Annotated in this window: 38 protein-coding genes and 1 riboswitch (1 of these 39 cut by a window edge); of the genes, 25 read left to right on the forward strand and 13 right to left on the reverse strand. The window is 42.4% G+C overall.

Features of this window, described 5'->3' with window-relative positions; translation table 11 throughout:
* Window positions 1-1,256 carry the 3' portion of an oxygen-independent coproporphyrinogen III oxidase gene (hemN, locus tag C9J48_RS22920; protein WP_006233487.1) on the forward strand. 118 nt of this gene lie to the left of the window's left edge, so 1,256 of the gene's 1,374 nt are visible here — the last part of the coding sequence; its start codon lies beyond the left edge, outside the window; the stop codon is at window positions 1,254-1,256.
* Between the two features lie 110 nt (window positions 1,257-1,366).
* Here hemN and add read toward each other — a convergent pair whose 3' ends face one another.
* From add to glnA, 5 genes are all read right to left on the reverse strand, one after another.
* The gene (gene add, locus C9J48_RS22925) at window positions 1,367-2,368 is read right to left on the reverse strand and encodes an adenosine deaminase (RefSeq protein WP_006233486.1); all 1,002 of its coding nucleotides are present in this window, start codon (window positions 2,366-2,368) and stop codon (window positions 1,367-1,369) included.
* Window positions 2,369-2,628: 260 nt separating this feature from the next.
* Complete coding sequence (gene glnG / locus C9J48_RS22930; RefSeq protein WP_006233485.1) at window positions 2,629-4,044, reverse strand: nitrogen regulation protein NR(I); 1,416 nt, start codon at window positions 4,042-4,044, stop codon at window positions 2,629-2,631.
* A 74-nt stretch (window positions 4,045-4,118) separates the two neighbouring features.
* On the reverse strand, window positions 4,119-5,168 hold the full coding sequence (gene glnL / locus C9J48_RS22935; protein WP_006233484.1) for a nitrogen regulation protein NR(II): 1,050 nt from the start codon (window positions 5,166-5,168) through the stop codon (window positions 4,119-4,121).
* Window positions 5,169-5,341: 173 nt separating this feature from the next.
* Complete coding sequence (locus C9J48_RS22940; RefSeq protein ID WP_006233483.1) at window positions 5,342-5,902, reverse strand: DUF4124 domain-containing protein; 561 nt, start codon at window positions 5,900-5,902, stop codon at window positions 5,342-5,344.
* Between the two features lie 115 nt (window positions 5,903-6,017).
* Window positions 6,018-7,427, reverse strand: a complete 1,410-nt coding sequence (glnA, locus tag C9J48_RS22945; protein WP_006233482.1) for a glutamate--ammonia ligase — start codon at window positions 7,425-7,427, stop codon at window positions 6,018-6,020.
* Between the two features lie 574 nt (window positions 7,428-8,001).
* Here glnA and typA point away from each other — a divergent pair.
* Together typA and C9J48_RS22960 are read left to right on the forward strand one after the other, a co-directional pair.
* A complete protein-coding gene (gene typA, locus C9J48_RS22955; RefSeq protein ID WP_006233480.1) occupies window positions 8,002-9,831 on the forward strand; it encodes a translational GTPase TypA in 1,830 nt (609 codons plus the stop codon).
* A 175-nt stretch (window positions 9,832-10,006) separates the two neighbouring features.
* The gene (locus tag C9J48_RS22960) at window positions 10,007-10,528 is read left to right on the forward strand and encodes an AAA family ATPase (RefSeq protein WP_006233479.1); all 522 of its coding nucleotides are present in this window, start codon (window positions 10,007-10,009) and stop codon (window positions 10,526-10,528) included.
* 20 nt (window positions 10,529-10,548) lie between these two features.
* On the opposite strand, the gene C9J48_RS22965 is transcribed toward C9J48_RS22960, so the two are convergent.
* Window positions 10,549-11,190 carry a DUF2959 domain-containing protein gene (locus C9J48_RS22965; RefSeq protein WP_006233478.1) on the reverse strand — a complete coding sequence of 214 codons (642 nt, stop codon included), beginning with the start codon at window positions 11,188-11,190 and terminating at the stop codon, window positions 10,549-10,551.
* A 103-nt stretch (window positions 11,191-11,293) separates the two neighbouring features.
* Between C9J48_RS22965 and C9J48_RS22970 the strand changes: the two genes are divergently transcribed.
* From C9J48_RS22970 to C9J48_RS22980, 3 genes are all read left to right on the forward strand, one after another.
* Window positions 11,294-12,253, forward strand: coding sequence for a virulence factor BrkB family protein (locus C9J48_RS22970; protein ID WP_036804297.1), 960 nt, complete (start codon window positions 11,294-11,296; stop codon window positions 12,251-12,253).
* On the forward strand, window positions 12,254-12,691 hold the full coding sequence (gene dtd / locus C9J48_RS22975; RefSeq protein ID WP_006233476.1) for a D-aminoacyl-tRNA deacylase: 438 nt from the start codon (window positions 12,254-12,256) through the stop codon (window positions 12,689-12,691).
* 80 nt (window positions 12,692-12,771) lie between these two features.
* Window positions 12,772-13,692, forward strand: coding sequence for a bifunctional GNAT family N-acetyltransferase/hotdog fold thioesterase (locus C9J48_RS22980; RefSeq protein ID WP_006233475.1), 921 nt, complete (start codon window positions 12,772-12,774; stop codon window positions 13,690-13,692).
* On the opposite strand, the gene C9J48_RS22985 is transcribed toward C9J48_RS22980, so the two are convergent.
* From C9J48_RS22985 to hslR, 4 genes are all read right to left on the reverse strand, one after another.
* A complete protein-coding gene (locus tag C9J48_RS22985) occupies window positions 13,647-15,626 on the reverse strand; it encodes an AsmA family protein (protein ID WP_006233474.1) in 1,980 nt (659 codons plus the stop codon). The two genes, C9J48_RS22980 and C9J48_RS22985, sit on opposite strands and share 46 nt — an antisense overlap.
* A 197-nt stretch (window positions 15,627-15,823) precedes the next feature.
* Window positions 15,824-17,455 carry a phosphoenolpyruvate carboxykinase (ATP) gene (gene pckA, locus C9J48_RS22990; protein WP_006233473.1) on the reverse strand — a complete coding sequence of 544 codons (1,632 nt, stop codon included), beginning with the start codon at window positions 17,453-17,455 and terminating at the stop codon, window positions 15,824-15,826.
* Between the two features lie 320 nt (window positions 17,456-17,775).
* Window positions 17,776-18,654 carry an Hsp33 family molecular chaperone HslO gene (hslO, locus tag C9J48_RS22995; protein ID WP_006233472.1) on the reverse strand — a complete coding sequence of 293 codons (879 nt, stop codon included), beginning with the start codon at window positions 18,652-18,654 and terminating at the stop codon, window positions 17,776-17,778.
* 109 nt (window positions 18,655-18,763) lie between these two features.
* Window positions 18,764-19,174: a ribosome-associated heat shock protein Hsp15 gene (hslR, locus tag C9J48_RS23000; protein ID WP_006233471.1), complete on the reverse strand. Its 411-nt coding sequence runs from the start codon at window positions 19,172-19,174 to the stop codon at window positions 18,764-18,766.
* Window positions 19,175-19,433: 259 nt separating this feature from the next.
* Here hslR and gspC point away from each other — a divergent pair, with 259 nt between their 5' ends.
* The 14 genes from gspC (at window position 19,434) to cysQ (ending at window position 32,227) form a co-directional block, all read left to right on the forward strand.
* On the forward strand, window positions 19,434-20,330 hold the full coding sequence (gene gspC / locus C9J48_RS23005) for a type II secretion system protein GspC (protein WP_006233470.1): 897 nt from the start codon (window positions 19,434-19,436) through the stop codon (window positions 20,328-20,330).
* Between the two features lie 42 nt (window positions 20,331-20,372).
* The gene (gene gspD, locus C9J48_RS23010) at window positions 20,373-22,385 is read left to right on the forward strand and encodes a type II secretion system secretin GspD (protein ID WP_006233469.1); all 2,013 of its coding nucleotides are present in this window, start codon (window positions 20,373-20,375) and stop codon (window positions 22,383-22,385) included.
* A 14-nt stretch (window positions 22,386-22,399) separates the two neighbouring features.
* The gene (gene gspE / locus C9J48_RS23015) at window positions 22,400-23,884 is read left to right on the forward strand and encodes a type II secretion system ATPase GspE (protein WP_086004196.1); all 1,485 of its coding nucleotides are present in this window, start codon (window positions 22,400-22,402) and stop codon (window positions 23,882-23,884) included.
* Window positions 23,884-25,116 carry a type II secretion system inner membrane protein GspF gene (gene gspF, locus C9J48_RS23020; RefSeq protein WP_006233467.1) on the forward strand — a complete coding sequence of 411 codons (1,233 nt, stop codon included), beginning with the start codon at window positions 23,884-23,886 and terminating at the stop codon, window positions 25,114-25,116. Before gspE ends, gspF begins: the two co-directional genes overlap by 1 nt.
* A 22-nt stretch (window positions 25,117-25,138) precedes the next feature.
* Complete coding sequence (gspG, locus tag C9J48_RS23025; protein ID WP_006233466.1) at window positions 25,139-25,573, forward strand: type II secretion system major pseudopilin GspG; 435 nt, start codon at window positions 25,139-25,141, stop codon at window positions 25,571-25,573.
* 17 nt (window positions 25,574-25,590) lie between these two features.
* On the forward strand, window positions 25,591-26,172 hold the full coding sequence (gene gspH, locus C9J48_RS23030) for a type II secretion system minor pseudopilin GspH (protein WP_006233465.1): 582 nt from the start codon (window positions 25,591-25,593) through the stop codon (window positions 26,170-26,172).
* The gene (gene gspI, locus C9J48_RS23035; RefSeq protein WP_006233464.1) at window positions 26,169-26,528 is read left to right on the forward strand and encodes a type II secretion system minor pseudopilin GspI; all 360 of its coding nucleotides are present in this window, start codon (window positions 26,169-26,171) and stop codon (window positions 26,526-26,528) included. The genes gspH and gspI overlap by 4 nt, the downstream gene beginning before the upstream one ends.
* The gene (gspJ, locus tag C9J48_RS23040) at window positions 26,515-27,186 is read left to right on the forward strand and encodes a type II secretion system minor pseudopilin GspJ (RefSeq protein ID WP_006233463.1); all 672 of its coding nucleotides are present in this window, start codon (window positions 26,515-26,517) and stop codon (window positions 27,184-27,186) included. Before gspI ends, gspJ begins: the two co-directional genes overlap by 14 nt.
* Window positions 27,187-27,218: 32 nt before the next feature.
* On the forward strand, window positions 27,219-28,226 hold the full coding sequence (gene gspK, locus C9J48_RS23045) for a type II secretion system minor pseudopilin GspK (RefSeq protein WP_036804342.1): 1,008 nt from the start codon (window positions 27,219-27,221) through the stop codon (window positions 28,224-28,226).
* A complete protein-coding gene (gene gspL, locus C9J48_RS23050) occupies window positions 28,195-29,508 on the forward strand; it encodes a type II secretion system protein GspL (RefSeq protein ID WP_006233461.1) in 1,314 nt (437 codons plus the stop codon). Before gspK ends, gspL begins: the two co-directional genes overlap by 32 nt.
* Window positions 29,505-29,981, forward strand: a complete 477-nt coding sequence (locus C9J48_RS23055; protein WP_006233460.1) for a type II secretion system protein M — start codon at window positions 29,505-29,507, stop codon at window positions 29,979-29,981. The genes gspL and C9J48_RS23055 overlap by 4 nt, the downstream gene beginning before the upstream one ends.
* A gap of 2 nt (window positions 29,982-29,983) precedes the next feature.
* On the forward strand, window positions 29,984-30,742 hold the full coding sequence (locus tag C9J48_RS23060) for a type II secretion system protein N (RefSeq protein WP_006233459.1): 759 nt from the start codon (window positions 29,984-29,986) through the stop codon (window positions 30,740-30,742).
* A gap of 93 nt (window positions 30,743-30,835) precedes the next feature.
* The gene (gene nudE / locus C9J48_RS23065) at window positions 30,836-31,387 is read left to right on the forward strand and encodes an ADP compounds hydrolase NudE (protein ID WP_006233458.1); all 552 of its coding nucleotides are present in this window, start codon (window positions 30,836-30,838) and stop codon (window positions 31,385-31,387) included.
* Window positions 31,388-31,396: 9 nt separating this feature from the next.
* Complete coding sequence (gene cysQ, locus C9J48_RS23070; protein ID WP_006233457.1) at window positions 31,397-32,227, forward strand: 3'(2'),5'-bisphosphate nucleotidase CysQ; 831 nt, start codon at window positions 31,397-31,399, stop codon at window positions 32,225-32,227.
* An 83-nt stretch (window positions 32,228-32,310) separates the two neighbouring features.
* Here the strand turns inward: cysQ and sthA are convergent, their stop codons facing one another.
* Window positions 32,311-33,720 carry a Si-specific NAD(P)(+) transhydrogenase gene (sthA, locus tag C9J48_RS23075; protein ID WP_006233456.1) on the reverse strand — a complete coding sequence of 470 codons (1,410 nt, stop codon included), beginning with the start codon at window positions 33,718-33,720 and terminating at the stop codon, window positions 32,311-32,313.
* Between the two features lie 339 nt (window positions 33,721-34,059).
* Here sthA and fabR point away from each other — a divergent pair, with 339 nt between their 5' ends.
* Window positions 34,060-34,692, forward strand: a complete 633-nt coding sequence (fabR, locus tag C9J48_RS23080; RefSeq protein ID WP_006233454.1) for an HTH-type transcriptional repressor FabR — start codon at window positions 34,060-34,062, stop codon at window positions 34,690-34,692.
* 23 nt (window positions 34,693-34,715) lie between these two features.
* On the forward strand, window positions 34,716-35,090 hold the full coding sequence (locus C9J48_RS23085) for a YijD family membrane protein (RefSeq protein WP_006233453.1): 375 nt from the start codon (window positions 34,716-34,718) through the stop codon (window positions 35,088-35,090).
* An 85-nt stretch (window positions 35,091-35,175) separates the two neighbouring features.
* Here the strand turns inward: C9J48_RS23085 and trmA are convergent, their stop codons facing one another.
* The gene (trmA, locus tag C9J48_RS23090) at window positions 35,176-36,282 is read right to left on the reverse strand and encodes a tRNA (uridine(54)-C5)-methyltransferase TrmA (RefSeq protein WP_006233452.1); all 1,107 of its coding nucleotides are present in this window, start codon (window positions 36,280-36,282) and stop codon (window positions 35,176-35,178) included.
* 146 nt (window positions 36,283-36,428) lie between these two features.
* A riboswitch (cobalamin riboswitch) is annotated at window positions 36,429-36,652 on the forward strand.
* 38 nt (window positions 36,653-36,690) lie between these two features.
* On the opposite strand from trmA, the gene C9J48_RS23095 reads away from it, so the two are divergent.
* From C9J48_RS23095 to murI, 3 genes are all read left to right on the forward strand, one after another.
* Window positions 36,691-38,511, forward strand: coding sequence for a TonB-dependent receptor domain-containing protein (locus C9J48_RS23095; RefSeq protein ID WP_006233451.1), 1,821 nt, complete (start codon window positions 36,691-36,693; stop codon window positions 38,509-38,511).
* Between the two features lie 46 nt (window positions 38,512-38,557).
* Window positions 38,558-39,226, forward strand: a complete 669-nt coding sequence (locus tag C9J48_RS23100) for a Dph6-related ATP pyrophosphatase (protein WP_006233450.1) — start codon at window positions 38,558-38,560, stop codon at window positions 39,224-39,226.
* Between the two features lie 82 nt (window positions 39,227-39,308).
* Window positions 39,309-40,100, forward strand: coding sequence for a glutamate racemase (murI, locus tag C9J48_RS23105; RefSeq protein WP_006233449.1), 792 nt, complete (start codon window positions 39,309-39,311; stop codon window positions 40,098-40,100).
* Here the strand turns inward: murI and C9J48_RS23110 are convergent.
* Window positions 40,069-40,527: an RNA recognition motif domain-containing protein gene (locus tag C9J48_RS23110; RefSeq protein ID WP_006233448.1), complete on the reverse strand. Its 459-nt coding sequence runs from the start codon at window positions 40,525-40,527 to the stop codon at window positions 40,069-40,071. The two genes, murI and C9J48_RS23110, sit on opposite strands and share 32 nt — an antisense overlap.
* Between the last annotated feature and the right edge of the window lie 579 nt (window positions 40,528-41,106).

Consider the following 41,106-nt stretch of genomic DNA (forward strand, 5'->3'; position numbering starts at 1 on the left):
AATTTGATATGGCTTGTGCGCAGTATCCAGACCGCAAGCTTTCGCTGTATATTCATATCCCGTTCTGTCATAAGCTTTGTTATTACTGTGGTTGTAATAAGATCATTACCCGTCACCAGCACAAAGCCGATCAATATCTTGATGCCTTAGAGCAAGAGATTCGTCAACGCGCCTCTCTGTTAGGTGATCGCCAAGTTAGCCAATTACATTGGGGCGGCGGAACACCAACATTCTTAACTAAGAAGCAAGCTAGCCGTTTGATGGCACTATTACGCGACCAGTTTTCATTTGATGCTGATGCTGAAATTAGTATTGAAGTAGACCCGCGTGAAATTGAATTGGATATACTTGATCACTTGCGTGGCGAAGGTTTCAACCGTTTAAGCATTGGCGTTCAAGATTTTAATAAAGAAGTGCAAAAGCTGGTTAACCGCGAGCAAGATGAAGAGTTCATTGTTGCTATGGTACAGCGCGCTAAAGATTTAGGCTTCCGTTCGACAAATCTTGATTTGATTTATGGTTTGCCAAAACAGAACCGTGAACTATTTGCCGAGACATTACAGCAAGTACTAAAGATGAAACCTGGGCGTTTATCGGTGTTTAATTACGCGCACATGCCAAGTTTATTTGCTGCTCAACGTAAAATTAAAGATGACCAGCTGCCATCAGCGAATGAGAAGTTAGGTATTCTACAAGATACCATTGCCACGTTAACCGGTGCTGGTTATCAGTTTATTGGTATGGATCACTTTGCTTTACCTGATGATGAGTTAGCTGTTGCTCAGCGAAATGGTGTTCTACACCGTAATTTCCAAGGTTACGCGACACAAGGCGATTGTGATTTATTAGGTATGGGTGTTTCAGCAATCTCAATGATTGGTGACTGTTACGCGCAAAACCAGAAAGAGCTGAAAACCTACTACTCGGATGTACAAGAAAAGCGCCAAGCATTGTGGAAAGGGGTATCTCTTGATGCCGATGACTTGCTGCGCCGTGAAGTGATTAAAGCGTTAATTTGTAACTTCCAGCTTGATATGAAAGATATTGAGCAGCGATTCAATTTAACCTTTAATGAATACTTTGCTGAAGATCTTGGTTTGCTTAAAACCTTTATCAATGATGAATTGGTTACCATTGATGGCCAATTTATTCATGTTGAGCTTAAAGGTCGTTTACTGATCCGTAATATCTGTATGTGTTTTGATAAGTACTTGCGTGACCGAGCACGCCAGCAGCAATTCTCTCGCGTTATCTAGTATAGCTTAACGCTAAAAAAAGCCCTCATACTCAAAGTTAATGATCAGCATTAATTTTGAGTATGAGGGCTTTTTTAATGGTGAAGTTTATCTTCACCATTAATGAATGATTAACGCTGTGCTGCTTTATCTTTTAGCTGTTGTTTTTCAGCATCAGATAAGAAAGCCAGTTCTAGGCCGTTAATCTGCGCCTGACGAATTTGCTCTTGAGTCAGCCCTACTTTCGGTGCTGCTACTTCATATTCGTGAGGAAGCTCGATACCTTCGACCGCAGGATCATCGGTATTTAGACATGCCAAAATACCATGTTCTAAAAACTGCTTTACAGGGTGAGAGGCAAATGATTCAACAGTACTCGTTTGAATGTTTGATGTTAGGCAAGATTCAATACCAATCTTGTTCGCTGCTAGATAATCCATCAGTTTTGGATCATGGACCGCTTTAACCCCGTGACCGATACGCACTGCACCAAGTTCTTGAATAGCTTGCCACATACTTTCTGGGCCTGCTGCTTCACCTGCATGAACCGTAACACGTAGACCTGCATCACGTACTTGAGTGAAATGTTTGATAAAGCGATCGCCAGGTTGACCTAATTCATCACCAGCCAAATCAATTGCGACTAGCTTATCTTTTTGCGTAAGCAACCCATCAAGCTCTTGCTGACAAGCCTCTTGACCAAAAGTACGGCTAAGAATACCAATTAAGTTAGCTTGAATACCGAAATCTCGACAGCCTGCCGCTACACCATCAACGACAGCTTCCACGACGCCAGCGATCGGTAGGTTATGTTTCATTGCCATGTAATACGGCGAAAAACGTAGCTCGGCATAATCAATCTGTGCATTCAGCGCATCTTCAACGTTTTCGTAGGCAACACGTCGACATGCTTCAAGGTCACCAAGAACAGCTACACCCCAATCGAGCTTAGAGAGGAAAGCCACTAAGCTTGGCTCTGCTTCAACGATCTGCACATGAGGGCGTAACCCTTCTAGATCCGTTGCAGGCAAGGCCATTCCAAATTTCTGACCTAAGTCTAAAATCGTTTGAATGCGGATATTACCGTCTAAATGGCGGTGAAGGTCGGTAAGGGGAAGCTGCTTCGTAATCATAATTATTGGTGTCCCGATCAAAACTGGTGTGTAAGTATACGCAAAGAACAAATGACTATCATTATAGTCTGAGTGAATATTCGTTGATGTGGGTAGAAACTGTATTGATGTTTACTGTATCTGTTGATTCATGATTATTTTATCAATGATTGCAGGTCATCGATAAATGCTAATAAAAAACCTATCTGATTGTTCAAATAGGCCTTTAAACTGAAATGCAGAATGAAGCTAAGCGTGATGGTGTAGATTACGACCGGTAATTAATCTGATGATATATTTAGCTCTTTGAGTTTACGGGTTAAGGTGTTTCTGCCCCAGCCAAGTAGCTTAGCGGCTTCTTGTTTATGGCCATGGGTGTGTTCTAGTGCCGTTTCGAGCAAGATTTTTTCAAATTCTGGTAACGCTTCGCCAAGTAAATTGTCGTTTCCTTGTTGAAGTGCTGTTCTTGCCCAGCATTGTAAAGAGTGATGCCAGTGTGAATCAGTTGGTTCACCATTGATGAGCGTAGGGGCTTCTAGTAGCTCGGGGGGGAGATCGGAAGGCAGAATTTCATTACCACTTGCCATCACGGTTAACCAGCGACAGGTATTTTCTAATTGCCTAACATTACCCGGCCAATTGAGATTCGTGATCACATCAACAGTATCTGGATGCAATGTTTTTACTTCAACGGCGAGTTCATCTGATGCCCGTTGTAAAAAGTGTCGTGTCAGTTGTGGTATGTCTTGGCGGCGATCTTTTAATGAAGGAATATGCACCCGAATAACATTTAAACGGTGGAATAAATCTTCTCGGAATCCACCATCGGCAACCAGTTGTTCAAGGTTTTGGTGCGTTGCCGCGATAATGCGAACATCGACATTAACCGCAGAGTGTCCGCCAACACGATAAAATTGCCCGTCAGCCAATACTCGTAATAATCGGGTTTGAATGTCTAATGGCATATCACCGATTTCATCAAGAAATAGTGTGCCGCCATTTGCTTGTTCAAATCGTCCTTGTCGTACGCTATTCGCGCCAGTAAATGCCCCTTTTTCATGACCAAACAATTCTGATTCAATTAGATCTTTAGGTATTGCGGCCATATTTAAAGCAATAAAAGCTTGGTTGCTGCGTGGGCTATGACGGTGCAGAGCATGGGCAACCAATTCTTTACCTGTACCAGATTCACCATTAATTAATACCGAAATCGATGAGCGAGATAAACGACCGATTGCTCGGAAAACTTCTTGCATCGCTGGGGCTTCACCGATAATTTCAGGGACTGCTTTTGTGTCACTTTCTGGCTGTTGTTGGCGTTTTTGCTCTTGGCTATGGTTTACCGCTCGCTCAACAAGGTTGACGGCTTCATCAATATCAAAAGGTTTCGGCAGATATTCGAATGCTCCTTCTTGATAGGCGTTGACTGCGGCATCAAGGTCAGAGTGTGCCGTCATAATGATAACGGGCAATGCTGGGAAATCTTTTTGCAATGAACGAAGCAGTGTTAATCCATCAGTGCCAGGCATCCGGAGATCTGAAACCAATACATCTGGAACATTACGCTCTAATGCTTCAATGACATTATCGGCACTGGCAAAGGTTTCGCATTGTAATCCGGCTGCATTAAGTGTGCGTTCTAATACCCAACGAATTGAGCTGTCATCATCAACAACCCATATCAATCCTTTGCTCATACTGACGTCCTCTATTATTGTTATTTTCCCTGCCTTCATGACGAGGAATATTGTGTATAAATATCGTCTTTACGTTACTTTATGGGTAAATAAATCGTGAATTTTGTATGCCCAGGCCAACTCACCACTTCTATTTTACCGTGGTGCTGATCGACTAAATTACGCGCAATGGATAATCCTAATCCTGTGCCGCCTTCTCGGGCCGTTACCATTGGATAAAATAGGGTGTCTTGAATCTCACTAGGAATCCCTGGGCCGTCATCAATAATGTCTATTTTTGCTGCTATTCGATATCTTTTACCTTGAATCAACGCTTGGTGTGCCGTGCGTGTTTTTAAGGTGATATTGCCCCCGCTCACTTGCTGTAATTCAAGAGCGGCATTACTCACAATATTTAAGATAGCTTGTTCTAGTTGTTCGGAATCCATCGTGAAGTCGGGCAAACTCGGATCGTAATCTCGATGCAGCTGAATGTTTTCACCGCAGTCGAGGTTGACGAGCTGACGCACTTTTTCAAGGACGATATGAATATTATCGATTTTTTGTAAACCGGGTCGTTGCGGGCCCAAAAGTCGGTCGACCAGATTTCGTAGGCGATCGGCTTGTTCGATGATCATCTGGGTATATTCAGTGTAACAAGGGTCTGGAAGGGTTTTTTCGAGTAATTGAGCCGCACCGCGTAATCCACCCAGCGGATTTTTAATCTCGTGTGCTAAGCCGCGCACTAATTCTTTGGCGGCTTGCTGCTGAGCATGTTGGCTCAGCTCTTGACTGATACGACGTTGCTGATCGATAGGTTTGAGTTCGAGCAGAATTAATAACTCTTTCTGCCAAGAGATAGGGCTGGCATTTAACTCTAAGGTATAACGTTTACCATCGATAACAAAGGTGACATCACTGTCTGCTAAGCCTTGACCGCTTTGCAAGGTTGCTTGGATTAAACCAATATCAAGTGAAGAATGTTGCAATAAATTAGGAAGACGGACTCCCAGTAAGCGACGTTTACTGTATGACAGTAATTGCTCTGCTGCTGGATTGACATAGCGCATGGTGAGTTGCTCATCAAGCAATATCACTGCGGTGACTAAATTATTGAGAATTATAGGGGTGAAGGCAGTCGTCACGATTATCATCCTTGTTAATATCAACCGACATGCACAGTCTGTATAAAACAGTATAGTGAAGAGATTGATATGACGCACCATATTGGTGCATTCAAGTGTAACCTGCCTGTCTACAATAGTGCATTAAAAAATCATGCATCAATCTCCATTTCAGAATGAAACCATAGAAACCGTTATAACTTAGGGCTCGCAGCCGGTGGTCTGATTCGGGTCGTCGATGCGCGATGTAGATAGACGGTAATACTGTTAGATAATGCAATTACCTTGCCGTCTTTTAATAGCTGGAGCTGTAATTGATGGCTGCCACGATCAATATCGAACAAGCTGAATGTTAAGCTGTTTTGTGGTGCAAGGTGACGGTTCCCATCCAGTACGACTTGTACCTTATAGCCTTTGGTTATTTCACGATTACTACTTGCCGTAATATCGATATGTCCTGCATTACTGCGCAGTGTTTGTTCATGAGAAGGGGTGATAAAGCGGATTGTGGCGGGAGGAAGGGCTTCAAGTGTGGATGACTTTTCCTTGGTAACCTCTATCTCATCAACTGTGGTGCTCAACGGTGCGCTGGGTGGGGTATCTAATTCATACACTTTCGTATGAGCGGCATTCGGCTGATCAGTAAAGTGGACGACACCATTTTTATCGACCCAAGAGTAAATTGTTGTTGCTTGTAAAGTGAGAGTTAAGAACAAAAGGCTAACGCCGATCGGTATAAAAAGAGGTATGTGCATGAGTATTCTCCCTAGCTGATTCATTATTTTTTCAGCTTTGAAGAAGGCAACAAGATCAAAAAGGCCTACTTGTGAAGTAGGCCTAAATCTTATTCTTTAGCAATTAATCAATTGCTTATACAGAGTAGTAAAGTTCAAACTCAAGTGGGTGAGTTGTCATATTTACTTTCTCTACATCTTCAGACTTCAGCTTGATGTAAGAATCAATAAAGTCATCAGAGAATACACCGCCAGTTGTTAGGAACTCACGATCTTCATCTAGGTTCTGTAGGGCGATTTGTAGTGACTCTGCTACCTGTGGAATTTCAGCAGCTTCTTCAGCAGGAAGATCATACAGATCTTTATCCATTGCTTCGCCTGGGTGAATCTTGTTCTGAATACCGTCAAGACCAGCCATTAGCATTGCTGCAAACGCGAGGTATGGGTTAGCCGCTGGATCGCCGAAGCGTACTTCGATACGACGTGCTTTCGGGCTTGGTACAACAGGGATACGGATGGAAGCAGAACGGTTACGTGCAGAGTATGCAAGCATTACTGGAGCTTCGTAACCCGGAACAAGGCGCTTGTACGAGTTAGTTGCTGGGTTAGCAAAAGCATTGATTGCACGTGCGTGCTTAATGATACCGCCGATGTAGTAGATAGCCATTTCAGAAAGGCCTCCATACTTATCACCTGCAAATAAGTTCTGTCCGTCTTTATTTAAAGACATATGAACGTGCATACCTGAACCGTTATCACCTACAAGAGGCTTCGGCATGAAGGTTGCGGTTTTACCAAATGCATGTGCAACGTTGTGTACAACGTACTTATAGATTTGGATTTCATCGGCTTTCGTTGTTAGCGTGTTGAAGCGAGTTGCGATTTCATTTTGACCCGCTGTCGCTACTTCGTGGTGGTGTGCTTCAACAACAAGCCCCATTTCTTCCATGATTAGACACATAGCAGAACGGATATCTTGAGATGAATCAACAGGTGCTACTGGGAAGTAACCGCCTTTAACGCCAGGACGGTGCCCTTTGTTACCGCCTTCGAAATCAGAGCCTGTGTTCCAAGCTGCTTCTACATCATCAATTTTGAAAAAAGAGCCTGACATGTCAGTGTTGAACTTAACATCGTCAAATAGGAAGAATTCAGGTTCTGGGCCAACAAGTACTGTGTCTGCTAGACCAGTCGAACGCATAAATTCTTCAGCGCGTTTTGCGATTGAACGTGGGTCGCGATCGTAGCCTTGCATAGTTGCAGGCTCAAGAATGTCACAACGAATATTAAGTGTTGAGTCTTCCGTGAATGGGTCAAGTACTGCGCTTGAAGCGTCAGGCATCATCACCATGTCTGATTCATTGATACCTTTCCAACCAGCGACGGATGAACCGTCAAACATTTTGCCATCTTCAAAAAAATCGCTATCGATTTGATGAGAAGGAATAGTGATGTGCTGCTCTTTACCTTTGGTATCGGTAAAACGTAGGTCAATAAACTTAACTTCATTTTCCTGGATCAGCGCTAGTACATTTTCTACTGACATCTTGAGTAACCTCCGGTGTTAAGATTGGGCAACTGGCCGCAAAAACTTATCAATGCTCGTTGTTGAGCTATCTAAAATAAGTAAAGCGAAAACCATGCCAACTTTTAAAAGCCCTAAAGTCGCACTGTTATGGCGTTTTGGGTGCTATGGGAATCCTTTTCTGCACCATAATGGTGATGTTACGCCCTATTATGGTGCGTTCGTGTTGGGTGATAACCACGATATGACAACTACTATTAGCTTATGCGTTTATATTGTCAATCTCACTATTGCATAATTACGCCTTTTTTTGTTTTTGATTCTTTGAGCGAATAATGGACGACAATTGCGCTAAATACGGATGAAAAACTGAAGAATTATTAAAAAATAGATGCCTTTTTCTCACTTTTTATACGAAAAAAATGCATTAAAAGTGAGGTTTAATAAGGCTTCACAAACTATTTTTAAAAAACCGGTGATATAAATCACATATTACGTGGGTTTTAGCGTAAAATCTGTTAGATTATGAGCCGTTTTTTTAACCAAGTAGCTACCCACCGTTGGTCGCTGCATGTTCTGAGTGAATGTGAAATCCATGTCTAATCAACTGATCGATAAATTAAGAAATATCGCAATTATTGCTCACGTTGACCACGGTAAAACTACCCTGGTTGATAAACTACTACAGCAATCTGGCACGTTAGAGAGTCGCGGCGAAGCCGAAGAACGTGTTATGGATTCTAACGATATCGAGAAAGAGCGTGGCATTACCATTCTTGCTAAGAACACAGCAATTAACTGGAATGACTACCGCATTAATATCGTAGATACTCCTGGACACGCCGATTTCGGTGGTGAAGTTGAGCGTATCATGTCGATGGTTGACTCAGTATTGCTTATCGTTGATGCAGTTGATGGTCCTATGCCACAAACGCGTTTTGTAACGCAAAAAGCATTCGCATATGGCCTTAAGCCAATCGTTGTAATCAACAAGATTGACCGTCCTGGCGCTCGTCCTGAGTGGGTTATGGATCAAATCTTTGATCTGTTTGATAACCTAGGTGCGACTGATGAGCAACTAGATTTCACAACTGTTTATGCTTCTGCACTAAATGGTTGGGCAACAATGGAAGAAGGTGTTGTTGGCGAAGATATGGAACCATTGTTCCAAGCGGTTGTTGATAACGTTGCAGCACCATGTGTTGACGTTGATGGCCCACTTCAGATGCAAGTATCTCAACTTGATTACAGCTCTTACGTAGGTGTTATCGGTGTTGCTCGTATCGCTCGTGGTTCTGTTAAACCAAACCAGCAAGTGACTATCATCAATGCTGAAGGCAAGAAGCGTAACGGTAAAGTCGGTACAGTTCTTGGCTACCTAGGTCTTGAGCGCCACGAAGTTGAAGAAGCTAAAGCGGGCGATATCATCGCTATCACAGGTCTTGGTGAACTGAAAATTTCAGACACTATCTGTGACGTGAATACAGTTGAAGCTCTTCCTGCACTTTCTGTTGATGAACCAACAGTAACCATGACTTTCCAGGTGAACACATCTCCGTTCGCTGGTAAAGAAGGTAAGTTCGTTACTTCACGTAACATTCTTGAGCGTCTGCAGAAAGAACTTGTTCATAACGTAGCATTACGTGTTGAAGAAACTGACAGCCCAGATCGTTTCCGTGTTTCAGGTCGTGGTGAACTTCACCTATCTATCCTGATCGAAAACATGCGTCGTGAAGGTTTTGAGCTAGCAGTATCTCGTCCAGAAGTAATCATCAAAACTATTGATGGTGAGCTAATGGAACCGTTTGAAATGGTAACTATCGATGTGGTTGAAGAGCATCAAGGTAGTGTTATGGAAAACATCGGCATCCGTAAAGGTGAGCTGAAAGATATGGCACCAGATGGTAAGGGCCGTGTTCGCATGGACTTTATGATGCCTTCTCGTGGTCTTATCGGTTTCCAAACTGAGTTCTTAACAATGACCTCTGGTTCTGGCCTTATCTACCACTCTTACGATCACTACGGTCCACACAAAGGTGGCGTTATCGGTCAACGTTCAAACGGCGTATTGATCTCTAACGGTACAGGTAAAGCAGTAACATACTCACTGTTTAACCTTCAAGAACGTGGTCGCCTGTTCTCTGAGCACGGTGATGAAGTTTATGAAGGTCAGATTATCGGTATTCACAACCGTGCTAACGATCTGACTATCAACTGTCTTCGTGGTAAGCAGCTTACTAACGTTCGTGCATCTGGTACTGATGAAGCACAAACGCTTTCTCCTGCTATTAAGCATACGCTTGAGCAAGCACTAGAATTCATTGATGATGATGAACTAGTAGAAGTTACACCAGTAAGCGTTCGTATCCGTAAGAAACTTCTTACTGAAAACGATCGTAAGCGTGCAGGCCGTGCACCGAAGTAATTCGGTTGTAATAGCTAGCTAAAAAAATCCCGTCATTGGTTATGCCATGGCGGGATTTTTGTATCTGAAAAAGAAAAAATTTTCGGTAGTGTTATGTAAAAATTCACCGCTGATTTCCCTATGCCAACCTCCTTTCCAGTATACTGCCTACCTCATCGATTCAGAGTACGACAACATGCAGCCAATCATTATTACTGGTGGACCAGGTGCCGGTAAAACGACGTTACTGAAGGCATTAAGCTGTAAAGGGTATTTAACGTTTCCTGAAGTGTCTCGTACCTTAATTCAACAACAAGCAAATTTAGAGGACGGTGTATTACCGTGGACCAATCTTCCCGCTTTTGCTGAGCTTTGTTTAGGGATGATGAATGAGCAGCGTCGATTAGCTCAGAAAGGGACAATGCCAGCGTTTGTTGATCGTGCGATTCCTGATATTTGTGCTTATCTAACGGTGGGCGGAGAAACGGTAAGCCAGCATTACCTTGATGCTGCTGCTGGTTATGCTTCTCGGGTGTTTTTTTGTGCGCCTCATGAAGCGATCTATCAAGAAGATGATGAGCGCCCTCATAGTTTTATTGAAGCTCAAGCGATTCATGATCAACTGGTAATGACGTATGAGGCGCTTAACTATGAGGTGATGCAAGTGCCATGGGGAAATATAGAAGAGCGAGCCTGTTGGATTTTGGCTCGCTTATAATGGTAGGCTGAGCTAAAGCATTACGCTTTTTTCAGATGAGAGATAAAGCGTTCAGACTCATCAATAGCGATTTGCATATCATTGATAGCACGTTGTATGTCTTTTTGTAGGGAGGTAAATTCACCCTGCAGCGAACCGATGGCTGCCGCATTCAAATTGTGCTTTAAGTACAGCGTATTATCTCGCAATGTATTGAGCACTGGCGTCATTTTGCTTTCAGCTTTGTGCATGGCGGTTAACATCTTTTTGTAGGATGTTTGGGTGGCACGTAGCTTTTTTTCACTATCGCGCTTCAATGTTGTGCTGGTATAAAGTGAAAGCTCGTTTTCCCACTCATCAAATAATGCATCGGCAACGTCTTCGATAGCAGCAATGCGTTCACTGACTTTGTCGGCCGCATCAGAACTGGCTTCATATTGATCGTTAATGTCGTTATAGGCTGTTTCTAAATCACCGCCATCGAATTGGTTTAAAGCTTTTAGTGCATCTAGTGCGCTGGTGAATTGCTCTTGAGCATCTTGTTGTGCTTTATTTGTATCTTCGACTCGGTCGACCATAATATCGCGTTTATGTACGCCGACTTTTTCCATCGCTGAATAATAAGCGCTTTGACACCCTGATAGTAGCGTGATACTTAGCAGAATGGTGAGTAAATAGGGCATCGTAAATTCCTTATTGATGTATGGTATCTGAATCGTACGCTTTCCTTTCGTAGCGATAAATTCGTATTAGAATTAAAATAGTATAAAAATTAATTAGATGAATATGGCTGAGAATAAGATAACTGGCAAGGTACATTTTCTCCAATGTCTAAAACAGACTTTTGCATATTTAACCTACCTTAATCGGCGAGTTAAACATGATCGTTTAACTATTGCAGCTGGTTCGATGGCGTATGTGACGTTACTGTCATTAGTTCCCATGATTACTGTTGTTCTTTCTGCGTTGTCTGCTTTTCCTGTGTTCGCGGGGTTGGGGGAGTTACTGCAAAATTTTGTGATTGAAAATTTTGTACCAGCCGCTGGTGAAGTCGTAAAAACGTATTTGAATGAGTTTGTCGCGAATGCCGGAAAGATGACTGCAGTTGGGGTTGGAGCATTATTTGTGGTGGCGATGATGTTAATGTCTTCCATCGATCAGGCATTAAATTACATTTGGCGAGTGCATGAAAAGCGTCGACCTGTGATTTCATTTTCTATTTATTGGATGGTGCTGACGTTAGGCCCTATCCTTGTGGGTTCAAGTATTGCGGTGAGCTCTTATTTAGGTTCATTAAATTTGCTTAATAGCGAAGCAGTGAATGGTCTTTTTCAACAAACATTACGCGCTTTACCTGTCATTATGTCGAGCTGTGCTTTCTTAGGCTTATATCTGCTGGTACCCAACTTAAAGGTGAAGTTCAGCCATGCATTATTCGGGGCATTGGTTGCGAGTATATTATTTGAGTTGAGTAAAAAAGGGTTTGCACTTTATATTTCAAATTTCCCGTCTTATCAGGTGATATACGGCGCATTGGCTGTGATCCCTATTTTATTTGTTTGGGTCTATTTGTGCTGGTGTATTGTGTTACTTGGTGCAGAAATCACAGCAAGTCTTGGTGAGCGAAAGCAGTGGCAACTGTCTTCTTGTGAGCCAATTATATCTAAAGACCGCGATGTAAAAGTTATGGTAAAAAATGAGCAAGAAAAAAGCTCAGAAGCTAAAAATAATGAAGGAATAAAGTGAATGATTGCGTTAATTCAACGAGTAAGTGAAGCCAGTGTAACGGTTGATGGCCAAGTGACTGGAACGATTGGTAAAGGCTTGCTGGTTCTGCTTGGGGTCGAAAAAGAAGATGATGAATCAAAAACGAAACGTCTGCGTGATAAAGTTTTAGGCTATCGTGTATTTGAAGACGATGCGGGAAAAATGAATTTAAATGTTCAGCAAGCGGGTGGCAGTGTCCTGGTTGTTTCACAGTTTACGTTAGCGGCAGACACGAAAAGTGGTATGCGGCCAAGTTTTTCTGTTGGGGCTGCACCTGCTGATGCGGAACGCTTGTATGATTATTTTGTCGAATGTTGTAAGGATAAAGATATCCAGACTGAAACGGGTGTTTTTGCAGCCGATATGAAAGTGGCTTTATTAAACGATGGACCTGTGACGTTTTGGCTGCAGGTGTAGTGTAAGCCACTGGTTATATAGATAACTAGAATCGCAATGGATAGACGATTAATTAGCGGAAACGCCAGAGAGAGGGATGCATGTTTCGACTGATCACACCAAAAACGGCCGACGAATTAGCACGTTATTATGATTTTCGCTGGCGAATGTTGCGTGAAGCATGGCGTATGCCAGTGGGATCTGAGCGGGATGCCTACGATGAACTAAGTGCGCACCGTATGATCGTGACAGATAACGGCGAAACCATTGCCATTGGTCGGCTGTATATGACACCAGACAATGATGGTCAGGTTCGTTTTATGGCTGTACACCCTAATTATCGTCACAAAGGAATGGGAGCCATCGTGCTTATGGCGCTGGAATCGCTGGCGCGCCAAGATGGTGCAAAACGGTTAGTGTGTAATGCCCGAGAAGATGCGATTCCTTTTTATCTGAAAAATGCTTTTACTAGCCAAGGCGAGTTGAGTGATGAGCGTGGTCCGGTACGTCACCAGCAAATGCTAAAACACCTCGACCCATTAACCGATGTTGTCCGTCATCCTGAATGGTGTCAAGAACTGCAAGAATTATGGCAATACCAGATTCCAATCAGTGACAAGATGGGGGTCAAGATAAGTCAATACACGGGGTATCGTTTTGAAGTAAGCGCATTAATTAATGCGAATCTGAATCCGAGTGAGTTTATGTTTGCAGGTAGTATTTTTACTATGGCAACGTTAGCGGGCTGGGGATTTATTTGGATGCTGATAAAAGAACGTAAGCTAGAAGCTGATATTGTATTGGTTGATAGTCATATTCGTTACGTGTCTCCGGTGAAAGAGCGGCCACGTGCCGTTGTGTCAATCGAAACCCTCAGTGGTGACTTTGATCGCCTTGCCAAAGGGCGTAAGGGGCGAGTGATTGTTGAAGTGAATGTTTACAGTGGCGAGACGTTAGCTTCTACGTTTACTGGCACTTATATGTTATTTCCTTTACAAGCTGATGCTGATAGCAGCTGCTGATCAGTACCCCAAACTCGTGTGAGCTGCTGGCAACCTTGTTTTGCTTTCAGCTCTATTGTTTGTTTAGTTGTATCTGCTAAATCCCATCTCCCTTTTAAATTGGCTTCTAGCCCTTTGCTTCTTAACTCTATTTTGTTGATTGCCATACGTCCTCTATCTGCAGAAATAGATAACGGTGATAAAGACAGTGAAAGCGAATCAACGTTTTGGCTCTGATTGCTCGTCGGTTGAGGCTGTTGTGAAGTACCCCAGTATTGAAGCAATTGTTGCGGGGTTAGTTTACTGAGCTGTAGCTGCCTAAAGGTCGCGCTTAAATCACCTGTAAAGCTATAAGCAAGGCTTGTTTGGTGCTGGGCTAAGCCTGTTCCATTAAAGGTGATATCCATAGCACCAGTAACGGGAAAAGGTATCGCTAACCATTGGGATAGAGTTGTCGCTGGTATGTTGTCACCTTGTAGTGATAGCTTCCAAGGTTGACCTGAACGATTTAAATCTACATTACCAGACGTTTCTAGTAATCCATCTTTAAAAGGCAGGATTAACTGCTTTAATTGCCAATTACCGGCCTGACTATTCATTGTGATATACGGCCCTATCATACTGATTTTATTGACGCTTGCCGCTCCTGAATTTGCGGTTAACGTACCTTGCCATAATCCAACTTGTCCATGTCTTTTCAGGATTAGGTCTTCCCCGTTAATGTTTAAGCCTGCGATTTGAAAAGGGTTTGCTGGATTGGTGTCCGTCAGCTGGGCATAGCCAACATCTAATTGAGTAACGCTGATATCAGAATACAGTGAATTCAGTGTGCGTAAATGTGTTGGCCAATTGTTGGGTAATACCCATTTAATTCCATTTACCGTTACTTGATTAAGCGCCAATACATCAGGGGTTAATGCGCCATTAAATTGAACATACCCTTCGAGAACTTTTGTTGATAGCCCATTTACTGTTATTTGTTGCGGTGAAAAGGTGCTGTTAACAATTGGTTCTTCAAAGACAGTATTTAACCATTGAATACTGCTGGCATTTAGAGAAACCAGCGCTTCATGTTGTTGCCAATGAGTGGCAGGCCACTGCCAATTTTGTACCGAAAGATTAATGTTATTGAGCGTGTAATTAGGCATCTCTATATTACTTTCAAGTACATCAAGGCGTTTAATGTCGATGGTGAGAGCGGAGGCTTTCACTTGATCAATATAAGAGCGAAATAGGGTGAGTTGGGCTTGGTCTTGTAATTGCAAGCCAGTGACCGTTAATTGGTGCAATGTGAGTAAATTAGTTTGCGTTGCCGATTGCTTATATTCAGCTTGGCCACTAAAGGTGGCGTGCTGCCATTCAAAGGATAAACCGTAGATCTTCCAGTTTTGATCTTGGTAATCACCATCAATTAAAACGTCTTTTAATGTTGTACCTTGCCATTGCATATTGGGTGTAGATAGTTGAAAGTCACCACTGAATATTCCCCATGATTGCGAACGACTCTGCCAATTATCGATCTGTAGACGGGCTTGTTCGATGCTGATTTCAGGGGTATGCAGTGTCAGGTTATTTAGGGCTAAACGTTGAACATGTAAATCGGGTAGCGTAGCTAAATTGAGGGGTTGATTTAGCGTGATGGTATCAATCAAAATACTGTCAAAAGACCAGCCAGTATTCAGTAACTTGGTGGGGGTTAGCCACAATTGAATGTTATTGGCGGATAGCAAAGGCTGTCGTTGATACATTATTTGTGGTTGTTCGAGCTGTATATGCCAAGGATCACTGATGTGGTAGCTGATATTTGCTGCTTTCAGGTGGTAATTTGTCGTAGCATCAATGGTATTGATGACGAGTCTGGTGGCATATTGGGTGTGCAGTAATGTAAGGATGATCGTGATGCTAAGCAGCATCAAAATGATAAGGGTACCGAATATTTTTCCCACTACACGCATATAGCCTCCAAAGGTCTTCCTTCAGATTGGCGTAAAAAGTGTAGAGCTGCAAGCGGATGTTTTTGATTTTATTTATCAGTTAGTCAATTTTGCGTTGCGGCTAAATGCTGGTTGATATTGTTGCTAGTTCGCAATGAACAAAAAAAAGCCCTTTTTTTCGGGAAGGGCTTTTAGTCAATCAGTCGTAAAAGGGATGATTAATCGAGCTGTGGACCAGCAGCAACCAGTTCAGCACCTTCTGTTGTATCGGTGTACTTTTCAAAGTTATTGATGAAGCGATTCGCTAGATCTTGTGCTTTGCTTTCCCACTGTAGCGGGTCAGTATACGTATCACGTGGGTCTAGAATTTCAGGGTTAACACCTGGTAGCGATGTCGGTACTTCAAGATTAAAAATTGGCATCTCTTTTGTTTCTGCATTATCGATAGAACCATCTAGGATTGCATCGATGATAGCGCGAGTATCTTGAATTGAAATTCGTTTGCCTGTGCCATTCCAACCAGTGTTAACAAGGTAAGCTTCTGCACCAGCTGCTTCCATACGCTTAACCAGTACTTCTGCATACTGTGTAGGGTGAAGTGTTAGGAATGCATTACCAAAACATGCAGAGAACGTTGGCGTTGGTTCTGTAATACCGCGTTCAGTACCGGCTAGTTTCGCAGTGAAACCAGATAGGAAGTGGTATTTAGTTTGTTCTGGCGTTAATTTTGATACCGGAGGAAGCACACCAAATGCATCAGCAGACAAGAAGATAACCTTGTTTGCATGGCCACCTTTAGACACTGGTTTAACAATGTTTTCAATGTGGTAGATTGGGTAAGACACTCGGGTGTTTTCTGTTTTCGAGTTGTCGTCGAAATCAATAGCGCCGTCAGCACGAACTGTTACGTTTTCTAGCAATGCATCACGGCGGATAGCATTGTAGATATCAGGTTCTGCTTCTTTTGAAAGATTAATGGTTTTTGCGTAGCAACCGCCTTCAAAGTTGAATACGCCGTTGTCATCCCAACCGTGCTCATCATCACCGATAAGCGCACGTTTAGGGTCAGTTGATAACGTTGTTTTACCTGTACCAGAAAGGCCAAAGAATACTGCTACATCACCGTTTTCGCCCATATTCGCTGAACAGTGCATTGACGCTATCTCTTTAAGCGGAAGGAAGTAGTTCATCATTGCGAACATACCTTTCTTCATCTCACCGCCGTACCAAGTACCACCGATAAGCTGCATTTTTTCTGTTAGGTTGAAGACCGTGAAGTTTTCAGAGTTCAGACCTTGCTCTTCCCACTTCTCATTGGTGCACTTCGCGCCGTTCATTACCACAAAATCAGGTTTAAAGCTTGCTAGCTCTTCTTCTGTTGGGCGAATAAACATGTTTTTCACGAAGTGGGCTTGCCATGCAACTTCCGTAATAACACGGATACATAGGCGAGTATCCGGGTTTGCGCCACAGTAGCCATCTACTACAAACAGACGCTTGCCAGATAGTTGCTTAGTGACTAATACTTTTAACTCATTCCAGACTTTTTGATCAATCGCTTTATTGTCGTTCTTGCCTTGGTCTGCCCACCATAGGGTATCGCGGGTAGTGTCATCTTTAACGATGAACTTATCTTTAGGCGAACGACCTGTAAAAATACCCGTATCAACAGATACAGCACCAAGCTCAGTAACGATACCTTTTTCGTATCCTTCTAGGCCTGGCTTAGTCTCTTCTTCGAATAAAACTTCGAATGATGGGTTACGAATAATATCCGTAACATTATTGATACCGTATTCAGACAGATCCACGTTTTTTGCAACCTTTTTTTCGACGTTCATAACAGTCATAGGTGCTCCTGGGTAAGATGTAGTTTAACTGTTGACCATGCTAACAACCCTAAAGGGGTAATTCAGGGAGATCCATCAAAAAATAACCACTAAAATGTTAATGGTAAGTAAAAATTCCAAATCGCAAGGGCGGTTAAGTTTACAATGATGTGAAACGTTTGCGCTAGAGGTTGAAATTAATATTTCTCTTGAAAAAAGCAGGGGAAAAGGTGTGCAAGAAGATGTAATAGAGGAGTGAAAGTGTGCTTCAGTTAAAAAAATAGCCGAATTACATTCGGCTATTCTTCTGATTTATCAATGTTTTTGCGAGATGATAATTATCAGTGTACCTGATCGCTATCATTCTTCGCGGCATTCTCGTGAAGTGCTGCTACATCAATGCTATCAAAGTCATAACTGGTACCACAGTAGTCACAATGCAGTGAGATTTTCCCTTCATCTGCGATGATTTTTTCTACTTCAATACGTTCAATTGAACAGATTGCTGATGCGCTACGTTCGCGTGAACAACCACAGTGAAATTCGACAAGTTGAGGGTCAAATAATTTCACCTCTTCTTGGTGATAAAGGCGGTAAAGTACATCTTGCGCATCTAAACTAAACAGCTCTTCGTTTTTTACTGTTTCTGTTAATTGTTCAAGGTGTTCAAAATCACCCTCTTGGCCTTGACCATCAGGTAGTATTTGCAGCAGCATTCCTGCCGCTTTTGCATTACCTTCAAATTCACCCGTACGTAAAATGATACGTGTTTTTAGTTGCTCTGAATTTGCGAAGTAACCTTCAAGTGATTCAGCAAGAGTATCCCCTTCTAAACCAACCACACCTTGGTAACGCTCGCCTTTCGTTGGCGTGATAGTAATAACGAGGTGGCCTTTACCAATAACATCGTGAATTGTTCCGTCTGTAGGTACTTCACCTTCCCAACGAGCAACACCACGCATTTTCTGCTCATGATCGCCATTGATAACAGCAAGGCGAACAGGACCATCACCTTGAAGTTGGACAGTGATAGAACCTTCAAATTTTAATGTGGCAGTTAACAGGCTTGTTGCCACCAGCAATTCGCCTAATAATTTTTGTACCGGCGCAGGGTATTCCTTACTAGCAATGATTTGCTGATAAGTGTTGCCCAGTTGTACGAGCTCACCACGTACAGATACACCTTCAAATAGGTAACGGTACAGATTATCGTTTGTCATTAGCGTGTATTCTCCAGCCGGTAAAATAGTTAGAACAATGCATTTAGGATTTTATTCAGACGATTTCATTCATCTTATGAAACTTTTTCTGTAATTGAGACCTAATAGATTACTCATTGATGTTCTTGAATTTAATGATATCGCGTCGTTGCTTTTTATCTGGGCGTTTTTCAGGGCTAGGACTACCAAAAGCATTTAACTTACGCATTTCAGCATTCTGATTTCGTAGCTTGAGGCTTTCAGTGGTTTCCTCGTATAAGGTTTGTGCTTCAGGGGCACCACGACGAACGGTTGATAATTTCTCAATCGTAATGGTTTTCTCTTCGTTGCCCTGCCTTACGCGAACTTCTGCACCCACTTCAACGATTTTGCTTGGTTTAGAGCGTTGACCGTTGTAATGCACTTTTCCGCCATCGATCATGTTACGAGCGATTGAGCGTGTTTTGTAAAACCGTGCAGCCCATAACCATTTATCAAGACGCACTTGAAGAGTGTCTGAGTTTGATGATTGATGACTCACAACGAGCTCCTTACCCTAAAAAGGGCGCTAAAAGTAGCATATTAAGTTTAGTAAATGGAGATATTGACGGGATATTTCAATGTTAAATAGACAATTAATTCTCTGCTACAGTTAGACTATTGATCGTTATTACTTTTTTTTCGTGATCTCGGTGGATATATTTCATGATTTTATTGGCGCAGCTCTGCCTTAATGCGAACTGAACAGGTATCCTGTCAGGTCTGCCTTATGTACAGCTTTTAGTGAAATGGACTTAAGAATGGTTGCAACAAAGTGGTTAGAAACGCTTTATACAAAGCGCCCATTGTCAGCGAAAACATTAACACAAATAACGACATGGTTATTAATCGTGATGTTGGCATGGATATTAGGACGATTGTTATGGTCATTCATTCAACCTGTAGACAATCTAGCACCTTGGCAAATGAAAGTAGCTTCAGTGTCTGGAGGGAATACATCAGCATTTCAAGTTTCTGATGTGCTAGCAATGAACTTATTTGGTCAATATCAACAAAATGCCCCTGTCATTAAACAACAACCCGTTAAGCAAGATGCGCCACAGACCAGTTTGAATTTAACGTTAGTGGGTGTAGTTGCGAGTAATCGCGCTGAAACGACATTAGCGGTAATCACTAACCGCGGTAAGCAAAATACCTATGGTTTAAATGAAGCGATTGATGGTACCCGTGCAACATTACAGGCTGTGTATGTTGATCGCGTTATTATTCGAAATAGCGGTCGTGATGAAACATTGATGTTGGATGGTGTTAAGTTTGGTCAATCACAACCTCAGCAGCCAGCTAGAAGCAAATCGAAACCGGTTGAAACGGCAAAGGCTGCACCTTCATCAGAGTTAGATCAAATTAAAAAGGACATTCTAGAGAAGCCCCAAAACCTCTTTACCTATATTCGCCTGTCTCAGGTGAAAAGGGATAATGAGCTGGTGGGGTATCGTGTTAATCCCGGTAAAGATAGGGTGTTATTTGATGCTGTTGGTCTAAAGGCTAATGATTTAGCGGTTAGTTTAAATGGTAGTGATTTAACAGACCCTACGGTAATGGCAAAATTATGGACCGAGTTATCTGAAGCTACTGACTTTACATTAACCGTAGAGCGAGAAGGCCAATTACACGATATTTATATTGAATTGCAATAGTGGTTCAACAGCGAAACACGCGATTAAGCGCAGGAGTTTTTTGTGAAAAAATGGATGAGTAAAAGCGCCCTGTTTTTAGCAGGTAGTTTGCTATGTAGCTCAGTGATGGCCAGTGAATTTAGTGCCAGTTTTAAAGGAACTGATATTCAAGAGTTCATTAATATTGTAGGGCGAAATCTACAAAAAACGATCATTGTCGATCCTGCAGTACGTGGGCAAGTCAATGTGCGTAGTTATGACCTTCTAAATGACGAACAATATTATCAATTCTTTTTAAATGTTTTAGAAGTGTATGGTTTTGCTGTTGTTGAAATGGATAACGGCGTACTTAAAGTAATTCGTGATAAAGACGCGAAGACATCTGCAATCCCAGTCGTTGATGGTAAAGATAAAGTCTCTGGTGATGAAGTCGTCACCCGTGTGATTGCGGTGCGTAATGTGTCGGTGCGTGAGCTTTCTCCGTTGTTGCGTCAGTTAAATGATAATGCGGGGGCTGGTAACGTGGTGCATTACGACCCTGCAAATATCATTATGATTACGGGGCGTGCCGCGGTGGTGAACCGTTTGGCTGAAATCATTGAACGGGTCGACCGTGCTGGTGATAAAGAAGTGGATGTTGTTGAGTTGCGTAATGCTTCGGCAGCAGAAATGGTACGCATCGTCGATGCATTAAATAAAAGTGCAGACGCCAAATCAACACCTGGGTTTTTACAGCCTAAAGTGGTTGCTGATGAGCGTACTAATGCCGTGTTGTTATCGGGTGATCCTCAAGTCAGAAAGCGTCTACGTAAGTTGATTAATCAGCTGGATAAAGAGATGGCAACCTCGGGTAATAATCGGGTTATCTACCTGAAGTATGCTAATGCCGAAGATATGGTTGATGTGCTCAAAGGTGTGTCAGATAACCTCCAGGCTGAAAAGCAAGGCGCAAGTAAAAAACCTGTTGGAAGCAGTAAAGGGGAGGTGATGATCTCTGCCCATACCGGAACAAATTCCCTTATCGTGACCGCACCGCCAGATATTATGCGTGCGTTAGAAAGCATTATTGCTCAGTTAGATATTCGTCGTGCGCAGGTACTGATTGAAGCCATGATTGTTGAATTATCTGAAGGTGATGGTATTAACTTCGGGGTGCAGTATGGTTCAGAAGATGGTGGCGTTATTCAATTTGGTAACTCGGGTGTACCCATTTCCCAATACGCAATTGGTTTGCAAGAAGCGCAAGATGTACCAGGATCTACAGTAACTGACGTTAACGGTAATGTGACGGTTAATGAACCAACTCAAGGTGATTTCTCTACGTTAGCAAGTGTGCTTGGCGGCGTTAACGGTGCAGCAATGGGTATCGTGCTAGGTGACTGGACGATGTTGGTGAATGCTGTCGCCACAGACAGTAATTCGAACATCCTGTCATCACCAAGTATTACGGTGATGGATAACGGTGAAGCATCGTTTATTGTCGGTGAAGAAGTGCCAGTGGTAACCGGTTCGACTTCAAGTTCAAGCAATGATAATCCCTTCCAAACGGTGGAACGTAAAGAAGTCGGTATCAAGCTAAATGTCACCCCGCAAATTAATGAAGGTGACTCTGTTCAGCTTAAAATTGAGCAAGAAGTGTCAAGTGTATTAGGTGCAAGTGGTGCCGTGGATGTGCGTTTTGCCAAGCGTCAAATTAATACCTCGGTGCTGGTTCAAGATGGACAGATGATTGCTTTAGGCGGTTTGATCAGCGAAGAAACCAAAGAGAGTGAATCCAAGGTTCCTATCTTAGGGGATATTCCATTCTTGGGCTTCTTGTTTAAATCGACCAATACGACCACAGCAAAAACGAACTTGATGGTATTCATTAAGCCAACCATTATTCGCGATGGTGTGACTGCTGATGGCCTTACTCAGCGTAAATATAACTACATTCGTGCAGAGCAATTGTATAAAGCCGACCAAGGCTTAAACTTAATGCCAAATACAAAAACACCCGTATTGCCTAAGTTTGGTGAGAATATTGAACTACCGCCAGAAGTCCGTGCCTTTGTTGCGCAGCTGGAGAATCAGTAATGGATATCGGTAGCATGGAAGACACGGCAATATCGTTGTTCCGTCTGCCATTTTCATTTGCGAAGCGTCACAGTGTTGTGCTTGAAGCCAGTGAAAGTGGTTGGACGTTATCCTATAGCGGACAACTTTCTGCGGTTGTCTTAGCGGAAGTTCGGCGTGTTGTTGGAAGTGGCTTTACGCCAATAGAATTGACCAGTAAAGAGTTTGAATTAAAACTCACTGAAGCGTATCAGCGTGGTTCTTCTGAAGCACGGCAGTTAATGGAAGATTTAGGTGCCGATGATGATTTTTTCTCGCTTGCCGAAGATTTACCTGAGACCGAAGACTTATTGGAATCGGAAGATGACGCACCAATCATTAAATTGATTAATGCCATGTTAGCAGAAGCGATCAAAGAAGCTGCGTCAGATATCCATATTGAAACCTTTGAGAAAGCATTATCAATTCGTTTCCGTGTTGATGGTGTATTACGTGAAGTGCTACAACCTAGTCGCAAGTTGGCACCGTTGTTGGTTTCACGTATTAAGGTAATGGCACGCCTTGATATTGCAGAAAAACGGGTGCCTCAAGATGGTCGTATTTCACTACGAATTGGTGGTCGTGCGGTAGATGTCCGTGTATCGACAATGCCATCATCGCATGGTGAGCGTGTTGTATTACGTTTGCTTGATAAAAATGCGACCCGACTTGATCTACATAGTTTGGGTATGACGGCAGAGAACCATAAAACTTTCCGTCATATTATCCAGCGTCCACACGGTATTATTCTTGTAACTGGTCCGACTGGTTCGGGTAAGTCCACCACCTTGTATGCCGGTTTACAGGAGCTGAATAGTCAAGAAAGTAATATTCTTACCGTTGAAGATCCGATTGAATTTGATATCGATGGAATAGGGCAAACACAGGTTAATACCAAAGTTGATATGACGTTTGCTCGTGGTTTGAGGGCTATCTTACGTCAGGATCCAGATGTCGTTATGATAGGTGAAATCCGAGATTTAGAAACGGCCTCGATTGCTGTTCAAGCATCTCTCACCGGTCACATGGTGTTATCAACCTTACACACTAATACTGCGATTGGTGCGATTACTCGATTACGTGATATGGGCATCGAGCCTTTCTTGGTTTCATCGTCATTGTTAGGGGTGTTGGCTCAGCGTTTAGTCCGTACTTTATGTGTACAGTGCCGAGAGCCTTATGAGGCGAATCCCGAGCAGAAGAAACTCTTTAATATCAGTCCTGATGAGCCATTAACGTTATATCATGCTGTAGGTTGTGAACACTGTAATAACAAAGGCTATCGTGGTCGTACTGGCATCCATGAGCTGTTATTGATTGATGATAACGTTCAAGAGCTTATCCACTCTGAAGCGGGTGAGCAGTCGATTGAAAAAGTTATTCGAGAGTATACGCCAAGTATTCGAGATGACGGTTTAGCCAAAGTTAAACGCGGTATCACGACACTTGAAGAAGTGATGCGTGTCACCAAGGAGGGCTAATGGCTGCATTTGAATATAAGGCGTTAGACGCAAAAGGTCGTCAGAAAAAAGGCGTGCTTGAAGGCGATCATGCTCGCCAGGTTAGACAGCAGCTACGCGAAAAAGGATTGATGCCGGTTGAAGTTGTGCAAACAGAAACGCGTAGTTCAGCCCAAAAAGTGGGAACGAGTAGTACTAAATTTCAATTTCGCCGTGGGATCAGTACCAATGAATTATCGCTTGTCACACGCCAACTAGCCACACTGGTTCAAGCGGGTATGCCTCTTGAAGAATGTTTAAAAGCGGTTGGTGAACAAAACGAAAAACCACGATTGCGTAATATGCTATTAGCCGTACGTTCTCGGGTTGTTGAAGGGTATACCTTGTCAGACAGTATGGCGGAATATCCTCATATTTTTGATCAGCTCTTTCGTGCCATGGTGGCTGCCGGTGAGAAGTCGGGTCACTTAGATACCGTCTTAAACCGTTTGGCTGATTACACTGAAAATCGTCAAAAAATGCGTAGCAAGCTTCAGCAAGCAATGATTTATCCGACCATGCTAACGTTGGTGGCGGTTGCCGTTGTCGCATTTTTGCTGGCAACAGTTGTGCCTAAAATTGTTGATCAGTTTGTCCAGATGGGGCAAAAGCTGCCAACCATTACCGAAGTATTATTAGCAGCCAGTAACTTTGTTCAAAATTGGGGCATCGTTGTGGTTATTGTGATTATTTCGATTATTGTGTTGATCAAAAGTGCATTAAAAAAACCTGTATTTAGATTGAAGTGGGATCGCTGGGTATTGCACATTCCAGTGATCGGTAAGGTTGCTCGTGGTCTGAACACGTCTCGCTTTGCGCGTACTCTTTCGATATGTACATCGAGTGCAATTCCACTGCTTGATGGGATGAAAGTCGCTTCAGATGTAATGACCAATACGTGGGTAAATAAGCAGATTATTGCAGCTTCAGATAAAGTACGTGAAGGTGCAAGCCTGCGTATTTCGCTTGAACAAACCAAATTATTTCCGCCTATGATGTTGCACATGATAGCCAGTGGTGAACGAAGCGGTGAGTTGGAGCAAATGTTGACCCGTGCTGCAGATAACCAAGATCGTGATTTTGAATCTTTGGTGAATATGGCGCTGGGTGTTTTTGAACCATTATTGATTGTCGCGATGGCTGGCATTGTTATGTTTATTGTCATCGCTACGTTAATGCCAATTATCGAATTGAATAATATGGTTGGTATGTAGTTTTTCCCTTGGAGGTTTTTTCATGCAACGTAAACAACGCGGCTTCACGCTGTTAGAGGTTATGGTCGTTATCGTTATTCTTGGTGTATTAGCCAGTTTAGTGGTACCGAACCTATTAGGTAATAAAGAGAAAGCGGATCAACAAAAAGCCGTTACCGATATCAGTGCATTAGAGCAATCGTTAGACATGTATAAGTTGGATAACAGTGTTTATCCAACGACCGATCAAGGTCTAGAGGCATTAGTCTCTATGCCTTCGTCATCGCCAGAGCCACGTAACTATCGTGATGGCGGCTACATTCGTCGTTTACCTAAAGATCCTTGGGGTTACGATTACCAATACGTGATGCCGGGTGAGCATGGTCCTATTGATATCTTTAGCTTAGGTGCTGATGGTCAAGAGGGCGGTGAAGGTAATAATACTGATATTGGCAACTGGAACATGTTGGACTTTTAAGTCTAGCGTTTGATTATATGAAGAAACGTGTAGCGGGTTTTACCTTAATTGAAATGATGCTGGTATTGGTACTTTTGGCAACCAGTGCTGTCGCTGTCATTATTTCATTACCAGAAAGCAAAGAAGATAAGGTAAAAGACGAAGCTGCACGTTTTCATCAACTCGTTCAACTATTGGGCGAAGATGCATTACTTAATGGCGTTGATTACGGTATTCGGATTGAGCGCCATCGTTATCAGTTTCTTGAGCTAACCCGTAATGATTGGCAACCCATCAAAGAATCGAAGTTTTTTACCGAGGTTGATGTCGGCGAAGACATTAATTTAAGGGTCGAGATCGGAGGTTATTCATGGCAAGACAAAGATCGCCTGTTTAAGCCTGGTTCATTATTTGATGAAGACATGTTTGCTGAACAAACTGATAAAAATAAAATTAAACCACCGCAGGTTGTTGTGATGGCAAGCGGTGAGTACACACCCTTTACGTTAGATTTTGAGGTTGATGGGCAAAATCAATTTTGGCACGTACAAGCTGATGAACTCGGACAGCTATTCCTGCTTCATCCCGGTGAAGAGTTAGATGTTGAGAAAAAACGATGAAGCACAATCGTGGAATGACGTTATTAGAAGTGCTGGTTGCTCTAGCGATATTTGCTATCGCAGCGCTAAGTGTGATGAAAGCAGTCAGTCAGCATTTGAATACCTTAGGGTATTTAGAGCAAAAAACTTTTGCCATTATGGTGGCTGATAATACGCTTGCCAAGGTACGCCTTTCGGGAGAGATCCCCACAACTGAAAAGCGTGGCAAATCGGAACTCGCAGGTCAAGAGTGGTATTGGTCGGTAAAGAGTACAAAAACGGCTGATGGGTATTTACGTGCTGTTGATGTCACGGTTGCCACAGATTCAGAACGAAAGAAATCCGTTGTATCGGTAAGAACCTATGTTGCGAATTAATCATCCTTGCTCTTCTCACGACTCACACTCTTCGCAGCAAGGTTTTACGTTGTTAGAGGTGTTGGTCGCCATTGCTGTTTTTGCAATGTTGAGTCTATCGGCTTACCAAGTACTGAGTAATGTTCAACTAAGCAATCAACAATCGATAGAGCACAATGATCGCTTACAGTCGATTCAACGTGCTGTTGTCATGATGGATAACGATTTCCGTCAGATAGTGGCGCGTAGAGTTCGTACACAAGGCGAAAAGCCTAGTGATAAGTTGTTGTTGGCTAGTGAATATCTATTGGGGTCATCGAGTCAGGGAATAACATTTACGCGTGCAGGCTGGCAAAACCCTCAGCAGATGTTTCCCCGAGGTGAAAATGTACGCGTTGGCTACCGCATTATTGACGATACATTAGAGCGAGTATGGTTCCGTTATCCTGATACGGTAGTTGGCACAGAGCCTTTAGTCAGAGAGATGCTGGCGGATGTAACCGACTTGTCGTTTCGCTTTTACAGTGATAATAAATGGACGGAAGAATGGTCGAAAGATGCCGTTTTACCAGAAGGTATTATGGTAAAAATGACGTTGGTTGACTTTGGTGATATTGAACGTGTGTATATGCTGCCAATATCTGCCTTGAGTGCTGAAAGTAATGAGGATCCAGCTTAATGAATCATTTGAGCCGCATCACAGCACCGAGAATGATGAAGTCGCAACAAGGTGTGGCATTAATCGTTGTATTATTACTGTTAGCGCTGATGACATTACTCGCAGCACAAATGACAGAGCGGCTACATCACAATTTTTACCGTGTAGAAAACCAAGTACTTAATCAGCAAGCCTATTGGTATGCCCAAGGAATGGAAGAGCTTGCCAAAGTTGCGATTCAGCAAAGTACCGATGATAGTGACACCATTAATTTGAATCAGGCATGGGCAACAGAAGGGCAGCGTTATCCTTTAGAAGGAGGCGAAGCCGTCGGTAACATTCTCGATCGTCAGGCATGTTTTAACCTTAATGCGCTGAAGAATGTCACGCCAGAAGCCGACGCAAACCAAAAGCCTTTTTTAGTCGCATATTTGCAAGCGTTACTGGAAGAAGTGGGTGTTGATAGCTATAACGCAGAGATGATTGCAGATTCTAGTTGGGAATATATTGATACTGATGACGTTGTTCAATCTGCTTATGGTGCAGAAGACAGCACGTACGAAGGTTTTAGCCCGCCTTATTTACCGCCCAATGATTGGATAGCGGATGTCAGTGAGTTTCGAGCAATAAACGGTGTGACGGCACCGATTTATGAAAAGGTAAAACACTTGCTATGCGCCTTACCGAGTGACGATATGGTTTTGAATGTTAATACATTAAAGCAAAGACAAGCGGCATTATTGGCTGCGTTATACAGCCCTGCATTGTCGTTGTCAGATGCAGAACGCATTATTTCTGGGCGTCGTTTTGATGGCTGGGATAGTGTTGATGACTTTACAACTGAACCAGCTATTGCATCGATTAGTGGTGATATTAAAGACAAAGCGAAAACGCACCTTGGTGTAAGCAGCAACTATTTTCAAATGGATACAGAAGTACTGGTTGATCGAGCCAGAATACGGTTAGTGGCATTACTTAAACGTGATGAGAAAGAGGTGACGGTTGTACGTCGCCGTTATGGAGGGATCAGTGAGCGAATTTCTGACAATAAGGCTAAGTAGCCGGCCTGCACAGCCGGTGCAATGGCTGGTCTGGTCGCCACAGCAAAAAGAAGTGATTGCGTCGGGTCAATTAGCCGATATGGCGCAATTAAGCGAACTTGCAGAGTATGCAGTACAGCGTCCAGTTATCGCCTTGGCACCAACAAGTGAACTATTACTCACCGACGTTGCGATTCCTGCTGGTAGTGGGCGTCAACTTACGGCGGTATTACCTTATCTATTAGAAGAGGAATTGGCACAAGATGTCGATTCTCTTCATGTACATTTGCTTAATCGCGAAGGAGACATTGCTAGTGTTGCCATCGTGGAACATAAGCTCATTCAACAGTGGTTAGAAGCATTATCTGATGCAGGTATTGAAGTCACTAAGCTGGTTCCAGATTGCTTATGTTTACCGTTATTCAATGATGGTTATAGTGCCGTTGAATTGGGGCAACAATGGTTAGTGCGTCAATCAGAAGCGCAAGGTATTTGTGCTGAGCCATCATGGCTTGGTAGTTGGCTATTGGCGCAGAAAGCCCCAATAGTACTCTCTACAGATACAGATACAGATACAGATACAGATACAGATACAGATACAGATACAGATACAGATACCTCGAATGTTGAACCCATCAATACAGAGTTGCAGCAATCGACAAATGTAATAATACATAATTACAGCCCTGCTCCCATCGGTATGCCTGGTATCTGGAAATCAGAAGCCCCTGAATTAGTGATGCAGCTATTGGCTGATGGTGCTGCTAACAATAAAACCAATCTGTTATCTGGTCCCTATAAAATTCAATCAGCATGGCGAAAACACCTTAAACCTTGGCGAAAAGTGGCTATTGCAGCTGGGCTGGTATTAACCACGGTTATTATTGAACACGTAATTTCTGTTCAAAGAATGGAGCAGCAGGCGCAAGTTTATCGTGCTGAAAGTGAACGTATATTTCGTGAGGTTTTACCTGAATTTAAACGCATACCGTCTCAAAGTTATCTGAAAAACCAGATGAACAATGCCGTCAGCCGGTTGGGAGGCGCTGGGAGCGATAAGGGGGTATTACCTTGGTTAGTCCAATTAAAACCCGTATTAAGCAAAGTGCCTCAAATGACAATTCAAAATGTAAAATACGATGAAAATCGTGGCGAATTACGTCTTCAAGCAAGTTCTACAGAGTTTCAGCATTTTGAGCAAATTCGCACACTTCTAGCTGAACAGTTTATCGTAGAGCAAGGTCAATTGAATAAAGATGGCGAGCGGGTTAATGGTACTGTCGTACTAAGGAGGAAATCATGAAAGCATGGTGGAAAGCCTTAAGCCAGCGAGAGCAACGTTTAGTCTTAGGTGGCTCAGCCGCGTTAATATTGGCGATAGTCTATTGGGGTATATGGCAACCTTTAGCCAATCGTGCTGAATTGGCTCAGAATCGCATTCAATCTGAGCGTCAGCTATTGAGTTGGGTTGAAGATAAAGCGAATCAGATAGCCAGTTTGAAAGGCGCATCTGGCAATAGTGTGGCAGTGAGCAATAAAGGGCTTAATCAAGTCATCAATGAAACGACAAGCCGTTTTCGTATTGAGCTAATTCGGATGCAGCCTCGCAATGAGTCGGTCCAAGTATGGGTTAAACCTGTACCGTTCAATACTCTTGTTAATTGGCTGGCATTTTTACATGAAGAATATGGTATTGAAGCTCAATTCCTGGATGTTTCAAGAACAAAAAGTAACGGCATGGTCGAAGTGAACCGTTTACAGCTTGGCCGAGGGTAACAGTGAAGTTTAAATTAGCAGTTGGCGCCTCTTTTGGGGTGGTATTAATCGGTAGTCTTGTTGCTCACATTCCTGCAGCTTGGCTTTTGCAACAAGCCCCTGTCGTTAAAGGGTTAACTATTTCAGGTGTTAGTGGTACGCCTTGGCAAGGAAGTGCATCTCAGGTGCAGTGGCAAAACCAACGTTTTGGACGTATACAATGGAACATGAAATTAGGTGCGTTATTGTCTGGTGAAGCGGCATTTAACGTTCGTTTTGGTAAAGGTAGTGATTTGGGATTTGATGGACGAGGCGTTGTCGGTTATCGCACATCAGGTCCTTTTAGTGAAAACTTATTGGTTTCAGTTCCAGCTAAAAATGTACTGAAATATGCCCGTGCTCCTATTCCAGCGACTGTTACGGGAAACCTTGAACTGACATTGCGAGATTACCGCTATCAAGCGCCGTACTGTGATGTTTTAGATGGCTCACTTGCTTGGACTGCTGGCAATGTAAGCTCTCCCCTTGGAACGATTAATCCTGGCCCTGTGATTGCAGATCTTAGCTGTGAACAAGGGGAATTAGTGGCAAAAATCGATCAATCTTCAGCGGATGTATCAAGTAATTGGAAAGCGTCTTTAGATAAAACTTATAACTATCGTCTTGATGGCTGGTTTAAACCTGGGGCCGAATTTCCACCTCAACTTGGTCAACAGTTAAAATGGTTAGGTACGCCAGATACGAAAGGGCAGTATAAAATCAACTATAAAGGTCGTATCTAGATACCGTTTTTTTAGCGGAACGATTTTAAGTTTACTTTCAGTCAATAGGTAGGTTAACTTTAATTGAATGAAAGCGTGATACAGGAATATGGCATGGCTGCTGATAAGAATAAACCTGAAATACTATCAACAGAGATTGTGGCACAATCTCGACTATTTAAGATTGAATCGCTAGATCTTCGTTTCTCAAATGGCGTAGAACGAACCTATGAACGAATGATGCCAAGTGGTCGTCATGCTGTTTTGATCGTACCCGTTACCGCTGATGGTGATTTATTACTTATTCGCGAATACTCTGCCGGTACCGATAACTACGAGCTAGGGTTTCCTAAAGGGTTAATCGACGCGGGCGAAAGCGCCGAGCAAGCGGCGAATCGTGAGTTGAAAGAAGAAATCGGCTTCGGGTCTAATTTGCTACAACCATTGAAAGAAGTGATATTAGCTCCCTCGTATTTTTCTAGCCGTATGACGCTTTTCCTTGCTCAAGATTTATACCCTGAACAATTAGAAGGTGATGAGCCTGAACCGTTAGAGATTGTTCGTTGGCCCGTTAGCCAAGGGGAAGAGTTGATCAATCATCTCGACTTTGCTGAAGCAAGAAGTATTACCGCCCTTTTTCTCGCATTAAAACAACTCTCACAATAGGAGTGGGTTATGGAATTATCTCACCTTATTCCCTCGGTGGTCGATATCGCTCGCGCATCTGGGCAAGTTATTTTAGATATTTACCAACGTGGTCAGTTTGAAAAACACATCAAAGAAGATAATACGCCAGTAACGAGTGCTGACTTCGCGGCTCATAAATTAGTGATTGAGCGACTCACTGAACTCACCCCTAATATTCCAGTGCTGTCTGAAGAAGATGCAAGTGTACCGTTTAAAGAGCGTAGTAAATGGGATCGCTATTGGTTGGTTGACCCGTTGGATGGTACGCAAGAGTTTATTGCTGGCAGTGGTGATTTTGCGACAATTATTGCTTTGGTTGAAGGTAATAAGCCGATTATGGGTGTAGTGTATGCGCCCGTTTCTGGGGTTGTGTATTATGCATATAGTGGGAAAGGGGCATGGAAAATCACGCCTGAAGGGGAAACCGTTCGTATTTCGACGCATAAGCATGAATTGCCGACTCAATCGATAGCTGTTGCAATTAGTCGCCGCCAAGATATCAGTGCGATTACTAATCGTTTGGATCCAGCATTAAACTATGAATTGGTACCACTTGGTTCAGCGGCATTAAAAGCCTGCCTGGTCGCTGAAGGGGCTGTCGATTGTTATTTACGCCTTGGTCCGACTGGTGAGTGGGATACTGCTGCAACGCAATGTATTGTTGAAGAGGCTGGTGGACGAATATTGAATACGCATCTTAATCCGCTGTCTTATAATGAGCGTGATACATTGGAAAACCCGAATTTTATTACACTCGGTGACGAGTCTTTGCCATGGGCAAATATTCTGACACCAGATAATCGCTTGATTGATACCTAATAAGTGTTCGCAAATTTTAATCAAATAAAAACGGAGCCAAATGGCTCCGTTTTTATTGTGTGATCTGTCTTTTTAAACCCGCTTTAAAATAAGCGATTTAAACCATTCAATGCCGCGACGCGATAAGCTTCTGCCATTGTTGGATAGTTGAAGGTGGTATTGACGAAATAATCGATCGTATTACCTTCCCCTTTTTGTTCCATGATCGCTTGACCGATATGAATGATCTCAGCGGCACGCTCACCAAAGCAATGGATCCCTAAGATCTCTTTAGTTTCTCGATGAAAGAGGAGCTTCAAGCTTCCCACTTCCGTTCCTGCAATTTGAGCACGAGCAAGATGTTTAAACTGAGAGCGACCAACCTCATAAGGTACTTTGTCTGCCGTTAGCTGCTGTTCTGTTTTACCGACAGAACTGATCTCAGGAATGGTATAGATGCCCGTAGGAATATGATCAATCAAACTGCCTTGTGCTTCACCCGTTGTAATCGCTTGTGCGACAAAGCGACCTTGATCATAAGCGGCGCTTGCAAGGCTTGGGTAGCCGATAACATCTCCAACAGCGTACACATGCTCCACATCGGTACAGTAATTTTGGTTAACGACAAGTTGGCCACGAGAATCGGGTGTTAAGCCGACCTTGTTTAAATTGAGCTTGTCGGTATTGCCTGTACGTCCATTGGCATATAACAAGCAATCTGCACGCATTTTCTTGCCTGATTCTAAATGTAGGATAACGCTGTCATCAGTGCCTTCTATTTTCTCAAATGTTTCACCGTTTCGTATCATTGCACCACTATTCCACAGGTGGTAAGACAGTGAGTCAGAAATCTCGTTATCCAAAAACTCTAATAAACGATGACGAGTATTGATGAGATCGACTTTTACGCCTAACCCTCTAAAAATAGACGCATATTCGCTACCGATAACTCCTGCACCATAAATAATGATATGGCGAGGGTCGTGCTCTAGCTGCAGAATCGAATCACTATCATAGATACGAGAATGATCAAAGTTGACGCCTTCAGGATGATAAGGACGAGAACCTGTTGCGATCACAAATTTATCGGCACTATACAAATCGGTGCTGTTATCGGCATTTTTTACTCGAACGGTATGGGCATCAATAAAGCTGGCTTCGCCAAAAATAAGACTACATTTATTTCGATCATAAAAGCCTTGGCGCATTCGAGTTTGTTTATTCACAACATCTTGAGCGTGACCTAAAATTTGGCTAAAGGTACTGTGTAGGCTGGAATTGTTTTTGCAATAGAGAGGGTTTTGATTGTATTCAATAATACGGCTGACAGCATGTCGGAGTGCTTTAGATGGAATGGTTCCCCAGTGAGTACATCCTCCTCCTACGCTATCTTCTCTCTCGATAACCGCGACATTTAATCCGGCTTTAGTTAGCCCCATTGCAGCCCCTTCTCCACCAGGGCCGCTGCCAATAATAATGGCATCAAAGTGAGTGGGCTTTTTATTTTTTGTCATTATCAGGCCTTCATTATCATCTGTGCAACATTGGCATAGCGATAGTTTAACTTTTTATGGCGTGTGGTAGAATCGGCGGTAGTCGATAGGTAGGTAATGATCACGTTGTTCTAACGAAATATGATGAAAATGTGCATTTCGCTACTTTAAAATGGTGATTATTGTTCTAATTATCGCGTGATGAATTTGTGATGAAACATTAAAACTCATAATTACTGCTTTGATTCAGCGCTCATCAGGATTTAGTATGTTCAGATGCAGGTGTAATTGCCATTCACGCTGAAGTGATAGATAAAACAGCGTATAGTTGGAACAAAGTCATAGAGAAGCTATAGGTTCATGGGGATTAGGGCTCAACAAAAAGAAAAAACGCGCCGATCACTTATCGATGCTGCGTTTAGCCAGTTAAGTGCAGACCGTAGTTTTTCCAGCCTCAGCCTACGTGAGGTAGCTAGAGAAGCCGGTATTGCCCCTACGTCTTTTTATCGTCATTTTAAAGATATGGATGAGCTTGGTTTAACCATGGTTGATGAAGGCGGTCTAATCCTTCGTCAATTAATGAGACAAGCTAGACAACGTATTGCCGAAGAAGGCAGTGTAATTCGTACATCTGTCGAAACATTTATGGAATTTATTGAAAGTAGTCCAAATGTATTTAGATTACTTTTACGTGAACGCTCGGGAACATCCACCGCGTTTCGTGCTGCGGTTGCTCGTGAAATTCAACACTTTGTTGCTGAACTAACTGAGTACCTTGAGGCAAAAACAGGTGTGACGAATGAAGAAGCCTATATTCAGGCAGAAGCATCGGTCACCTTGGTATTTAGCTCTGGTGCAGATGCGCTAGATCTTGATCCTCAGGCTCGTGAAGAGCATGAAGAAAAACTGATTATGCAATTAAGAACAATTGCAAAAGGTGCCTATTGGTACCGTAAAGAGCGTGAGCGTCGTGAGCTCAGGCATAAACTATAACCTTATTTCTGTTGGTGAAAGATATGGAAAAAGAGCAAGTTAAAGCTGAACGTAAAACATTGGTGCTATCGCTACTCGCGGGCTTATGCGGTAATGCAACGTTGGCTGTATTGACATCTAGCTATGTCACGTTTTCGATTTTCCCTGTAATTGCATTCGGTATGGCATTGTACTGCCTATATCAAGAGTACTTAAGCAAGCCCATGACTGAAGGTACTCCTGCGATCGCGTTTTCATGCTTCCTTGTTGGTGCATTCGGGTATTCCGCATTCTTACGTGCACAATTACCAGAGATGGGTTCAAACTTTTTACCTCTTATGATTTCTTTAGGTTTACTGTTCTGGGTCGCTTATAAGATGGGTATTATGAAGAATCCTGCAAAACCAGCTAAAGCTTAAGCCGGAAAAGCAGAAACAAAAAAGGCGCTAATTAGCGCCTTTTTTATTATCTATAATTTGTCGATTATAGATTTTATTTATGGTCTTACTTACGTTCTAGCAAAACACCTGCTTCCATATGGTGGGTATATGGGAACTGATCAAATAATGCAAAGCGAGTAATCTTGTGTGTTTGGCTTAGTATCTCAAGGTTTTCTTTTAATGTGTCAGGGTTGCAAGAGATATACATAATGCGTTCATAGCCTTGCACCATACGACATGTACCTTCATCCATACCTGAGCGCGGCGGATCAACAAAGATAGTGTTGCAATTGTAGCTCTGTAGATCGACGTTTTGTGCTTTAAGACGGCGAAACTCACGTTTGCCCGCCATTGCATCAGTAAAATCTTCAGCAGACATACGTACAATTTGTACGTTATCAATATTATTAACCGCAATATTGTATTGTGCAGATTCTACTGAAGGTTTAGCTAGTTCTGTTGCAAGAACACGTTCAAAGTTCTTAGCCAGTGCCAGCGAGAAGTTACCGTTACCACAATATAGTTCTAACAGATCACCTTCACTGTCTTGCGTACAATCAACTGCCCATTCCAGCATCTTTTGTGCGACTTCACCATTAGGCTGAGTAAAGCTATTTTCAACTTGCTTATAAGTTAGGGGTTGATCGAATACATTAAGTTTTTCGATAACGTAATCACGATCTGCCACAATTTTCATTTTTCGAGCGCGGCCAATGATATTCAGGTTAAACCCTTCATCATTCAAACATTGCTTTAGTTTCTTAATTTCAATTTCCCACTCTTCATCCAACTGGCGGTGGTACAGCAGTGACACTAAGATTTCACCGCTCAATGTGGATAAGAAATCAACTTGAAATAATTTGTGGCGAAGCGCTTGGTTTGGCTTTAGCGCTTCTATTAGCAATGGCATTAAATCGTTAATTAAGCGACTCGCCGCAGGAAATTGATCTACGCGGTATTTTTCGCGAGTCTCTTGATTGAACATGACATAGTAAAGATCTTCGCCTTCATGCCACATTCTAAATTCAGCACGCATGCGGTAATGCTCTGCAGGAGAGGCAAACACCTCAAGCTCGGGGGTCTCAAAATCTTCAAAGATATTTTGAATACGCTCTGCTTTTTCATCCAATTGCTGTTGGTAACCAGCGGTATTAAGTGCCGTGGATGTCATTAGTGTGCCTCAAACTGCTCAAAATAAGAGCGCAGATTTTATTGCATTACTGACCGATGTCCAGTGTTGTCCGAGATAAAAGTGCAGTTTAGGCTAATTAATAATAACAAATAGCAAACAACGCTAGACAACAAAGGCAATGATAACTAGCATCGCAGTGCGCTGGTTTGCCAAATATGGCTAGGGAACACGGTGAAATTCCGTGACTGACGCGCAGCGGTGATAGAGAACGAAAGCACACGGACGTAAGTTCCAAACACTGTTTCAGACAATTGCGCAATGCAATAGGTATGAAGCGGGAAGTTGTTGCCTAGGTGGTTACCCAACCATGCTCTTAAGTCCGAAGACCGACCAGTGTACGAAGCAAATTGTTGCTTAGTATTAAACGCGACTTAAGGTATCCATATAATGAAAAAAACGCTTTTAGCAGTGGCGTTGGCACCGTTGTGCCTTCCATCCCAAGCTTTTGCTGCCGATGAATCATCAAACGATGTCATGGTAGTTACCGCAAACCGTTTCGAACAACCAATTAAAAATGTAATTGCTCCTATTTCTGTTGTCACTAAAGAGGAAATTGATGCGATTCAAGCAAAGTCTATCGCGGAAGTATTGCGTCGTTTACCGGGTGTGCAAGTAGTTTCTGGTGGCTATGGCCAAGCAACAGAAGTGTATGTTCGAGGGACAACATCTCGTCATTTACTTGTGATGATTAATGGTGTTCGTATTGGTAGTGCAACGTTAGGTAGTGCTGATTTTAGCCAGATCCCACTAACAGGCATTGAGCGGATTGAATTAATAAGAGGCTCGCGTGCGGCACTCTATGGTTCAGATGCAATCGGTGGTGTACTTAATATTATTACGGCTTACCAACCGGGAGAATCTGTCGCTGAAGTGACTGCTGGTGGTGGTAGTAAAGGGTTCTATCAGCTTGGTGGTTCTGTAGCTGGTGGTCTGGGTGAATCTGGTTGGGGTAAGATTGCCTTGAAAACAGAAGGTGATGATGGCTTTTCTGCACGAAAAGAACCTTTTGAACAAGATGATGATGGCTTCAAAAATAGTAATGTTGTAGCCGAGGTGGGTACTCATGTAGGTGACCATTGGAAATTGAGCCTACAAGGTTATTATCATGATGGCGAAAGCGATTACGATGATTCGTATGGCGCACCTCATGCACAAAGTGAAAGTTCTCTTTTTAATATTGCCGCAAAGGCTGGGTACTCTAATGACAAGTTAGATAGCCAATTTACTGTTGCTCAAAACCAAGATGAGAACCGAAATTTCAATGATGTTAGCAATGGTAGCAAGATAAAAACTGAGCGAACCGTTGCTAATTGGCAAAATCATTATCAATTAACTGATGGACTAGAACTTGGTGGCGGTCTTGAGTGGTATCGTGATTCGGTATCAAATACTGGTACACAATATGCGGAAGATGAGCGTGATAATACAGCTGTCTACTTAACTTCTATCTATCGTATAAGTGATTGGCAGTTTGAAGGTAGTGTACGTACCGATGATAATGATAGTTATGGTACAAACAATACTTGGCAATTAGCAACAGCTTACAATATTACTTCTGAACTCAAAGTATCGGCCAATGCCGGCACTGGTTTTAAAGCGCCAACATTTAATGATTTATATTGGCCTGATTCTGGTAATCCTAATTTGAAGCCTGAAGAATCAAAAAATTATGAAATCTCATTATCTGGCACTCATCAGTTGCTTGATTGGAGCGTAACAGGGTATCAGTCAGAGATTGATCAACTTATTGCTTGGGCTCCCAAAGATGCGAGTAATCCATCTGGTGATTGGATTCCCATGAATGTTGATGAGGCTGAGATACAGGGAGTTGAGTTAACCGCAGGCTTTGCAACGGGTATGCTCTACCACGATGTGAGCTATGATTACTTGGATGCGAAAGATAAAGGCTTAGATAAACAACTTATCCGTCGTTCGAAAGATAGCGCTAAATGGAATGTCTCGTATCTTGCTGACCAATGGCAATTGGATGTGAGTGCTATTTATAAAGGCACAAGCTATGACGATGCCGCAAATACTAAAAAGTTGGATGCGTATACTTTAGTTGATGTTGCTGCTAGTTATTTTGTAACTGACAATTTATCTGTTCGAGGAAGAGTCGCGAACCTCTTTGATAAAGACTATGTAGCGAAAGAGACTTATAACGTTCAAGAGCGTAGTTATTACGCGACGGCAACGTATAAGTTTTAAGCGAATAAAAGAAACCACCTTCGGGTGGTTTTTTAATGGAGGCAAAATGAAACCAATCAAAGTTGTTGTTAGTTGGTCATCGGGTAAAGATTCAACATTAACCCTTATTAAATTGCTGAATGATCCAGATTACAAAGTTGTTGGCTTATATACGACATACCTTATCGATGAGGTGCCTTTTCAAGCAACGCCTCTTGAGGTTGTAAAAAAACAAGCGGCATTAACTGGGCTACCTTTGGTAACCATAGAATTACCAGAAGTCTTTCCCCCTAACGAGATTTATCAATCTTTAGTGGTGAACGGGCTACACAATAGTGGCTTAGAAATTGATGCCGTTGCATTCGGTGATATGTTTTGCAATGGCATTGCAGATTATCGCCGTAGTTATATAGAGCCTGCTGGCTGGGAGTGCATCTTTCCTTTGTTAGGACAAGACAGTCAACGACTAGCCCAAGAAATTGTTGAATGTGGAATTGAAACGTTAGTTGTCACGGTCGATACCAGTCAACTTGACGGTAAGTTTTGCGGTGAGTGGTATGATCATCAGTTTATCTCAAGCTTACCTATGCATACCGATCCCTGCGGTGAGGATGGTGAATTTCATACATTAGTTGTAAAAGCCCCATGCTTTAATGGTGAGTTAAAAATTGAGCTAGATAAATGTGATCGAGAAGGGCGATTCCATTATCAGCGTTATCATTTAGTCAAAGAATGATTGAATACGACAAGAAAGGTTCGGATTTATACTGTATGGCAGTATTATTAGTACTTTGTTGAATACGAAAGAAACGTGGTGAATGGTGAAAACAATACTTATCTTTGATTCTGGTGTTGGTGGTTTATCTGTATATCAAGAAATACAATCGCTTATGCCACAAATACAGTACATCTATGCTTTTGATAATGCAGCATTCCCTTATGGTGAATTAGCTGAAGATGTATTGCTTCAAAGAACTCAACGCATTGTTTGTTCATTAGCTGAAAAGCATAACGTTGATCTTGTCGTTATTGCATGTAATACAGCAAGTACGATCGTACTACCTATATTACGTGAAAATTTATCTGTTCCTGTTGTTGGTGTTGTTCCTGCGATAAAACCTGCGGCAATCCTCAGTCAAACAAAAGTCATTGGGCTATTAGCAACGCCAGCTACGATTCACCGTTCTTATACCCACGAATTGATTTCATCATTTGCAAGTGATTGTGAAGTTAGAATGATAGGTTCAACACGCTTAGTTGAAATAGCAGAAGAGAAACTTCGTGGTTTGCCCGTTTCTATCGATGAAATTGCTGAGATTATTAAGCCTTGGCAAAAAGACGTTGATTGCATCATTCTAGGTTGCACACACTTCCCTTTAATTAAAGATGAAATAAGGCAAGCATTAGATAAAGCAATTGTCATTGTTGATTCAGGAAAAGCGATAGCTAACCGAGTGAAAGGCTTATTGGGAGATTTACCGTCGAGTTATAAAAAACATTTAAACCTTACATACAACAGTGCCGCAACAAATAATGAAGCGGCACTGAATAGAAGCTTAGAGAAAATACAGCTAAATGCTATGCAACCTCTTCGCCTTCTAGATTTTTAGGATCATTAGCTTCACGAATTTTTAAAGTTCGCTGGCCATATTCTTTATTGTTTAAGTTCTGAATTGCTGTGTCAGCATCCGAGCTATTCATTACAACAAATCCAAAGCCTCGACGTTTCCCTGTGCGCTTATCTTTCATTAAACGTACAGCAAACACTTCACCATGTTCGGAAAAAAGGTTTTTCACATCACTTTCATTTGCACGGTAAGGAAGGTTACCGACATAGATTGTTTTGCTGCTTTGTGATGAATCAATAGGTTGCTCAAGAGATGGCTTTGAATCTTGCATGAAGCGTATTGCTAGACCAGTAATAACAGCACCAACAGCAAAAGCTATCGCTGGTGGAACTGAAACAAAGCTAAAGATTAAAGAGCCGATAATGGTAATCGCAATTACTGTTATCGTAGTTTGGTTAGATGATTTCATATAATAATTACATCGTCATAATTAGTAGGAGAGAATGCGTCATTGGTTATTTTAACAACAAAGTCACAATGATATTACTTTTATTGACTTGTAATTACTAGAAGGTGAATGTGACGGTCCTCTAATGTTGAGATTACAAGCCATATGTTCACATTAGATGAAATAACCATCAAATAAAGTATTTTTTATAAAAAATACTTGTCAGAGTGATCTGAGTCTCTATAATGCCGCCTCACTGACACGAAGCAGAATCAAAATAGGTTTTAGCTAAGTGAAAGTAAATGAGTTTTAAATCGAGTTATGTAAGACAAAGTTAGCTTATATCTTTAGTCTCTTTTAATAGAGTAATTAAAGAGAGTCAAAAAGATGTTTTAACTAATTAGAATTTCTTCTTGACTTCATAACTTCAAGGTGTATTATACGCCCCCTGGCTTGCTGAAGCGTTCAACGCTAAGGCATTGAAAGTCAACGTTCTTTAACAATTTGACCATGCAATCTGTGTGGGCACTCGTGAAATTTTAAGTCGAAAGATTTATCAATGAACTGAGTGACCTTAATCATCGCAAGATGACACAGTCA

The sequence above is a fragment of the Photobacterium profundum genome (assembly GCF_003026285.1).
Lineage (GTDB): Bacteria > Pseudomonadota > Gammaproteobacteria > Enterobacterales > Vibrionaceae > Photobacterium > Photobacterium profundum.

Coding starts and splice junctions, on each gene's coding strand:
- nudE (WP_006233458.1), top strand. CDS start 30,836: ATGGCTGCTGATAAGAATAAACCTGAAATACTATCAACAGAGATTGTG.
- C9J48_RS22965 (WP_006233478.1), bottom strand. CDS start 11,190: ATGCCCTATTTACTCACCATTCTGCTAAGTATCACGCTACTATCAGGG.
- cysQ (WP_006233457.1), top strand. CDS start 31,397: ATGGAATTATCTCACCTTATTCCCTCGGTGGTCGATATCGCTCGCGCA.
- gspJ (WP_006233463.1), top strand. CDS start 26,515: ATGTTGCGAATTAATCATCCTTGCTCTTCTCACGACTCACACTCTTCG.
- gspC (WP_006233470.1), top strand. CDS start 19,434: ATGGTTGCAACAAAGTGGTTAGAAACGCTTTATACAAAGCGCCCATTG.
- fabR (WP_006233454.1), top strand. CDS start 34,060: ATGGGGATTAGGGCTCAACAAAAAGAAAAAACGCGCCGATCACTTATC.
- typA (WP_006233480.1), top strand. CDS start 8,002: ATGTCTAATCAACTGATCGATAAATTAAGAAATATCGCAATTATTGCT.
- C9J48_RS22960 (WP_006233479.1), top strand. CDS start 10,007: ATGCAGCCAATCATTATTACTGGTGGACCAGGTGCCGGTAAAACGACG.
- trmA (WP_006233452.1), bottom strand. CDS start 36,282: ATGACATCCACGGCACTTAATACCGCTGGTTACCAACAGCAATTGGAT.
- C9J48_RS23095 (WP_006233451.1), top strand. CDS start 36,691: ATGAAAAAAACGCTTTTAGCAGTGGCGTTGGCACCGTTGTGCCTTCCA.
- glnG (WP_006233485.1), bottom strand. CDS start 4,044: ATGAGCAAAGGATTGATATGGGTTGTTGATGATGACAGCTCAATTCGT.
- C9J48_RS22940 (WP_006233483.1), bottom strand. CDS start 5,902: ATGCACATACCTCTTTTTATACCGATCGGCGTTAGCCTTTTGTTCTTA.
- glnA (WP_006233482.1), bottom strand. CDS start 7,427: ATGTCAGTAGAAAATGTACTAGCGCTGATCCAGGAAAATGAAGTTAAG.
- murI (WP_006233449.1), top strand. CDS start 39,309: ATGGTGAAAACAATACTTATCTTTGATTCTGGTGTTGGTGGTTTATCT.
- gspF (WP_006233467.1), top strand. CDS start 23,884: ATGGCTGCATTTGAATATAAGGCGTTAGACGCAAAAGGTCGTCAGAAA.
- gspE (WP_086004196.1), top strand. CDS start 22,400: ATGGAAGACACGGCAATATCGTTGTTCCGTCTGCCATTTTCATTTGCG.
- C9J48_RS22985 (WP_006233474.1), bottom strand. CDS start 15,626: ATGCGTGTAGTGGGAAAAATATTCGGTACCCTTATCATTTTGATGCTG.
- sthA (WP_006233456.1), bottom strand. CDS start 33,720: ATGACAAAAAATAAAAAGCCCACTCACTTTGATGCCATTATTATTGGC.
- gspG (WP_006233466.1), top strand. CDS start 25,139: ATGCAACGTAAACAACGCGGCTTCACGCTGTTAGAGGTTATGGTCGTT.
- C9J48_RS22980 (WP_006233475.1), top strand. CDS start 12,772: ATGTTTCGACTGATCACACCAAAAACGGCCGACGAATTAGCACGTTAT.
- C9J48_RS22970 (WP_036804297.1), top strand. CDS start 11,294: ATGGCTGAGAATAAGATAACTGGCAAGGTACATTTTCTCCAATGTCTA.
- C9J48_RS23110 (WP_006233448.1), bottom strand. CDS start 40,527: ATGAAATCATCTAACCAAACTACGATAACAGTAATTGCGATTACCATT.
- add (WP_006233486.1), bottom strand. CDS start 2,368: ATGATTACGAAGCAGCTTCCCCTTACCGACCTTCACCGCCATTTAGAC.
- gspK (WP_036804342.1), top strand. CDS start 27,219: ATGATGAAGTCGCAACAAGGTGTGGCATTAATCGTTGTATTATTACTG.
- C9J48_RS23100 (WP_006233450.1), top strand. CDS start 38,558: ATGAAACCAATCAAAGTTGTTGTTAGTTGGTCATCGGGTAAAGATTCA.
- pckA (WP_006233473.1), bottom strand. CDS start 17,455: ATGACTGTTATGAACGTCGAAAAAAAGGTTGCAAAAAACGTGGATCTG.
- gspH (WP_006233465.1), top strand. CDS start 25,591: ATGAAGAAACGTGTAGCGGGTTTTACCTTAATTGAAATGATGCTGGTA.
- hslO (WP_006233472.1), bottom strand. CDS start 18,654: ATGACAAACGATAATCTGTACCGTTACCTATTTGAAGGTGTATCTGTA.
- C9J48_RS23085 (WP_006233453.1), top strand. CDS start 34,716: ATGGAAAAAGAGCAAGTTAAAGCTGAACGTAAAACATTGGTGCTATCG.
- dtd (WP_006233476.1), top strand. CDS start 12,254: ATGATTGCGTTAATTCAACGAGTAAGTGAAGCCAGTGTAACGGTTGAT.
- C9J48_RS23055 (WP_006233460.1), top strand. CDS start 29,505: ATGAAAGCATGGTGGAAAGCCTTAAGCCAGCGAGAGCAACGTTTAGTC.
- gspI (WP_006233464.1), top strand. CDS start 26,169: ATGAAGCACAATCGTGGAATGACGTTATTAGAAGTGCTGGTTGCTCTA.